General features: G+C 69.7%; 48 protein-coding genes (1 of these 48 cut by a window edge). 21 read left to right on the plus strand and 27 right to left on the minus strand.

The annotated features are described in order from the left end of the window. Positions 1-513: 513 nt before the first annotated feature. Positions 514-1,026 carry a DUF402 domain-containing protein gene (locus tag AB0J16_RS06425; RefSeq protein ID WP_358535300.1) on the plus strand — a complete coding sequence of 171 codons (513 nt, stop codon included), beginning with the start codon at positions 514-516 and terminating at the stop codon, positions 1,024-1,026. 92 nt (positions 1,027-1,118) lie between these two features. Here the strand turns inward: AB0J16_RS06425 and AB0J16_RS06430 are convergent, their stop codons facing one another. Next, the gene (locus AB0J16_RS06430) at positions 1,119-1,508 is read right to left on the minus strand and encodes a hypothetical protein (RefSeq protein ID WP_358535302.1); all 390 of its coding nucleotides are present in this window, start codon (positions 1,506-1,508) and stop codon (positions 1,119-1,121) included. A 113-nt stretch (positions 1,509-1,621) separates the two neighbouring features. On the opposite strand from AB0J16_RS06430, the gene AB0J16_RS06435 reads away from it, so the two are divergent. Continuing rightward, positions 1,622-1,825, plus strand: coding sequence for a hypothetical protein (locus AB0J16_RS06435; RefSeq protein WP_358535304.1), 204 nt, complete (start codon positions 1,622-1,624; stop codon positions 1,823-1,825). 648 nt (positions 1,826-2,473) lie between these two features. On the opposite strand, the gene AB0J16_RS06440 is transcribed toward AB0J16_RS06435, so the two are convergent. Next, positions 2,474-3,730, minus strand: a complete 1,257-nt coding sequence (locus AB0J16_RS06440; protein WP_358535306.1) for a glucarate dehydratase family protein — start codon at positions 3,728-3,730, stop codon at positions 2,474-2,476. Positions 3,731-3,834: 104 nt separating this feature from the next. Here AB0J16_RS06440 and AB0J16_RS06445 point away from each other — a divergent pair, with 104 nt between their 5' ends. After that, a complete protein-coding gene (locus AB0J16_RS06445; RefSeq protein WP_358535308.1) occupies positions 3,835-5,307 on the plus strand; it encodes an aldehyde dehydrogenase (NADP(+)) in 1,473 nt (490 codons plus the stop codon). A gap of 162 nt (positions 5,308-5,469) precedes the next feature. On the opposite strand, the gene AB0J16_RS06450 is transcribed toward AB0J16_RS06445, so the two are convergent. From AB0J16_RS06450 to AB0J16_RS06470, 5 genes are all read right to left on the minus strand, one after another. Further along, complete coding sequence (locus AB0J16_RS06450; protein WP_358535310.1) at positions 5,470-6,375, minus strand: 5-dehydro-4-deoxyglucarate dehydratase; 906 nt, start codon at positions 6,373-6,375, stop codon at positions 5,470-5,472. A gap of 427 nt (positions 6,376-6,802) precedes the next feature. Continuing rightward, positions 6,803-7,564 carry an IclR family transcriptional regulator gene (locus AB0J16_RS06455; RefSeq protein ID WP_358535312.1) on the minus strand — a complete coding sequence of 254 codons (762 nt, stop codon included), beginning with the start codon at positions 7,562-7,564 and terminating at the stop codon, positions 6,803-6,805. Between the two features lie 79 nt (positions 7,565-7,643). Beyond that, positions 7,644-8,507: a carbohydrate ABC transporter permease gene (locus AB0J16_RS06460; RefSeq protein ID WP_225290619.1), complete on the minus strand. Its 864-nt coding sequence runs from the start codon at positions 8,505-8,507 to the stop codon at positions 7,644-7,646. Next, entirely contained in the window at positions 8,504-9,430 is a 927-nt protein-coding gene (locus AB0J16_RS06465; protein WP_225290620.1) for a sugar ABC transporter permease, read from the minus strand. Before AB0J16_RS06465 ends, AB0J16_RS06460 begins: the two co-directional genes overlap by 4 nt. Beyond that, complete coding sequence (locus tag AB0J16_RS06470) at positions 9,427-10,734, minus strand: sugar ABC transporter substrate-binding protein (RefSeq protein ID WP_358436253.1); 1,308 nt, start codon at positions 10,732-10,734, stop codon at positions 9,427-9,429. The genes AB0J16_RS06465 and AB0J16_RS06470 overlap by 4 nt, the downstream gene beginning before the upstream one ends. Positions 10,735-10,873: 139 nt before the next feature. On the opposite strand from AB0J16_RS06470, the gene AB0J16_RS06475 reads away from it, so the two are divergent. The 6 genes from AB0J16_RS06475 (at position 10,874) to AB0J16_RS06500 (ending at position 17,507) form a co-directional block, all read left to right on the plus strand. After that, the gene (locus AB0J16_RS06475; RefSeq protein WP_358535315.1) at positions 10,874-11,668 is read left to right on the plus strand and encodes an NAD(P)-dependent oxidoreductase; all 795 of its coding nucleotides are present in this window, start codon (positions 10,874-10,876) and stop codon (positions 11,666-11,668) included. A 239-nt stretch (positions 11,669-11,907) separates the two neighbouring features. Continuing rightward, on the plus strand, positions 11,908-12,882 hold the full coding sequence (locus tag AB0J16_RS06480; protein WP_358535317.1) for a sugar ABC transporter permease: 975 nt from the start codon (positions 11,908-11,910) through the stop codon (positions 12,880-12,882). Then, positions 12,866-13,735: a carbohydrate ABC transporter permease gene (locus AB0J16_RS06485; protein ID WP_358535319.1), complete on the plus strand. Its 870-nt coding sequence runs from the start codon at positions 12,866-12,868 to the stop codon at positions 13,733-13,735. Before AB0J16_RS06480 ends, AB0J16_RS06485 begins: the two co-directional genes overlap by 17 nt. Before the next feature lie 34 nt (positions 13,736-13,769). Then, complete coding sequence (locus AB0J16_RS06490) at positions 13,770-15,044, plus strand: extracellular solute-binding protein (protein WP_358535321.1); 1,275 nt, start codon at positions 13,770-13,772, stop codon at positions 15,042-15,044. 63 nt (positions 15,045-15,107) lie between these two features. Then, the gene (locus tag AB0J16_RS06495; RefSeq protein ID WP_358535323.1) at positions 15,108-16,388 is read left to right on the plus strand and encodes a Gfo/Idh/MocA family oxidoreductase; all 1,281 of its coding nucleotides are present in this window, start codon (positions 15,108-15,110) and stop codon (positions 16,386-16,388) included. A gap of 3 nt (positions 16,389-16,391) precedes the next feature. Beyond that, complete coding sequence (locus tag AB0J16_RS06500; protein ID WP_358535325.1) at positions 16,392-17,507, plus strand: alpha/beta hydrolase; 1,116 nt, start codon at positions 16,392-16,394, stop codon at positions 17,505-17,507. Here the strand turns inward: AB0J16_RS06500 and AB0J16_RS06505 are convergent. Genes AB0J16_RS06505 through AB0J16_RS06520 form a run of 4 tightly spaced genes read right to left on the minus strand, consistent with a single transcriptional unit; the run spans position 17,484 to position 22,187 of the window. Continuing rightward, positions 17,484-19,376, minus strand: coding sequence for a DUF6807 family protein (locus tag AB0J16_RS06505; RefSeq protein ID WP_358535327.1), 1,893 nt, complete (start codon positions 19,374-19,376; stop codon positions 17,484-17,486). The two genes, AB0J16_RS06500 and AB0J16_RS06505, sit on opposite strands and share 24 nt — an antisense overlap. Before the next feature lie 2 nt (positions 19,377-19,378). Further along, positions 19,379-20,428: a mandelate racemase/muconate lactonizing enzyme family protein gene (locus AB0J16_RS06510; RefSeq protein ID WP_358535329.1), complete on the minus strand. Its 1,050-nt coding sequence runs from the start codon at positions 20,426-20,428 to the stop codon at positions 19,379-19,381. After that, positions 20,425-21,303 (minus strand): 5-dehydro-4-deoxyglucarate dehydratase, encoded by an 879-nt coding sequence (locus AB0J16_RS06515; RefSeq protein ID WP_358535331.1) that lies wholly within the window; start codon positions 21,301-21,303, stop codon positions 20,425-20,427. The genes AB0J16_RS06510 and AB0J16_RS06515 overlap by 4 nt, the downstream gene beginning before the upstream one ends. Further along, the gene (locus AB0J16_RS06520; RefSeq protein WP_358535333.1) at positions 21,300-22,187 is read right to left on the minus strand and encodes an NAD(P)-dependent oxidoreductase; all 888 of its coding nucleotides are present in this window, start codon (positions 22,185-22,187) and stop codon (positions 21,300-21,302) included. The genes AB0J16_RS06515 and AB0J16_RS06520 overlap by 4 nt, the downstream gene beginning before the upstream one ends. 221 nt (positions 22,188-22,408) lie before the next feature. Between AB0J16_RS06520 and AB0J16_RS06525 the strand changes: the two genes are divergently transcribed. Next, positions 22,409-23,380: a LacI family DNA-binding transcriptional regulator gene (locus AB0J16_RS06525; RefSeq protein ID WP_357656179.1), complete on the plus strand. Its 972-nt coding sequence runs from the start codon at positions 22,409-22,411 to the stop codon at positions 23,378-23,380. After that, the gene (locus tag AB0J16_RS06530; protein ID WP_358535335.1) at positions 23,377-24,318 is read left to right on the plus strand and encodes an aldose epimerase family protein; all 942 of its coding nucleotides are present in this window, start codon (positions 23,377-23,379) and stop codon (positions 24,316-24,318) included. Before AB0J16_RS06525 ends, AB0J16_RS06530 begins: the two co-directional genes overlap by 4 nt. Positions 24,319-24,328: 10 nt before the next feature. Here the strand turns inward: AB0J16_RS06530 and AB0J16_RS06535 are convergent, their stop codons facing one another. Further along, positions 24,329-26,800 carry a SpoIIE family protein phosphatase gene (locus tag AB0J16_RS06535; protein WP_358535337.1) on the minus strand — a complete coding sequence of 824 codons (2,472 nt, stop codon included), beginning with the start codon at positions 26,798-26,800 and terminating at the stop codon, positions 24,329-24,331. A gap of 348 nt (positions 26,801-27,148) precedes the next feature. On the opposite strand from AB0J16_RS06535, the gene AB0J16_RS06540 reads away from it, so the two are divergent. The 6 genes from AB0J16_RS06540 to AB0J16_RS06565 all read left to right on the plus strand — a co-directional run bounded on the left by AB0J16_RS06540 (position 27,149) and on the right by AB0J16_RS06565 (position 33,709). Continuing rightward, positions 27,149-29,656, plus strand: coding sequence for a DNA translocase FtsK (locus tag AB0J16_RS06540; RefSeq protein WP_358535339.1), 2,508 nt, complete (start codon positions 27,149-27,151; stop codon positions 29,654-29,656). Positions 29,657-29,734: 78 nt separating this feature from the next. After that, positions 29,735-30,499: a helix-turn-helix domain-containing protein gene (locus tag AB0J16_RS06545; protein ID WP_358535341.1), complete on the plus strand. Its 765-nt coding sequence runs from the start codon at positions 29,735-29,737 to the stop codon at positions 30,497-30,499. A 46-nt stretch (positions 30,500-30,545) separates the two neighbouring features. Continuing rightward, the gene (gene rimO, locus AB0J16_RS06550) at positions 30,546-31,955 is read left to right on the plus strand and encodes a 30S ribosomal protein S12 methylthiotransferase RimO (protein WP_357946937.1); all 1,410 of its coding nucleotides are present in this window, start codon (positions 30,546-30,548) and stop codon (positions 31,953-31,955) included. Continuing rightward, complete coding sequence (gene pgsA, locus AB0J16_RS06555) at positions 31,952-32,524, plus strand: CDP-diacylglycerol--glycerol-3-phosphate 3-phosphatidyltransferase (RefSeq protein WP_358535343.1); 573 nt, start codon at positions 31,952-31,954, stop codon at positions 32,522-32,524. Before rimO ends, pgsA begins: the two co-directional genes overlap by 4 nt. 2 nt (positions 32,525-32,526) lie before the next feature. Further along, positions 32,527-33,018, plus strand: coding sequence for a CinA family protein (locus AB0J16_RS06560; protein WP_358535345.1), 492 nt, complete (start codon positions 32,527-32,529; stop codon positions 33,016-33,018). A 334-nt stretch (positions 33,019-33,352) separates the two neighbouring features. Beyond that, positions 33,353-33,709 carry a helix-turn-helix transcriptional regulator gene (locus tag AB0J16_RS06565; protein WP_357656163.1) on the plus strand — a complete coding sequence of 119 codons (357 nt, stop codon included), beginning with the start codon at positions 33,353-33,355 and terminating at the stop codon, positions 33,707-33,709. Here AB0J16_RS06565 and AB0J16_RS06570 read toward each other — a convergent pair. Beyond that, positions 33,706-34,485 carry a DNA-formamidopyrimidine glycosylase family protein gene (locus AB0J16_RS06570; RefSeq protein ID WP_358535347.1) on the minus strand — a complete coding sequence of 260 codons (780 nt, stop codon included), beginning with the start codon at positions 34,483-34,485 and terminating at the stop codon, positions 33,706-33,708. The genes AB0J16_RS06565 and AB0J16_RS06570 overlap by 4 nt on opposite strands. A gap of 224 nt (positions 34,486-34,709) precedes the next feature. Continuing rightward, the gene (locus AB0J16_RS06575; RefSeq protein WP_214638527.1) at positions 34,710-35,159 is read right to left on the minus strand and encodes an Rrf2 family transcriptional regulator; all 450 of its coding nucleotides are present in this window, start codon (positions 35,157-35,159) and stop codon (positions 34,710-34,712) included. A gap of 235 nt (positions 35,160-35,394) precedes the next feature. Here AB0J16_RS06575 and AB0J16_RS06580 point away from each other — a divergent pair, with 235 nt between their 5' ends. Further along, positions 35,395-36,576 (plus strand): ROK family protein, encoded by a 1,182-nt coding sequence (locus AB0J16_RS06580; RefSeq protein ID WP_358535349.1) that lies wholly within the window; start codon positions 35,395-35,397, stop codon positions 36,574-36,576. On the opposite strand, the gene AB0J16_RS06585 is transcribed toward AB0J16_RS06580, so the two are convergent. Genes AB0J16_RS06585 through AB0J16_RS06600 form a run of 4 tightly spaced genes read right to left on the minus strand, consistent with a single transcriptional unit; the run spans position 36,566 to position 41,255 of the window. Beyond that, positions 36,566-38,005, minus strand: a complete 1,440-nt coding sequence (locus AB0J16_RS06585) for a glycoside hydrolase family 3 protein (protein WP_358535351.1) — start codon at positions 38,003-38,005, stop codon at positions 36,566-36,568. The genes AB0J16_RS06580 and AB0J16_RS06585 overlap by 11 nt on opposite strands. A 58-nt stretch (positions 38,006-38,063) precedes the next feature. Continuing rightward, a complete protein-coding gene (locus tag AB0J16_RS06590) occupies positions 38,064-38,915 on the minus strand; it encodes a carbohydrate ABC transporter permease (protein WP_358535353.1) in 852 nt (283 codons plus the stop codon). Further along, complete coding sequence (locus AB0J16_RS06595; protein ID WP_358535355.1) at positions 38,912-39,919, minus strand: sugar ABC transporter permease; 1,008 nt, start codon at positions 39,917-39,919, stop codon at positions 38,912-38,914. The genes AB0J16_RS06590 and AB0J16_RS06595 overlap by 4 nt, the downstream gene beginning before the upstream one ends. 4 nt (positions 39,920-39,923) lie before the next feature. After that, complete coding sequence (locus AB0J16_RS06600; RefSeq protein ID WP_358535357.1) at positions 39,924-41,255, minus strand: extracellular solute-binding protein; 1,332 nt, start codon at positions 41,253-41,255, stop codon at positions 39,924-39,926. 138 nt (positions 41,256-41,393) lie between these two features. Here AB0J16_RS06600 and AB0J16_RS06605 point away from each other — a divergent pair, with 138 nt between their 5' ends. From AB0J16_RS06605 to AB0J16_RS06615, 3 genes are read left to right on the plus strand one after another with little or no spacing between them, the layout of a single operon-like run. Then, entirely contained in the window at positions 41,394-42,539 is a 1,146-nt protein-coding gene (locus tag AB0J16_RS06605) for an ROK family transcriptional regulator (protein WP_358535359.1), read from the plus strand. A gap of 24 nt (positions 42,540-42,563) precedes the next feature. Beyond that, the gene (locus tag AB0J16_RS06610) at positions 42,564-43,211 is read left to right on the plus strand and encodes a M15 family metallopeptidase (protein WP_358535361.1); all 648 of its coding nucleotides are present in this window, start codon (positions 42,564-42,566) and stop codon (positions 43,209-43,211) included. Between the two features lie 23 nt (positions 43,212-43,234). Further along, the gene (locus tag AB0J16_RS06615; protein WP_358535363.1) at positions 43,235-44,320 is read left to right on the plus strand and encodes a glutamate--cysteine ligase; all 1,086 of its coding nucleotides are present in this window, start codon (positions 43,235-43,237) and stop codon (positions 44,318-44,320) included. Between the two features lie 4 nt (positions 44,321-44,324). Here AB0J16_RS06615 and AB0J16_RS06620 read toward each other — a convergent pair whose 3' ends face one another. The 9 genes from AB0J16_RS06620 to AB0J16_RS06660 all read right to left on the minus strand — a co-directional run. Continuing rightward, positions 44,325-45,074 (minus strand): sulfite exporter TauE/SafE family protein, encoded by a 750-nt coding sequence (locus AB0J16_RS06620; RefSeq protein ID WP_358535365.1) that lies wholly within the window; start codon positions 45,072-45,074, stop codon positions 44,325-44,327. Next, a complete protein-coding gene (locus tag AB0J16_RS06625) occupies positions 45,071-46,867 on the minus strand; it encodes a gamma-glutamyltransferase family protein (protein WP_358535367.1) in 1,797 nt (598 codons plus the stop codon). Before AB0J16_RS06625 ends, AB0J16_RS06620 begins: the two co-directional genes overlap by 4 nt. Then, a complete protein-coding gene (locus tag AB0J16_RS06630) occupies positions 46,864-47,832 on the minus strand; it encodes an oligopeptide/dipeptide ABC transporter ATP-binding protein (protein WP_358535369.1) in 969 nt (322 codons plus the stop codon). The genes AB0J16_RS06625 and AB0J16_RS06630 overlap by 4 nt, the downstream gene beginning before the upstream one ends. Then, complete coding sequence (locus tag AB0J16_RS06635; RefSeq protein ID WP_358535371.1) at positions 47,829-48,797, minus strand: ABC transporter ATP-binding protein; 969 nt, start codon at positions 48,795-48,797, stop codon at positions 47,829-47,831. The genes AB0J16_RS06630 and AB0J16_RS06635 overlap by 4 nt, the downstream gene beginning before the upstream one ends. Continuing rightward, positions 48,794-49,669 (minus strand): ABC transporter permease, encoded by an 876-nt coding sequence (locus AB0J16_RS06640; protein WP_358535373.1) that lies wholly within the window; start codon positions 49,667-49,669, stop codon positions 48,794-48,796. Before AB0J16_RS06640 ends, AB0J16_RS06635 begins: the two co-directional genes overlap by 4 nt. Next, a complete protein-coding gene (locus AB0J16_RS06645; protein WP_358535375.1) occupies positions 49,662-50,621 on the minus strand; it encodes an ABC transporter permease in 960 nt (319 codons plus the stop codon). Before AB0J16_RS06645 ends, AB0J16_RS06640 begins: the two co-directional genes overlap by 8 nt. Next, positions 50,621-52,228, minus strand: coding sequence for an ABC transporter substrate-binding protein (locus tag AB0J16_RS06650; protein WP_358535377.1), 1,608 nt, complete (start codon positions 52,226-52,228; stop codon positions 50,621-50,623). The genes AB0J16_RS06645 and AB0J16_RS06650 overlap by 1 nt, the downstream gene beginning before the upstream one ends. 77 nt (positions 52,229-52,305) lie before the next feature. Then, a complete protein-coding gene (locus AB0J16_RS06655; protein WP_358535379.1) occupies positions 52,306-52,995 on the minus strand; it encodes a GntR family transcriptional regulator in 690 nt (229 codons plus the stop codon). Between the two features lie 145 nt (positions 52,996-53,140). After that, positions 53,141-57,420: the 3' portion of a DEAD/DEAH box helicase gene (locus AB0J16_RS06660; protein WP_358535381.1), read on the minus strand. Its footprint extends 565 nt past the window's final position; only the last 4,280 of its 4,845 coding nucleotides appear in the window; the start codon falls outside the window, past its right edge — the gene reads right to left on this strand; the stop codon is at positions 53,141-53,143.

The raw sequence follows: 57,420 nt of genomic DNA on the forward strand, positions 1-57,420 counted from the left end.
GTCGGCGGGTTCGGGAGCGCGAGTGAGGTTGGGGATGGAGCGCTGGGGTGTGGTGCGGTCAGGGCTGTTGGTCGGCGGGTTCGGGAGCGCGAGTGAGGTTGGGGATGGAGCGCTGGGGTGTGGTGCGGTCAGGGCTGTTGGTCGGCGGGTTCGGGAGCGCGAGTGAATTGGTGGGCTGTGGTCCCAGCCGTAAGGAGGGGGCAGGGGTGTTGGTGGGTGGAAGAGCACGCGGGTGAGATCGGGGATGTCGACGACGCGTGAGAATTCGGCCGTCGTTGAGGGGATGGAGCGCCGAGTGCGGAGAGGTCGGGGTTCTGTTGACCGGCGAGGTCGGTGAGGTGAAGGGCGTTGGTTGGTGGCTAGGGAATGCGGGTGAGGTGGGGAGCTGTAGTCGGGGTGCGAGGAAAGAGCGGGATGTTGGTCGGTGAGTTAGGGAAGGTGATGTGTCGGGGGATGTTGGTCGGAGGTTTGGGGAGCGCAGGATCTGAGTGATGGTCCGGTAGCGTCCCTGGAGTGACCGATGTGAGGGTTGTCTTCCGGAAGTACGGCGGGGCGTTGCACTGGAACCATTCCGCGAAGGTGCTCGGTGAGGATGAGCACGGCGTGTGGGTCGCGGTGCCGGGCGGGACGGTTGCTCGTAAAGGGGAAGGGCCGCCGATTGTGTGGGAGACCACGGCCATCATGTTGTTCCCGCGTGATGGCTGGTGGACGGCGTCTTTCAACTCGCCGCCGCATCGGGCTGAGGTGTATGTGGATGTCACTACCGTTCCCGAGTGGCGTGATGGTGAGGTGACCATGCTCGACCTCGACCTCGACGTGATCAGGATGCGTGACGGGCGGTTGATTCTGGACGATGAGGACGAGTTCGCCGAGCACCAGGTGTTGCTGGGATATCCGCAACAGATGATCGACCAGGCCGAGGAGACGGCCAGGTGGCTGATGGGCGCAGTGGGCGGACGGCAGGGGCCGTTCGGGGGTGCGCATTCGAGGTGGCTTGATCAAGGGGCTGGCAGCTACACGGCTTGATCAAGGGGTGGCAGCCACGCGGCTTGATCAAGGGGTGGCAGCCACTCGCTTGATCAAGAAGGTGGCGGCAGGACGAGCTGAGCGGTGGGCGGTCAGCGGATGAGGCGTAGGGCTTCGGCCATGGCAGCCAGACGGCGGGGGGAGGCGAGACCGGCGTGGTAGAGGTGAAAGTCCGTGGCGCCTGCCTTGGCGTACGTTCTGAGCTGTTCGGCGAGTGCCTGGCCGTCGGCGGGGCGTGGGGGAAGAGCCAGGACATATGCGCCCACTCGCTGGCCGGGACCGCAGAGTTCGCCCAGTCTGGCCAGGCGGGCGGCGTCCGAAGTCGGGTCGCCCCAGCAGTTGCCCACCAGCACCTCCGCTCCGGGCTCACCGGCGGGGAGAGCGGCGAACGAGCTGGCGGCCCAAGGGTCGGGGTTGGCGTGCAGGATGATGGGTACGTTCGGCGCGGTCTCGCGGGCCACGGTGATGAGGCGGGTGCGCAATGATGCCGACAGTTCAACGCGTACGTTTCGGACATCGTCGGCGAATGGGCCGAGGGCGGCCTCCACAGTGGCGGGAGACGATGGCGAGCTAGAAGCCGGCGACGCAGTTGCTGGTGAGGCAGCAGTTGGCGATGCAGGTGCTGGCGAGGCAGCAGTTGGCGATGCAGGTGCTGGCGAGCCAGAAGCTCGCGACGCAGCTGCTTGCGCGGCAGAAGACGGCGATGCAGGCGCTGGTGAGGAAGCAGACGGTGCGGAAGAGGTCGGCGTGGGAGATGCCTGGTCGTTCCTGCTCGACGCGGGCGAGGTTACAGCCCTAGCGGGAGGGCCGTCGATGGCCGCGCGCACGCGTTCTCTGGTGCCTTCTGGGTAACGAGGAGCGCAGGCCGTACAGAAGCAGAGTGTCAATAGGTCACTGTCTACGGACGTCCAGTCGGCGCCGGCCGTCTTGTCGTGCACGCTCTGGTGCCCGAAGCCCATGGGGCCGCACGCCTCGAGGATGAGGCCATCCGGTTCGCCGACGGTCAGGATCTCGCTGACCAGACGCTCGCAGTACTCGATCACGTCCTCGAAAGCCGGACACAGCGCATATGGATAGGGATCACCGAATGCGTTACGTACTACCAGGTCAGGGTGCAGACCGCCCAGGAAGGAGTTGTGTGTCAACACCGTCCACGCGTGTACCTGAAGTCCGACGGCCTTCAGGGCGTCCCGTGCCTGCAGGTAGGCGTCCGTGGGTGTCCAGGTTGGGGAGGCCGGTGTCAGGCGCCCCCAGGAGGACGGCCGTACTGGCAGGTAGAAAGCCGATTGTGGGACATCCAGCACCCGGTGGGCGGGGTGATACGGCGTTGCCGCGCGGGTGGAGTGATAGCTGGCCGCCAACGCGACGGCCTCGACGCCCAGCTCCGCGAGGCGCGAAGGGGCCGACGGGTCGCCGACGATGTCCCAGGGGTAGGCGTAGGCCACGTTCACCAGCGCGGTCTCCTCGCAGAGAAAGCAGGCTCGAAGCGCTGCATATAGGTGGTGTCGTCGCGCTCGGTGATTCCGCACGCGAGATATTGCTCATGCATCATGGCCAGGGCGTCCCGGTCCAGCTCGATGCCGAGGCCGGGCCCGTTGGGCACGGGTACGGCGCCGTCTACGAACCGCAATGCGCCCGGCGCGACCACATCCTGCCCGTTCTGCCATGGCGTGTGGGTGTCGCAGGCGTGGGTGAGGTTCGGCGTGGCGGCGGCCAGGTGGGTCATCGCGGCCAGGCTGATCCCAAGGTGCGAGTTGGAGTGCATGGACAGCTCCAGCCCGAACGTGTCACACAGTGCGGCGATATGCGAGGAACGTACGAGTCCGCCCCAGTAATGGTGGTCGAGCAGCAGCACTCCGATCGCCTGGGCGGCGATGGCGGGCGGAAGGTGCTCGGGCGTCACCACGCACATGTTCGTGGCCAGCGGCATCGGGACTTCGCTAGCGACCTTCGACATTCCGGGGATTCCGGGCGTGGGGTCCTCCAGATACTGCAGGCTGCCTTCGAGCGCCTGTCCCACCTGGATCGAGGTCTCGACGGTCCAAGCGGCGTTCGGGTCGAGGCGGAGAGGCACGCCCGGGAAGGCCTCCCGCAGGGCTATGACCGCCTCGACTTCTTCCTGAGGTGCGAACACGCCGCCCTTGAGCTTGATCGACGCGAAACCGTACTCCTTAATCAGCATCGATGCCTGCTCGACCAGCCCCGCCGGGTCGAGCGCCGCGCCGAACCTGTCGGGCTCGCTGCCCGGATGTCCCGCCCACTTGTAGAAGAGATAGGCGCTGTACGGCACGGCGTCGCGTACCCGGCCCCCCAGCAGATCGACGACCGGCACGCCGACTGCCTTGCCGCGAATGTCCAGACAAGCCACCTCGAAGGCCGCGAACACCCGATCGATGCTCTTCTCCTGGGTCGCGGCCCCGGTCAAGCCGTGCATATCGCTTACCACGTCGCCGACGAGCGCGCTGATTCTGGCGTACATCTCATTCGTGGCATGCACATCCACGCCGACGAGCGCCTCGGCGCATTCGCGTACCTTGGTGAGGTGCCCCAGGTCACCGTACGTCTCGCCGAGGCCGCTCAGCCCTTCGTCGGTGACCACCTCGACGATCGTCCGCAGCGCCCAGGGTTCGTGTACGCCGGCGGCGTTCAACAGCGGCGGATCCTTGAAGGCTACGGGGGTGACGTGGATCTGCCTGATGATCATATGACCGCCGTCCATATATGTGAACAAGTGCCAGGTTTGTGGACAGGTTGTCGCAACTGTAAGAATCAATATGAAGAAGTGTCAAGACTCCGAAGGGCCATTCGATGATCTACGGACACAACCCCAGGACCGGCGAGACCGTGGGCAGCGCCCTGCCTGAAACCGACCGCGCCGGGGTCGACATGGTTGTTTCCGCCGCGGCCGCCGCGGGTGCGGCCTGGCGGGCGACTCCCGCCGCCGAGCGGGCCGAAGCGCTGGAGGCTGTCGCCGACGCTCTCACCGCGAAGGTGGACGAGCTGTGGCAGATCGCCGACAGCGAGACGGCGCTGGGAGAGGTGCGGCTGCGCGGCGAGGTCGCTCGTACAGCCGGCCAGTTCCGGCTTTTCGCCCAGGTGATCAGGGATGGCGGCTACCTCGATGCCATCGTCGACCACGCCGACCCCTCGGCCACCCCGCCCAGGCCCGACGTACGCCGGATGAAGCAGCCGCTGGCCGGCGTGGTCGCGGTGTTCGCGGCGAGCAACTTCCCGTTCGCGTTCTCCGTGGCGGGTGGCGACACCGCATCGGCGCTGGCCGCCGGTTGCGCGGTCGTAGTGAAGGCGCATCCCGGCCACCCCAACACCTCCGAGCAGGTCGCTCGCATCGTCCGCAAGGCCCTGCCGTACCCCGACCTGCTGGGGCTGGTGCAGGGCATGCAGGCGGGCGCCGACCTGGTGCAGCACCCGAGCGTGGTCGCGGCCGGGTTCACCGGGTCGGTCCCGGGCGGCAAGGCGATCCAGGGGCTGATCGACCAGCGAGAGGTGCCGATCCCGTTCTTCGGGGAGCTGGGCAGCGTCAATCCGGTCGTCGTACTGCCGTCCGCGCCCATGGCCGAGGTGGCTACCGGGTTCGCTACGTCGTTGACGATGGGGGTCGGGCAGTTCTGTACGAATCCCGGGCTGATGTTCGTGCCCGAGGACGATGAGCTGCGCAAGGCGCTGGCCTCGGCCGTAGAGGGGACCACCGGCGGGCCGATGTTGGGCGAGCGGATCAGGGATGGCTACCTGGGCGGGCTGCGGCGGCTCGGCGAGCTGCCGGTGCTGGCCGAGGGCAAGGCGGGAGAGGGTAGCTTGGCCGTCACGCCCACGGTGTTCACCACGGATCTCGACTCGTTCGCGGCGAAGTTGCCGAGCATCAACGAGGAGTGCTTCGGTCCGGCGTCGATCGTCGTGACTTATCGCGAAATTTCGGACCTGCGGGCCGTCCTGGAGCGGCTGGAAGGGTCGCTGACGGCCACCGTGCACGCCACCGACCCCAGCGAGGCCGGTGAGGTCGCCGAGGTGCTCGGGCGTAAGGCCGGGCGGCTGATCTGGAACGGGTGGCCCACCGGGGTTGCGGTGTGCTGGGCGATGCATCACGGCGGTCCGTGGCCGGCTTCGACATCGGCAGCGCATACGTCGGTCGGCGCGACGGCCATCGACCGGTGGTTGGTGCCGACGGCGTACCAGGACTGGCCGGGTGAGTTGCTTCCGGAGGAGCTCAGGGACGACAACCCGCTGGGTGTCCCGCGACGTGTGGACGGCGCGCTGGGGCGTTAGTCAGGGACGGGATGTGGCAGGGACGCGCCCTGGTGTGGGCGCGTCTTGCTGTCTGGTGGTGTGGCGGGGACGGGCTCCGGTGTGGGCGCGTCTTGCTGTCTGGTGGTGTGGTGGGGATGGGCTCTGGCCTGGGGGTGTAAGGGCGCGTTTGGCAAGGGTCAGTCAGGCCCCGGCGATCTCCAAGCCGATGGCCAGGATGCGCTCCAGCTCCCGCAGGTCCTCCGCAGAGGGGTCGACCAGCGGAGCCCGTACGCCACCGACCGCCAATCCCCGCAACCGAACCCCCGCCTTGACCAGCGAGACCGCGTACCCCGGTACACGGTCCCGTAGCTCTACCAGCGGCAGGTAGAAGTCGGTGAGCAGTCGTTGCACCAGCACCTCGTCGTCCCCGGTCACCGCCTTGTGGAAGGCCAGCGCGATCTCCGGTGCGAAGGCGAAGACGGCGCTGGAGTACAGCGCCACGCCCAGCCCTCGGTAGGCGGGGACGGTCAGTTCGGCGGTGGGCAGGCCGTTGAAGAAAGTGAACTCCCGGTCCGTAGACCGCCGTACGGTCAGGATGATGCGCTGGAGCAGGTCGAAGTCGCCGAGTCCGTCCTTGAAGCCGATGATTTCGGGCAGTTGGGCCAGCTCGGCCACCGCCGAGGGGGAGAAGCGGGCGGTGGCGCGGTGATAGATGATGACGGGCAGCCCGCCGGCTGAAGCCACCTCACGCACGTAGCGGACCAGGCCGTCCGGGGGAGCGGTCACCAGGTACGGGGGCATCAGCAGCAGGCCGTCGGCTCCGTTGTCCGCCGCCGCGCGGGCGAACGCCTTGGCAGTGGGCAGTGGGCCGCCCGCGCCCGAGAAGACCGGGACCCGGCCGCCTGTGGCCCGCACCGACGCGGCCACGACCTTGGTGTAGTCGGCGACGTCGAGCGCGTTGAACTCGCCTGTGCCGCACGCGGTGAACACTCCTCCGGCTCCGGCGGCGACCCCATTGGCGACGTGCTCGGCCATTGTCTGCTCGGCTATGGCGCCGTCAGCGCCATAGGGGGTCACGGGAAAGAAGAGAACACCATCTAGCCGCATCAACAATCCTTCCTAGCGGATGAGCGGATAAGCGGAAGCCGATGAGCCCGAAGCAGATGTGTGGGCGAGCCCGGAGCAGATGCGCGTGTGAGCCCGAAGCGGATGTGCGGGCGAGCAGATTTGCGAGGGAGGGGGTGCGGGTCAGTGGGTCTGGGTGGGCGCCGAGCGGATGTGGATGCGGGTGTGCGGGGGAGGGGGTGCGGGTCAGTGGATCCGGGTGGGTCCGAAACTGAAGCGGACACGCGGGGGAGAGGATGCGGAGCAGTGGATGCGGGGGATCCCGAAGCGGTAGCGCATGAGCGGGCGGATGGGTGCGGGTCAGCGGCGGATGCGGGTGAGTCCGAAGCTGAAGCGGATGAGCCCAGAGCGGCAGTGGACGAGCGAGGGAGCGGAAGCGGATCAGCGGAACCGGATGGCCCGCAGCCGATCAGCGGATGCCCTCCCGGCGAAGCGTGGCGGCCAGCTTCCGCGTGTGTCTGGTCACCGCGTCCGTGACCTTCTCGATCTCGGCCGGTGCCAGGCCCGCCGGCATCGAGCAGCTGATCGCGTCCGTGGCCGGGATCCGATAGTCGACCGCCACCGCTACGCAGGCCACGCCCGGTGTGCCCTGTTCGCGTTCGTAGGCCCAGCCCCGGGTGCGTACCTGGTCCAGTTCCCCGATCAGCTTGGCCGGATCGGTGAAGGTGTGCTCGGTGATCGGCGTCAGCGGGCCCGGCAGCAGGGCCGCGACCTCGTCGTCGGTGAGCTGGGCGAGCAGCACCTGGCCGAGCGCCGTGACGTGGGCGGGCAGTCGTCGGCCCACCCTGGGGATCACGTGGTGTGCCTCCCGCGACTCCCTGGTCGCCAGGTAGAGGACGTGCGCCTCGTCGCGGCGGGCGAAATGTGCGGTCTGGCCGGTCTCCGCGCGCAGGTCCTCCAGCGTCTCCTGGGCCAGGGGCAGGGCGGGGTCCTTGTCGAGGTACGCGGTGCCGGTCAGTAGTGCGTGCGGGCCGATGCCGAAGGCCGATCTGGCGGAGTCGGTCTCGACCCAGTTCAGCTCGACCAGGGTGCGCATCAGGGCGTGCAGGGAGCTGCGTGGAAAGCCCGTGTGCTGCTGGAGCTCCGACAGGGTCAGGGTCTCGTGGGAGGCGGCCAGAGTCTCGAGGATGCGGACCGTCCGCTCGGCGGACTTGACTAGCTGGGGCTCCATACTCATCCCATCTTGACAGAGGCTTCAGAGTGTCAGCATATGGGATTCCATCCAGATACATGGACAGATACATGGACGCCTAACCCTTGATGGCGCCGCTGGTAAGGCCGCGCATGAACTGCCGTTGGAAGGCCAGGAACGCGATGATCGACGGCAGCAGCGCGAGCAGTGATGCCGCGAGCAGTACGCCGATGCCGACCTCCTCGTCGGAGCGCAGGGAGCGCAGCGCGATGGGCAGGGTCCACATGCTGGACTCGGGCGCCACGATCAGCGGGAGCAGATACTGGTCCCAGATCATGGTGAAGCCGAAGACGCCGATGACGCCGAGCGCGGGCCGGCACAGCGGCAGGATGATGCCGAAGAAGATGCGCAGTTCGCCCGCGCCGTCGATGCGCGCGGCCTCCTCCAGCTCGACCGGCACTTCCTTCATGAACTCGGTCATGACCAGGATGGAGAAGCCCCAGGCGCCCACCGGAAGGATCATGCCCGCGTACGTACCGATGAGATCGGCGTGGATGATGGGCATGTCGGCGAGCACCAGTGAGAGCGGGATCGCGATGATCTCCTCGGGCAGCATCATCGTCGCCAGCATGATCAGCATCACGAACGCCATGCCCCTGAACTTCTTGCGCGCGAGCGCGTAGGCGGCGAAGACGCTGACGAGCATCTGGAGCAGCAGCCCGAACCCGACCACCACGAACGAGTTGAACAGGTAGTGGTAGACGTTCTTGTTGCCGGCCTGGACGAAGTTCTCCAGGGTGAAGTCGTCGGGCCAGAGCGTGAATCTGGTCGGGTCGAGCGTCTTGCTGAAGGCGCTGACCAGCAGCCCGACCAGCGGCCCGGTGAAGATGATCACCATGAAGGCGTAGACCAGCACCTTGAGGGTCGTGGCGAGAGGCCCCCGCCTGGACTCCAGGCCGAGAGCGCTGTCGAATCTCATCATGCGTTCTGCCTCCTGCGCATGACCTGGGTCAGCACCGTGAGCAGCAGGGTCACCGCGAACAGCACGATCCCGCCGGCCGACGCGGTGCCCAGGTCACCCTTCTGGAACCCGAGCTTGTAGATCAACGTCATCAGCACTTCGGTCGATCCGTTCGGCCCGCCGTTCGTCAGCACGTACACCTCGACGAAGACGCGTATGCCGCGGATGGCGGCGAGGGTGAACAGGATCCAGAACACCGGGCGCAGCGCGGGCAGCGTGATGTGCCGCAGCCGGTGCCAGGTGGTGGCCCCGTCGACGGCGGCGGCCTCGTACAGCGTGCGGTCCACGCCGACCAGGCCCGCCAGGAAGATCATCATGTCGTACGGCGTGCCGCGCCAGATGCTCATGCCCATGATCGACAGCAGCGAGGAGTGCTCGCTGGCCAGGAAGGGCTGCGGATCCAGGGAGATCCAGCCGAGAATGGTGTTGATCATGCCACTGTCGGCGGGGTGATACATGATCCGCCAGACCTCGGCCACCGCCGCCATCGTGGTCACCACGGGCAGGAACGCCGCGGTCCTGATGAACCACAGGTAGCGTGCCGGACCCTCGATGAGCAGTGCGAACAGCAGGCCCAGGACGAGCGAGCCCGCGGTCGTGCCCAGGGCCAGCACGATGCTGTGCCAGATGGCCGAGACGAAGGCGTCGTCGGTCATGATCGTGGCGTAGTTGTCGAGGCCCACCCATCGATCACCGACGTAGCGGACCTCGAAGAAGCTCATCCGCAGGCCCTCGAACATGGGGATGAACTTGAAGAACAGGAACAGCAGCAAGGCCGGCGACAGGAACGCCCACGCGATGAGGGTCCCCCGCCGCCGCATCCGCTTGGGACGGCGGCGGGGGGTCTCCGTGCGGCTCCGCGCCTGGGTGAGCGTCGGAGTCATGATGCTTTCTGGGTCTGCAGTTCCTGGGTGAGCTTGGTGCTCAGCGTGTCCATCGCCGTCTTGACGTTGGCTGAGCAGTCGGCCCACACCGTGTTGATGGAGTCGGCGGAGTCCTGGCGGATCGGCGCCCAGTTCGGCACCGGCGGCGCGTATACCGCGTTGGCGTAGGCCTCCTGGAACACCTTCCAGCGCGGATCCTGGCGTTCGGCGGCCATGTCGACCTGGGAGTTGACCGGCAGGCGGACGATGGCGCCGTTGGCGTCCTTGTTCATGCCGATGCGCTGGCCGTCGGGAGAGACCGCGAACTCGGCGAACTTCTTCTGGCCCTCGACGTTGTCGGAACCGGCCATCTGGTAGACGTTCTCGCCCTCACCGAGGGTGCCGGGGCCGCCCGACGGGCCCTTGGGCACCGGTACGACCTCGATCTTGTCGGTCCCGATGCTCTTGACGAACCTGGCGAGCACGTACGGGCCGACCAGGTAGATGCCGCCCTGGCCCTTCTCGAACACCTCGTGGGTGACGGTCGTGTCGTTGCTGACCGCGCCCGGGTTGACGGTCTTGGCCTTGCAGAACTGGTCCTGCAGGTACTGGACCGCCTCCACGGTCTTGGGGTCGCTCACGAGAGGGCTGAACTTGCCGCCGCCATTGGCCTTCACGAAGTCGCCGCCGTTGGCGTAGATCAGCGAGGAGGCGTACCAGGAGGCGTAGCCGCGCTTGGTGCCCGCGGGGATCACGAAACCGGCCGTGTCCTTCTGGCCGTTGCCGTCCGGGTCCTTGTCGGTGAAGGCCGCGGCCAGCTTGGCCAGGTCGTCCCAGGTCTTGGGCGGCTCCATGCCGACCTTCTCCCGCCAGTCCTTGCGGATGATCAGGGCGAAGGCCTGGGCGGAGAACGGCGTGCCGTAGTACTTGCCGTCGGAGCCCTGGGCGGCCTTCCATGCCTGCTCCGACACCTTGTCGCCGCCGGCCAGCTTGGCCTTGTCGACCTCCTGCAGCCAGCCCTGCGTGTGCATGTTGCCGAGTTGTGCCGTGTCGTTGATGACGATGTCAGGTAGCTTCTTCTGAGCTGCCTGCTGTTGAAGCTTCGTCTCGAAGTCGTCGAAGAGCGCGACGACTTTCGTTTTGATACCGCTGGCCTTCGTGAACGCGTCGGCCAGTTTCACCGCCGTTTTCGCGGAGTCGGAATCGGGCGCCTGCCTGATCCAGATCTCCAACGCGTCGTCCGAACTTGATCCCCCGGAGCCGCAGCCTGTCAGCGTTACGGCCAGGGCCGTCGCAATCGCGGCCCCGAGCAGCTGGCGTGACATCAGACCGCCTCCCGTTCACATATATGGACACCTGTCGCAGACGTGGAGCCTGTCCGTGTGAACGTAACGAGTGACCTAGGTCACGGTCAATATTCAGGAATGTGAATTTGGACCAGAGTTGTGTACAACAATGAGCCATATGCGCATTCTCATGACCGGCGCCGCCGGCAAGGTCGGTACGCTGCTCCGCCCCCGCCTCGCCCGTGACGGGCGTACGCTGCGCCTATCCGATCTTCACCCGCTGGAGACCGCGCCCGGCGAGGAGATGGTGACGGCCGACCTCACCGACGAGGCGGCCATGGCCGAGGCGATGAAGGGCGTCGACGCGGTGATCCACCTGGGCGGCCAGAGCCGGGAGCATCCGTGGGCCGACATCGTGCGGGCCAACATGGACGGCATGCACGTCCTGCTCGAGGCCGCCCGGCGGGAGGGTGTCGAGCACCTCGTGCTGATGGGCAGCCACCACGCGGCCGGTTTCCACACCCGCCCGGCCGGTGGCGCGGAGCTGCCCGACTACGCCTTCCCCCGGCCCGACACCTTCTACGGTGTGAGCAAGGTCGTCATGGAGGCCCTCGGCAGCCTCTACCACGACAGGTTCGGCATGAACGTGACCGTGATCCGGCTGGGCACCTGCAACGAGGCTTCGGGCGACACGCGCGGCCTGGCCACCTGGATCTCCCCTGACGACCTCGCCCGTCTGGTGGAGGCCGCGCTGACCGCGCCCGGCTACCACGTCGTCTGGGGCGTCTCCGACAACGCGCGCCGCTGGTGGTCGCTGGAGGAGGCCCGGTCGATCGGGTACCTCTCGCGGGACGACTCGGAGGGCCAGGCCGCCGCGCTGATCGCCGAGCACGGCGAGCCCGATCTGAGTGAGCCGCTGCACGACCGCGCGGGCGGCGTCTTCACGCTGAAGGACCTCGGAGGCAAGTGGTAGGACGTTTCTCCTGCGTGACGCCCTCATAAGGCGCTGTGCAACCGGTTGTATTCAGTCACAAAACATTCATCCGACCCTTTGCTCTCGACTATTCATTGAACTGGCGAAATATAGATCACGATATATCGATAACAGCTATGTAACGCCTGCAAAGGGTTGACGAAACTTTTGGCACACCTATAGGAAGGCGCTATCCCATCCCGCCGAGCCGGGCAAGCCCTGATACGAGGGGTGCATGAATGTCTGTAACCCCGGACAGCGCGGTTGCGACCGTGCCACCACGCGCGCAACCGCCCGGTGGGCGTCGCCGCATCGCACCCGTTAACGCTCACAAGCGTCGTGAGGCCCGTACGGCCTACGTCTTCCTCGCGCCATGGTTCATCGGCTTGTTCGTCATCACCATAGGCCCGATCCTGGCGTCGCTCTACCTGTCGTTCACCGACTACAACCTGCTCGAAGCGGCCAAGTGGGTCGGGTGGGACAACTACCGCGAGCTCTTCACCGTCGACACGCGGTTCCTCACCTCGCTGAAGGTGACCACGATCTATGTGGTCGTGTCGGTGCCCTTGCAGCTGGCCTTCGCGCTGGCCCTGGCCTTGGCGCTCGACCGCGGGCTGCGCGGCCTGTCGTTCTACCGTTCGATCTACTACCTGCCCTCCCTGCTCGGTGGCAGCGTGGCGATCGCGATCCTCTGGCGCAAGCTCTTCGGTAGCGACGGCCTGGTCAACTCCGTGCTGGACATCTTCGGCATCCAGGGCGCCGGTTGGGTCTCCGACCCTGACACCGCGCTCGGGACGCTGATCCTCCTGCACGTGTGGACCTTTGGCGCGCCGATGGTGATCTTCCTGGCCGGGCTGCGGCAGATCCCGCAGAGCTACTACGAGGCGGCGGCGGTCGACGGGGCGAGCAGGTTGCGGCAGTTCCGTTCGATCACGCTGCCCCTGCTGACGCCGATCATCTTCTTCAACCTCGTACTCGAAGTGATCAAGTCGTTCCAGTCCTTCACCCAGTCGTTCATCGTCAGCAGCGGCACGGGCGGACCGGTCGACTCCACGCTCTTCTACACGCTCTACCTGTATCTGAAGGGCTTCAAGAGTTACGAGATGGGCTACGCGGCCGCCATGGCCTGGGTCCTCCTGCTCATCATCGCCGGCCTGACCGGCGTGAATTTCCTCGCGTCGAAGTATTGGGTCTTCTATGGCGACACGAAGTAAGCCGCTGCCGCTGCTGTTCCGCCCGCTTCCGCGGGGCAGCCGCGTCCTCAAGCACATCCTGCTGATCGGCTTCGGCTTGGTCATGCTCTATCCGCTGCTCTGGATGGTGTCCAGCTCGCTGAAGCCGGAGGACCTGATCTTCCGCGAGCCCGGTCTGTGGCCGAGCAGCTTCACACTGGAGAATTACCGCGAGGGCTGGACCGCGCTCAAGCACTCCTTCGGCTACTACCTGTGGAACTCCGCCGTACTTACGGGCTTGACCGTGGTGGCGAATCTGGTCGCCTGCTCGCTGGCCGCCTACGCCTTCGCCCGGCTGGACTTCCCGCTGAAGAAGCTCTGGTTCGCGGTCATGCTCGGCTCGATCATGCTGCCGTACCACGTGACGGTCGTGCCGCAGTACATCGTGTTCTCCAAGCTCGACTGGATCAACACGATCTGGCCGCTGATCGTGCCCAAGTTCCTGGCCACGGACGCGTTCTTCATCTTCCTCATGGTCCAGTTCATCCGGACCCTGCCGAGGGAGCTGGACGAGGCCGCGGCCATCGACGGCGCGGGCTACTGGAGGGTCTTCCTCCAGGTGATTCTCCCGCTCTGCACCCCGGCGCTCGCCACGACCGGCATCTTCACCTTCATCTGGACGTGGAACGACTTCTTCAGCCAGAACCTGTACCTGACAAACTCGGACAATCTCACAGTGGCCGTTGCACTCCGCTCCTTCCTAGACTCCAGTGGCGAGTCGTCGTGGGGCCCCATGTTCGCGATGTCGATCGTGTCATTGGGGCCGATCTTCGGCTTCTTCCTTGCCGGTCAGAAATATCTGATTCGTGGTGTAGCGACCACCGGACTGAAGTAACACCCCCCGCAACTCTTCACCAGGAGGTAGAGCTGTGAAGCCTAGGATGATGTGGACCGTCGCCCTGCTGTCGGCGGCCGTCATGACGGCCGCGGCCGGCTGTGGCGGCGGTAGTGGCGACAAGGCGAGCGGCGACAAGATCCATCTCCGCTTCTCCTATTGGGGCAGCGACGCGCGGCAGAAGCTCACCGAACAGGTCATCAAGAAGTTCGAGGAGAAGAACCCGACGATCGACGTCGAGGGCGACTTCTCCAACTGGGAGAGCTACTACGAGAAGCTGGCCACCAAGGTGGCGGCCAACGACTCGCCCGACGTCATCAGCATCGAGATCCGCGGCCTGAGCGAGTACGCCGGCCGCAACGCCCTGGCCGACCTGGCGGGCAAGGTCAACACCGCCGACCTCGACCAGCAGGTGCTCACCAGCGGCCAGGTCGACGGCAAGCAGTACGCCATCCCGAGCGGCGTCAACACCTTCTCGATGCTCGTCAACAAGTCGGCGCTGGAAAAGGCCAAGCAGAAGCTGCCCGACGACAAGTCCTGGACCTGGGACGACTGGATCAACCTGGCCAAGCAGATCTCCGCGGCCGGCAACGGGGTCAACGGAGCCGAGTACAACTACAACCCCGCCTGGCTGCAGATCTTCGCGGCCCAGCGCGGCGAGAAGTTCTACGACGGCAACAAGATCGGGGTGACGCCCGAAACGCTCAAGGCGTGGTGGGGCATCCACCAGCAGCTCATCCAGACCAAGGGCTCCGCCGACGCCGCCAAGAGCGCCGAACTGATCTCCGTGGGCCCCGAGCAGTCGCTGCTGGCCACCAACGCGGGCGCGATGGGCATGTGGTGGAGCAACCAGCTCAACGCCCTGTCCAAGGCGTCGGGCCAGGAGCTGACCCTGATGCGGATGCCCAAGGCGGCGGGCGCGACCACCGGCGGCATGTTCCTGCAGCCGTCGATGTTCTATACGGCCTCCGCCAAGTCCGACCACCCCGCGGAAGCCGGCAAGTTCATCGACTTCCTGGTCAACGACCCGGACGCGGCCTCGATCCTGCTGAGTGACCGTGGCCTGCCGACCAACGCCAAGGTGCTCGCGGCCGTCAAGGGCAAGCTGCCGGCCGTCGACCAGAAGACGCTGACCTTCATCGACGCCGTGAAGGGCGAGCTGAGCCCGATCGTCGCCCCGCCGAAGGGTGCGCTGCAGATGGAGGACATCCTCAAGCGCAACAGCGAAGAGGTCCTCTTCGGCAAGACGACTCCGGACGCCGGCGCGCAGAAGTTCCTGACCGAAGCCAACGCGGCCATCGCCGGCTGAGGTCTGATCCAGGCTGGGGGCGCGACAGCCCCCAGCCCCCACTCCACGACTCGGGGAGAGAAGTTGAGCACCAGGTACGCCTTCGTCGGACTCGGCCATCGCGCCCAGATGTACGTCGACGCCCTGCTGGGTGACTGGCGGGACACCGGTACGATCGTCGGCCTCTGCGACGTCAACCAGACGCGCATGAACTACTACGTCGAGCGCATCGGCCGGCAGGTGCCGTGCTTCGCCCCCGACGAGTTCGGCAAGCTGCTGGAGCTGGCCGACGCCGTCATAGTGACCACGGTGGACGTGACCCACGCCCGCTACGTCGTGGCCGCGCTCGACGCGGGCCTCGACGTCATCGTGGAGAAGCCGCTCACCATCGACGCCGAAGGCTGCGAGGCCATCGCCGCCGCCGCCGAGCGCAACCCGGGCAAACTGGTGGTCGCCTTCAACTACCGCTACTCCCCGCGCAACTCGGCGGTGAAGAAGCTGATCAGCGAAGGCGCGATCGGCGACGTCACCTCCGTCCACTTCGACTGGGCGCTGGACACCATCCACGGCGCCGACTACTTCCGCCGCTGGCACCGCGACAAGGCCAACTCGGGCAGCCTGCTGGTGCACAAGTCCACCCACCACTTCGACCTGGTCAACTGGTGGCTCGCGGCCGCGCCCGAGCTCGTCTTCGCCCAGACCGACCTGCGCTTCTACGGCCAGGCCCTGCCCAGGGGCCCGCGTCCCGCCCGTGGCCAGGGCGCGCCCGGTCTCGGGACCGATCCGTTCATCCTGGACATCTCCACCGACGAACGGCTCAAGCGCCTCTATCTGGACGCCGAGCATGAGGACGGCTACATCCGCGACCAGGACGTCTTCGGGCCGGGCGTGACGATCGACGACAACATGTCGGTCCTGGTCCGTTACGCGAATCGGGCGATGCTCACGTACTCGCTCACCGCGCACGCCCCGTACGAGGGCTACCGCGTCGTCTTCAACGGCACGGAGGGCCGGATCGAGCTGGAGGTCCTCGAGCGGCCCTGGACCCCGGAGCACGCCGCGATCGACCCGAGCGCCGCGGGCAAGGAGCACATGGCCGGCGCCGGGGAGAAGCTCATCCTGCACCGGCACTGGCAGGAGTCGGAGGAGATCGCCATCGAGCAGGGAGAGGGTGGTCACGGCGGCGGCGACCGGCTGCTGCTCGACGACGTCTTCCGCGGCCCCGGTGATGACCCGCTCGGGCGCCCGGCGGGTTACCGCGACGGCATCCGCAGCGTGCTGGTCGGCGTGGCCGCCACCCGCTCGGCCAGCACCGGCACGCCCGTCCGCCTGGCCGCCGACGGCACCCGCCTCGTCGGCGCCTGACCGATGCGTGAGCCGCGTCATCTCCGGCCGTTCTCTGAGCTGCGCCACCTCGGGCCGTTCTCCGGTCTGGCCGAGCTCGCGGAGCGCCGGCACGGCCTGTTCCCCGAGGCCGCGCCCGGCCCCGCGCTCAGGAAGGCCGCCCGCGAGGCCATCGGGACGCTCGACCTCGCCGCAGGTGACGTGCGGGTCGAGCGCTCCTGGACGACGCAGGACCTCAGCGGCGAGGAGCTCTCCTGGTCGGTGGGGTTCGGCCCGCGTACCCACGCCTACCTGCTCAAGCCCCGCGACGCGGAAGGGCCGCTGCCCGGCGTGCTCGCGCTGCACTGCCACGCGGGCATGAAGTGGGCGGGCAAGGAGAAGATCGCGGACGGCCCCGAGCCGGCCACGCCCGAGGTGCTGCGGCTGCGCGAGCAGATCTACGGCGGCCGGGCCTACGCGAGCGAGCTGGCCAGGCGGGGCTTCGCCGTACTCGTCCCCGACGTGATCGGCTGGGGCAGCCGCCGCTTCGACCCGGCGGACATGCCCGAGCGCGTGCTCGCCCAGGCGAACGACCCCGGCATGTCCGAGGCGGATCGCTACGACGTCGCGGCCGGCCACCACGAGCATGTGCTGGAGAAGTACTGCACCCTGCTCGGCACCTCGCTGGCCGGCGTGGTCGCGGGCGAGGACCTGGCCGCCGCGGCCTACCTGCGCTCGCGCCCCGACATCGGGCGGATCGGCTGTGTGGGGCTGTCAGGGGGCGGCCTGCGCGCGGGGCTGCTCGGCGCGTTCGACACTGAAGTCGCCGCGGTCGCCGTCGCCGCGATGGTCTCCACCTACCGCGAGCTCCTGGACGGCTACGTCGCCGGGCACACCTGGATGTTCTTCCCGCCCGGACTGTCGCGCGTCTGCGACTGGCCGGCGCTGGTCGCCGCCCGCGCGCCCGAACCGCTCCTGGTCATGTACGGCGAGCGCGACCAGCTGTTCCCGCCGGCCGGGATGCGCGCGGCGCACGAGGCCATCGCGCGCCGCCACCCGGACGGCGGCTACGAGGGGGTCTTCTTCGACGCCCCGCACGTTTTCGACGTCCCCATGCAGGAGCACGCCTTCACCTGGCTAGAGAGCCACCTCGGCGGCTAGCCCGGCCGCCTCGGCGGCGGACAGGCGCCCGTCGGCCACGACCACGGACACGCCCCTGGTCAGCTCGTCCTCGAAGACCAGCGGCGTGTCCCAGGCCAGCGCGGTGCCCACACCGGGATACTGCGCCACCCTGACGAACCACGGGTCGTCCCCCGCCCGGACGAACACCAGCGTCCAGTCCTCGCCCGCCAGCGCCAGCCAGGGCGCCCGGGAGCCGTGGACCCGCTCCTCGCCTTCGTCCGACGCGGTGAACACGCCCAACCCCCGCGACCCCGCCGGCGCCCGCCAGAAGAAGCCGCCATAGCCCGCTCCGTCCCGGCCCTTGGTGGCCGAGCTCTGGATCGTCAGCGGCGCGCCCGTGAGATTGCGCAGCGTGAAGCCGAAGTCGAGCGCCCACCCCCGCGACAGCGGGACGGCCCGCACGGTCCGCTCCTCACGCACCACCGGCTCCTCGCCCGGCCGCTGCCACAGCAGGGTCTCGGCGAAGCCCGAGGAGTCGCGCCCGGTGAACGACACATGCCGCTGGATCCCGTGGTCGTCCAGCCACTGAGGCCCCTGGTCCCTGACGAACGTGCGGCCGCCCCAGAAGTTGCGCCCGCCGACATCGGTGACGGCCACGCCGGCGCCGAGGTGGTGCGGATGGTCCGCGGGCCGCAGCTCGGTCACCACCGTGCCGCCCAGCGTGCGGACCGGGTGGAGATAGGGCCGCGGAGCCGCGGTGATCGGCAGGTCGGGCCGGGTGGCGTACTCGGCCACCACCTGGTCGGCCACCATCAGCGGCACGGCCCAGCACACGCCCAGCTCGGAGAAGAGCTCCAGCCGCTCCGCGCAGGACTCGACCACCTGGGCGATGCCGGGCAGCACCGGCCCCTCACCGGAGAGGTCCTGGTGGTCCCGGGAGATCGGCAGCGGATCGGGCGCGACCCTGATGGCCTCCAGGACCTCCATGAACGCCCCGGTCCGGTGGATCGGCACGATCAGCTCAGCCCCGGTGCGTACGTGCTCGACGAGGTTCTCCAGCAGGTCGGCGCGGGGGAAGCGGCGCACGGGGCCATCGCCGACGCGGACCTCGTCCACCGTGTAAGTGAACGTGATCGTGCCCCGTTCACCGTGGACGACCACGTACGGCTCGTCGCGCCCGGTGGCGCAGAGCGTCACGGCGGCCACGATCGGCGGCCCGTCCGCCAGATGGACGCGGATGGCCGAGGTGTCGTCCGACTCGATGGCGTTGGCGTGGAACAGCTCCGCCTCGACCGAGGTGACCGCGCCGCGCTCCTCGGCGCCCGCCATGGCCAGGGCGGTGGCGACGGCGTGCGCGAACGGGTTGGTCAGCGCGCCGTCCACGATGTCCACGCCGTCGAGCCGGCGCCGCCCCGACCAGGAGCTGCGGGTGAAGTAGGAGGCGGGCCGCGGCCACGCCCCCGCCACCCCGATACCGGTCACGCGGCCGATCGTGTCCTCGGCGATCAGCCGGCGCACCTCCGGCAGGGCCGCGGACGCGAGGCTCTGGAAGCCCACCTGGCAGGCGAGGCCGGCCTCGGCGGCGGCCTGCTCCATGCGCTCGAAGTCGGCGAGCGTGGCCGCCGTCGGCTTCTCCACCAGCACGTGCGCGCCGGCCGCCAGAGCCGCCAGCGTCAGGTCCGCGTGCGTCGGGATCGGGGTCGCCAGGATGGCGATCCGCGCGCCGGTCCGCTCGATCAGCTCGGGCAGGTCGGTGGAGAACTCCGGCGTGCCGAGCCCGTCGAGGTCTTCGGGGGCGACCGGCCGCACGTCGCAGACGCCCGCCAGCTCGATCTGGCCGGCCAGCTTGCGCAGCCGGTTGAGGTAGTGGGCGCCGAACCCGTGTGCTCCGGCGAGTACGACCCGCATGGTCATCTCCAGTGGAGGCCGAGCCCCCGGTGCTCACCGACGCGCACCTTCGCGTCGCTCACGTGGACGGGATACGGTTCGGCCAGCAGCCCCAGCGCGGCGAACGAGGCGTCCTCGACCTCCTCGGCCATGCACGGCAGCGGCAGAGCCAGCGCGAGCTGCGCCGACAGGTCGGGCAGCAGGTGCGGGTAGACCGGTACGTCGAACGTCCGGGCCAGCTCGGTGATGCGCAAGAACGGGGTGATTCCCCCCACCCTGACCACATTGGGCTGCACGATGTCGCAGGCCCCCGCCGTCAGCAGGTCGCGGAAGCCGTAGACGGTGTAGACGTTCTCGCCGACCGCGATGGGCACGTCCACGGACCGCCGCAGCTCCACGTGCGCGGCGACGTCGTCGGCGGGCAGCGGCTCCTCCAGCCAGTGCAGGTCGTACGGGGCCAGCGCCTCGACGGCGCGGCGGGCCCGGTGCAGGTCCCAGCGCTGGTTGGCGTCGATCATCAGCAGCGTGCCGGGGCCGACGACCTCGCGGACCGCGGCCACCCGCTCGACGTCCTCGGCGAGGTCGGGCCGGCCCACCTTCATCTTGATCCCGGGATAGCCCGCGGCCTTCCACCGCCCGGCCTGGGCGGCCAGCTCTTCCAGCGAGTAGTGCAGATTCACCCCGCTGCCGTACACCGGCACCGTGTCCCTGCGCCGCCCCAGCACGTCGGCCAGGCCGCGCTCGCCGCAGCGCAGATCCCACAGCGCCAGGTCGACCCCGGCCAGCGCGACGGTGGTGATCCCGCCGGGCCCGGCCTCGCGCAGGTGCCGCCAGAGCCGGTCCCACACCACCTCCGGGTGCGGGTCCAGGCCGATGACGGCCTCGCGGATGTCGTTCTCCAGCAGCGCCTGTACGGCCCGCGCCCCGATCTGCGGCGTCCAGGAGAAGCCGGTGCCCGTCCGGCCGTCGTCGAGCGTGAGCTCCACGACCATGACGTGGTTGACGGGCACGTCCGGCCCCCACGGCCTGGACAGCTCGGCGGTGTGAGCGCTCACTTTCAGGTCACGGATCATGAGGCTCCTGCCAGCGACCGCCCGTGTTCGATCAGGGCCTTCAGCTCGGCCACGTGCTCGGGCGAGGCGTCGACCAGGGGCGGGCGTACCGGTCCCGCGTCCAGGCCGCCGAGTCGTACGCCGGCCTTGACCAGGGAGACGGCGTAGCCGGGGACCTTGGAGCGCAGCCGTACGAGCGGCTCGTAGAACTCGGTGAGCAGGTGGTCGGCGCCGTTCAGGAACGCGGTGGCGATCTCCGGCGCGAAGGCGAAGACGGCGGAGGAGTAGAGCTCCACGCCGATGCCCCGGTAGGCGCCCATCGTCAGCTCGGCCGTCGGCAGCCCGTTGAAGAACCTGAACTCCTCGCCGATCTCCCTGCGCACCGCCAGCACCGTGCGCTGGATGAGGTCGATGTCGCCCAGGCCGTCCTTGAGTCCGATCACGCCCGGGATCCTGGCCAGCGCCACGACCTGCTCGGGGGTGGGCGCCACCGCGTCGCGCTGGTAGATGATGACCGGCAGGATCGCGGCGACCGCGCGTACGTAGGCGGTGAAGCCCTCGTTGGGGCCCTTGGCCAGGTAAGGGGGCATGAGCAGCAGGCCGTCGGCGCCCGCCTCGCGGGCCGCGCGGGCCTGGCCCAGCGCCGCGCCGAGCGGGCCGCCGGCGCCCGCGAACACCGGCACCTGGCCCGCCGTGGTCTCGACCGCCACCCGGACGGCCGCGGCGTGCTCCGCCTCCGACAGCGCGGGGAACTCACCCGTGCCGCAGGCCGCGAACACCGCGCCGGGCCGGTGCCGGAGCCCGCGCCTGATGTGCTCGGCCAGCACCTCCTCGGCCAGCCCGTGGTCGGGGTCGAAGGGGGTCACGGGGAAGAAGAGGACTCCGCTGAGGTTCATCCGGTCTCCAGTTCGGTGTGCCACGATCTCTTGGGCGTCCAGCCCAGCATCCGCCCGGCCTTGGCGGAGGTGAAGGCGGGAGAGGTCCCGGTGAGGTTCGCGGCCGCGGCGGCGGTCGAGGGGATGACGGCGGGGAGCAGCTCCGCCAGTGGCTCGCGGGCCAGCGCGTCGGCCGCCCCCGCGAAGAACACCTCGCCGTTGGGCAGGTCGGGCAGGCGTTCGAGGAGCACCGAGATCAGGTCGGAGGCGTCCCTGGCGTCGAGGTAGTTGAACAGCGAGGCCCCGGCGATGTCCGGCCGGTCCAGCCGTTCGACGATCGTGTGACCCGACTGGGTGGGCGCGCCCGACCACTCCTCGGGAGCCACCACGAAGCACGGCCGCACCGCCGCGAACCGTGTCTGCGAGCTGCGCGCGAATGACGCCATCGTCTGCTCGGCCACGACCTTGGACAGGTTGTAGGCGTTCCACGGCGCGACGGGGTGCTCCTCGTCGATGGGCAGATAGCTGGGCGTCCAGCCGCCGGGCGCGCCGTAGCCGATGACGGTCGGGCTGCTGGCCACGATCACCTTGCCGACCCCGGTGCTGCTCGCGGCCGCGCACACGTTGAAGGCGAGCTGGGTGTTGGTACGGAAGGTCAGCCCGTCGGTACGGCTGAACGGGGTCGCGATGGCGGCCAGGTGGATCACGGCGTCGGGCCGGAAGCGGGCCATGACGTCATACGCCTCGCCCAGGTTCGTCAGGTCGGCGGGCAGGGTGACCGCGGCCTCTGGGGGAGTGCCCGGTGTGACGTCGATGCCGATCACCTCATGACCGGCCTGAGCCAATGAGGCGACCACGCTGCGCCCTAGCCGGCCGGCGCTGCCGGTCACCAGTGTTCGTGTCATCGGTCGTTCACCACTCCTGCTTGGGATACAGCAACCGGTTGCAGAAAGTATCGAGGCGGGGCCGGGAGAACGTCAAGCGGCATGGTCTTCTCTCCCCAAGCGGTCTGGCCATATGAAGAGATATGGTGGGGATTCGGGTGAAAAATCCGGCGGGGATGGCTGATTGACAGTGATACAAACGATTGCACTAAAGTACTAGGTACGGTCGGAGGAGGCCAAGCGTGGCGGTGACGATTCGTGACGTGGCTGAGGCGTCGGGCGTACATGTTTCCACGGTGTCCCGGGCGTTCTCCGCGCCCCACCTGGTCAACCCCGAGACGCGCACCCGCGTGCTCGCCATCGCCGAGGATCTCGGCTACCGGCCCAACCGCGCCGCGCGGGCGCTGACCACGGGCCGCACCCACAACATCGGCCTCATCGTGGCCGACATCGCCAATCCCTTCTTCCCGCCGCTGATCAAGGCCGCCCAGGCGCAGGCCAGGCTCCGCGACTACCACGTGTTCGTGGCCGACACCGATGAAGACCCGCAGGTGGAGGAGGATCTGATCCAGACCCTCACCAAGCAGGTCGACGGCGTGCTGCTGTGCAGCCCGCGCCTGACGAACCGGACGATAGAGCGGCTGCGCGAGGAGGTGCCGTTCGTCGTGGTCAACCGCCGGGCCAAGGGCATGCCGACCGTGCTCATGGACGTGGGCCGCGGGGCCAGGCAGGCCGTCGAACACCTCACCGCGCTCGGGCACCGGCGCATCGCGCTGGTCACCGGGCCCAGCGGGTCGTGGACCAGCAAGGAGATGCAGGAGGCGGCCGCCGCGATGAACGACGTGGACGTCGTCTTCCTCGGCCCCAACCCGCCGACGGAGCTGGGCGGCCTGGCGGCGGCCACCGACGTCATCGCCTCGGGCGCGACGGGCGTGCTGGCCTACAACGACCTGGTCGCCATCGGCCTCATCGAGGGGCTCGCCGAGCGGGGCAAGAGCGTCCCCGGAGACGTCAGCGTGATCGGCGTGGACGACATCGTGCCGGGCCGGCTGAGCCGCCCGAAGCTGACCACGATCGCGATGCCCACCGCCGCCGCCGGCCGCATCGCCGTAGACCTGCTGCTCCAGTCGGTCGACTCGGCGGCCACCGCCGCCGCCACGATGCTGGAGACGGCCCTGATCGTCCGCGAGTCCACGGGAAAGGCACACAGATGATGTTCGGAACGCTGCCGTCGGGTGAACAGGTCGAGCGTGTCGAGCTGTCCTCAGGACGGCTGCGCGCGAGCGTGCTCACGTACGGCGCCATCCTGCAGTCGCTGGAGGTGTCCGGCGTCAACGTGGTGCTCGGACTGCCCACGCTGGAGGACTACCTCACCCGCAGCCGCTACTTCGGCGCCGTCGTCGGCAGATACGGCAACCGCATAGCGGGCGGCCGCTTCACCCTCGACGATGTCGAACACCGCCTGCCGCTCAACAACGGGCCCAACAGCCTGCACGGCGGCAACCGTGGCTTCGACCGCAAGGTGTGGACGATCTCCGAGGCCACCGACTCCTCCGTGACGCTCACGCTGACCAGCCCCGACGGTGACCAGGGCTATCCGGGCACGCTGACCGCCTCGATCACCTACACGCTCGAGGACGACGCCCTGCGCCTGGACTACACGGCCGAGACCGACGCGCCCACCGTCGTCAACCTCACCAACCACTCCTACTTCAACCTGGCCGGCAGTGGTGACGTGCTCGGGCACGTGATCCAGATGGACGCCGAGCACTACCTGCCCGTCGACGAGGACAAGATCCCCACGGGCGAGCCGGCGCCGGTCAAGGGCACGGAGTTCGACTTCACCACGCCGCACGCGGTGGGCGAGCGCTACGACGGCGGCTACGACCACTGCTTCGTGCTCGACGGCGGCATCCGGGTGACCGAGCCGGTCGGCGGTCTGACCATGGAGGTCACGACCACCGAGCCGGGGGTCCAGTTCTACGCGGGCGGCATGCTGGACGGCGTCGCCACGCCGTACGGACCGCACGCGGGTCTGTGCCTGGAGACGCAGCACTTCCCCGACTCGCCCAACCAGCCGCAGTTCCCCTCGACCGTGCTGCGGCCGGGCGAGACCCGCACCTCGACGACCTCCTACCGGTTCACCAGCTGACCGCCCGCTCCTACCGGTTCCCTACTTGACCGCCTGCCCGCAGCGCGGTCGTGGCGCGGAGCACCAGGAGCGCCACGTCGTCGTTCGACGGTTCGGTGGCGAACGACTCGACCGCCTGCCGGATCCGCTCGGCCACGGCGTGCGCGCTCAGCCCCGAGCAGCCCGACAGGATCGCGGTCAGCCCGTCGTCGTCATCGAGCAGCCGGTTGCCGTCGCGCCGCTCGGTGACGCCGTCGGTGACGCACAGCAGCAGTTCCTCGGGCAGCAGCTCGAACGTCTCGGTGTAGAACCGCGCGTCGCCGTCGATGCCCAGCAGCAGCTGGGAGGTGGCGACGGGCTGGACCTCGCCGTTCGCGCGCAGCAGCAGGGGCGGGGGATGACCAGCCGAGGCGAGCGTGCACAGCGCGCCGCCCTGCGGCAGCGGTGTCAGCTCGCCGCAGAGCAGGCTGAGGAAGCGGCCGTCCTCACCCTCATCCAGCAGCGTCTGGTTGAGCCGGTCGAGGATGTCGGACACGGTGTAGTTCTCCTTGGCCAGCAGCCGTACGGCGTGGCGGGCCAGCCCGGTCACCGCGGCGGCCTCCGGACCGCTGCCACAGACGTCGCCGAGAGCGAAGCACCAGTGGTCGCCGACGGTGAACAGGTCGTAGAAGTCGCCGCCGACGTGCGCGCCCTCTTCGGCGGGCTCGTAGACGACCGCCGACTCCAGCCCCGGCATCGGCGCCACCCGCATGGGCAGCAGGCTGCGCTGCAGCACCCGTGACGTGGTCGCCTGCCGCGAGTAGAGCATGGCCGTGTGCAGGTTGAGCGCCACCAGGCGGCACAGGTCGGCGAGCAGGTCGGCCAGCTCCAGCGGAAGGGTCGGCTCGACGCGCCCGATCACCAGCGCGCCGTGCGAGCGGCCCTGGGTGAGCAGCGGGAACGACAGCACGCTCTCCGGCCCGACCGGCCAGGTCACCTCGCCCAGCGCCGAACGCGGGATGACGGGCAGGGCCTGGCGCAGGTCGGCGTTGTGGCGTTCCTCGCTGTGCCACACGTGCGCGAGCCTGGTCATGCCCGCCAGGTCGGTCAGGTAGACCGCCGCCCAGGTGGCGATCTTGGGCACGACCAGCTGGGCCGTCAGAGCCGCGATCAGCTCCTCGTCGTGCACGCCCGCCAGCAGCTCGCCGGCCTCCGCGAGGAACGACAGCCGGCCCCGATGCGCCCGGTCGCGCTCGGCCAGCCGCTCGCGCTGCACGGTCACCGCCACCTGGTCCGCGATGTGCTGCAGGCTCGCGGTGAGCGCCTGGTCGAACCGGCCGGGCTCGGCGGCGGTCGCCACGAGGTAGCCGGTCACCTCGCCCGCCACCACGAGCGGCGCGCACACCAGCGACCTGGCCTGGAGCCGCTGGGCCAGCTCGACGTCGGTGGCCAGCAGGTCCTCGAACATCACCGGCGCCTGCCGCTCCACGCCGAACACGCCCGCGGTCACCACCCCCACCAGCCCCGCCGTCGCCCCGGTGCCCGCCGCGACGCCGAACCGGTTGCCGCCCTCGGCCCGTACCAGCACATAGGCGGCGTCGGCCGCGCTGGACAGCTGGACGATCTGCGCGATGGTGTCGAGCAACTCGTCCAGCGGCATGTCGTGGTCGAGCAGGTCCTTGATGCGGCCGCCCTGCTCTCGCTTGAGCGGGGCGGGCGGGGAGGCCAGGACATAGCGGTGGTCGCTGGACACCACTATCCAGATCGACCGACGGTCCTGCGCGCGGCCGTCGGTGCGCAGGTGGGAGATGTAGACCGGGAGCAGGTCCCCGTCGCGGTGCCGCATCCTGGACTCGCCGCGCCAGCGGCCCAGGCCGAGTGTGTCCGACAGCGACAGCGCGCACGGGCCGTGCCTGCGCCAGGCGACCAGATCCGCCAGCGGCTCGCCGGCGACCTGGGCGGCGGACCAGCCGAGCAGTGCCTCCGCCTCGGCGTTCCAGGAGACGATCCGGCCGTCGAGGTCGCTCACGATGACGGCGACGTGCAGGCTCTCCGTGGAGGCCGCGATCGAGGCGGCCTTCGTGGCGGGGATGCCGGAGGCGCTCTCGTGGCCGCACCCCTTGTCGAGCTCCATGCGGACCCAGACCCGCTTGGCCGCGCCCGTGTAGGTGACGCCCCAGGCGTCGGCGAGCATGCCCGCCAGCGCCAGACCGCGCCCGCTCGTGGCCATGCCCTCGGGCGGCGGCGACTCGGCGGCCGGCACGATCAGGGTCGGGTGGTGGTCGTCGACCTCGATCTCCAGTCTGGTCGGGACGGCGTTCGGGTCGAGCCGGCAGGTCAGCTCCAGCCCCGTGCCCGCGTGCACCACGGCATTGGTGACGAGTTCACTGGTCAGCAGCACGGCGTCTTCGGTCAGGTGGCTCAGTTGCCATTCGCCGAGCACCTGACGTACGAAGCGCCGTGCGGCCGCGGGGGCCTGTGGGGTGCCGTCGAAGGCCGTGCTCGACACGCGGGTCGTGTCCACTATGCGTCCTAGAACATCACTCGATGTGGCAGTTCGGTCACTCTCAGAGTGGCAGACTGGACGGCTCCAATACCCCCAGTTGCAAAGAAGGCCTCCATGGTCGTGCTGTTGGACCCGCTGGAGGTGAGGAATGGGCGGGTCTCAGGTGGTCTCGGGGGAGAAGGAAGGCTCTGATGAGGTCTCCGCCGATCTGTCCCGTAAGAACACGCGGTACTGCGCGATGCAGACGGCCTTCGACACGGTTCGATGGTGACGGGTGCGGGGTAGGAGAGCTTTCGCACGCTGCCTTCACGCGTGTTCGGCGAGCCTGTGTGCGTTCCGCGGTGTCTCCGTCGTACCTTTGGCATCATGGCCACCCGTACGCCGAAAAGCGCATCCAAGGGGCCGGCGAAGCGGTCGACCTCCGCCCGCTCGACCCCCGCCAAGCGCGCATCCAGCTCGACCGGGCGGCCGAGGGCGAAGGGGGCCGGGTCGGCCCGCAAGCCGGGCATGACCCACCATGACCCGATCACGTGGGTCTTCACGATGATCGGCAAGCTGATCGTCGGGCTCTGGATGCTGCTCGCCAACGGCATCGGCAGCACTGCTCGGGCGCTCGGCAAGAACGCGCGCGACCTCGATCCCGCGCATCGGCGCGACGGGGTGGGCCTGTCCGTGCTCGCCGGCGCCATCGTGCTGGCCGCGATGACCTGGCGCCAGGCCGACAGCACGGTCTCCGGCGTGGTCAACGTCACCGTGCACAGCGTGTTCGGGTCGCTGGCGTGGGCGCTGCCGCTGCTGCTCGGCCTGCTCGCCTGGCGCTACCTGCGCCACCCCGACCAGAACGCCGACACCGGCCGCATGGTGATCGGGTGGAGCGCGCTGCTGGTCGGCGTGCTCGGCGTCATCCACGTCGCCAACGACACGCCCTACCCCGCCGGCACCGCCAACGACGGCATGGAGCGAGTGTCGCAGGCGGGCGGCATCATCGGGTTCATCGTCTCGGCGCCGCCGATGAGCATCCTGCCCGCCTGGATCACGATCCCGCTGCTGCTGATCCTGTCGGGCTTCGGCGTGCTGGTCATCACGGCCACCCCGGTCCACCGCGTCCCGGAGCGGCTGGCCGAGCTCACGCACCTGCTGTTCGAACGGCACGCGCTCGCCGAGCAGGCCGCGCCCGTCAAGAAGCGGACCAGGGCCAAGAAGGGCGAGACGGGCGAGAAGGCCGATCTGGTCAAGCCGTACGACACGCCGGTGCTCTCCGAGCAGGACAAGCGCGCCGAGCACTCGCCGGAGATCGTGCCGGGGCTGACGGACGAGGAGGAGCCGCCCCCCACGCCGGTCAAGAAGGCCGAGCCGCCGGAGCCCACTCCCGCGCCCCGCAAGGTCGAGCAGCTGGTGCTCTCGCCCCAGGCAGGGCCGTACAGCCTGCCCGATCTGCAGTTCCTCAAGCCGGGCAGCGCGCCCAAGCCGCAGACCAAGGCCAACACCGTCGTCGTCAACGCGCTGACCAGCGTCCTTGAGCAGTTCGTCATCGACGCGCAGGTGATCGGGTTCACCCGCGGCCCGACCGTGACCCGCTACGAGATCGAACTGGGCCCCGCGGTCAAGGTGGAGAAGGTCACGGCGCTCACCAAGAACATCGCGTACGCCGTTAAATCGGCAGATGTCAGGATCTTGTCGCCGATTCCGGGGAAGTCGGCGATCGGGGTGGAGATCCCGAACGCGGACAAGGACCTGGTCTCCCTGGGCGACGTGCTGAAGTCCCAGGTGGCGCAGAGCGACCACCACCCGATGATCGTGGGGCTGGGCAAGGACGTCGAGGGCCGCACCATCGTGGCGAACCTCGCCAAGATGCCCCACCTGCTCATCGCGGGCGCCACCGGCGCCGGTAAGTCGGTCTGCGTCAACGGCCTGATCACCTCCATCCTGATGCGAGCCACGCCCGACGAGGTGCGCATGGTGCTCGTCGACCCCAAACGGGTGGAGCTGTCGGTCTACGAGGGCATCCCTCACCTGATCACGCCCATCATCACCAACCCGAAGAAGGCCGCGGAGGCCCTCGAATGGGTGGTGGGGGAGATGGACCGTCGCTACGACGACCTGGCCGCCAGCGGGTTCCGGCACGTCGACGAGTTCAACAAGGCCGTGCGGGCCGGCAAGCTGCAGCCGCCGCCGGGCAGCGAGCGGGTCTACCAGCCCTACCCGTACCTCCTGGTGATCGTCGACGAGCTGGCCGACCTGATGATGGTCGCTCCGCGTGACGTCGAGGACTCCATCGTGCGCATCACGCAGCTCGCCCGCGCGGCCGGCATCCACCTGGTCATCGCCACGCAGCGGCCCTCCGTCGACGTGGTCACCGGCCTGATCAAGGCGAACGTGCCCTCGCGGCTGGCCTTCGCCGTGTCGAGCCTCACCGACTCGCGGGTCATCCTCGACCAGCCGGGCGCCGACAAGCTGGTCGGCCAGGGTGACGCGCTGTTCCTGCCGATGGGCGCCAGCAAGCCCATCCGCATCCAGAACGCGTTCGTCTCCGAGAAGGAGATCGCCGAGATCGTCACGCACTGCAAGACGCAGATGCAGGCCGAATACCGCGACGACGTCGCCGCGGCGCCGGTCAAGCGGGAGATCGACGGCGACATCGGCGACGACCTCGACCTGCTCGTCCAGGCGGCCGAGCTGATCGTGACCACGCAGTTCGGCTCGACCTCGATGCTGCAGCGCAAGCTCCGCGTCGGCTTCGCCAAGGCGGGGCGGCTCATGGACCTGCTCGAAAGCCGCAATGTGGTCGGTCCCAGCGAGGGCTCCAAGGCTCGCGAAGTGATCGTGAAGCCCGATGATCTGCCCGGTTTGCTAGCTGACTTGCGTGGCGAATGACCCCAATGCACGTTCGCCCGACGACTACTGATTGAATGTGAATCATTACAGAACGTCGTGGGACGGAAGGCGCTAGCCATGCCGGAACAGAGCACAGGGGCCATGCTCGCGGCAGCCCGGCGGTCAGCCGGGCTGACGGTCGCGCAACTGAGCGAGACCACCCGCATTCGTGAGGCGATCATCTACGCGATCGAGCGCGACGACTTCTCGCAGTGCGGTGGTGATTTCTATGCGAGGGGACACGTCAGGGCCGTAGCCAAGGCCGTCGGGCTCGATCCCGTGGCGACCGTCCACCTCTATGACGAAGAACACAGCGGGGCGGCCACGCCCATCCGGGCCGCCGCCGTCTTCCAGGCCGAACGCAAGATCAGGATCAACGAGCGGCGCGGTCTCAACTGGACGATGGCGCTGGGCGTGGCACTGGCCATCACCATGGTCTTCGGGGCGGTCAGGGTGCTCGGCGGCGGCACGACGGACGAGATGCGCACCGCCGACTCCCACCTCATCCCGCCGAACGTCCCGATCAACGAGCACGCTCCCAAGGCGTCGCACGCCAAGGGGAAGGCGTCCAAAACGGCCGCCAAGGACGTCGTCGTCGTCAAGGTCAAGGCCAAGAGCCCGTCCTACCTGAACGTCAGCGACGCCAAGGGACGCAAGCTGTTCTCGGGGACGTTGAAGGCGGGCAAGAGCAAGACTTACCGGTCCGACATCGAGGTCCATCTTCTGATCGGTGACGCGGGCGCCGTGTCGCTGCAGGTCGACGGCAAGGATCTGGGTCATCCGGGGGCCAGCGGGGAGATGGTGACGCGCTCGTTCAAGCCTTCCAAGGCACAACCTAGGTAGCCCGTGCGCCCGGTGGTGGCCAACTGCCGATACCGTAGTGTTCACCATGTCATCCCGCCGAACCGCATCGCTGATCACTCTGGGCTGCGCGCGCAACGAGGTCGACTCCGAGGAGCTGGCCGCGCGACTTGAGGCTGCCGGTTGGCAGCTGGGCGACGACGACCCCGATGTCGTCGTCGTCAACACGTGTGGCTTCATCGACTCGGCGAAGAAGGACTCCATCGACACGCTGCTGGCCGCGGCCGACTCCGGGGCCAAGGTGGTCGCCGCGGGCTGCATGGCCGAGCGCTACGGCAACGAGCTCGCCGACGCTCTGCCCGAGGCCAGCGCGGTCATCTCCTTCGACGACTACACCGAGATCGGCGGCCGACTCGACGACGTGCTCGCCGGTCGGCCGCTCAAGCCGCACACGCCAAGAGACCGCCGCACCCTGCTACCCATCTCACCCGTGGACCGTGCCAGCGCGGGCAAGACCGCCATCCCCGGCCACGGCGACCTGCCCGACGGGCTGGCGCCCGCCAGCGGGCCCCGCGTGCTGCGCAAGCGGCTCGACGAGAGCCCGGTGGCCTCGCTCAAGTTGGCCTCCGGCTGCGACCGGCGCTGTACGTTCTGCGCCATCCCGGCCTTCCGCGGCGCCTACGTCTCCCGCGACCCCGAGGAGCTCCTGGCCGAGGCCGACTGGCTGGGCCACCGGGGCGTCCGTGAGCTCGTCCTCGTCAGTGAGAACTCGACGTCCTACGGCAAGGACCTGGGCGACCTGAGGGCGCTGGAGAAGCTGCTGCCGCGGCTGGCGGCGGTCGAGGGCATCCAACGGGTGCGGGCCAGCTACCTGCAACCGGCCGAGCTGCGGCCGGGGCTCATCGACGTGCTCGCCGGCACCGAGGGCATCGCCCCCTACTTCGACCTGTCCTTCCAGCACGCCAGTGGCACCGTGCTGCGCCGGATGCGCCGTTTCGGCGACCCTGAGCGCTTCCTGGGACTGCTGGACAGCATCCGTGAGGGCGCGCCCGAGGCGGGTGTGCGCTCCAACTTCATCGTCGGCTTCCCCGGTGAGACGGAGGAGGAGTTCGGCGAGCTGGTCGGGTTCCTGGAGCAGGCCAGGCTCGACGTGATCGGCGTGTTCGGCTACTCCGACGAGGACGGCACCGAGGCGGCCGGCTTCGCCGGCAAGCTCGACCAGGACGTCATCGACGAGCGTGTGCGCGTCCTGACCGAGCTCGCCGAGGAGCTGACCGCGCAGCGCGCGGAGGAGCGCATCGGCACGGAGGTCGACGTGCTCATCGACGACGACCTGGGCGACGGTGGCTATGAGGGACGGGCCGCCCACCAGGGTCCCGAGGTCGACGGGTCCGTCACGGTCCAGGGCATCGGCCTGGTCCGCGGTCAGATCGTGCGCGCGGTGGTGGTCGATGCCGAGGGGGTTGACCTGATCGCGCGCATCAAGGCCGGTCCATGACCAAGGACGAGCGCCGCGTGGTGAGCCCGTGGAACATCGCCAACGTCCTCACGGTCCTCCGGTTGGTGCTCGTCCCCTTCTTCGTCGTCTGTCTCTTCCTGCCGGGCACGGGCTGGCGCCTGGGTGCGCTGGCGGTGTTCGGCGTGGCCTCGTTCACCGATCATCTGGACGGCGAGCTGGCCAGGCGCTACGGGCTGATCACCGATTTCGGGAAGATCGCCGACCCGATCGCCGACAAGGCGCTGACCGGCGCGGCCCTGGTGTCCCTGTCGATCCTCGGCGAGCTGCCGTGGTGGGTGACGGTCACCGTCCTGGGCCGCGAGCTGGGCATCACCGCCCTGCGGTTCGTGTTGCTCAGGCACGCGGTCATCCCGGCCAGCTACGGCGGCAAGGTCAAGACCGTGCTGCAGATCACGGCCATCGTCCTCTACATCCTGCCCCACGTGCCCGACACGATCCGCTGGGTGGTGATGGGCGCGGCCGTGGTCGTCACGGTGGCCACGGGCGTCGACTACGTGGTGCGCGCGATCAAGCTACGGCAGGTGGCCAGACGGGCCCGCGGGGAGTGATCATGGTTGGTGCCGCGGAGGTTCTCTCCCTGCTCGTACACCGGGCCGCCACGCTCGCCGTGGCCGAATCGCTGACCGGCGGGCTCATCGGGGCGGCGTTCACCTCGGTCTCGGGGTCCTCAAAGTCCTTCAGGGGCGGGGTCATCTCCTACGCCACCGATCTGAAGCACCGGCTGCTGGCGGTTCCGGACGAGCTGTTGCGCCGGGAAGGGGCCGTGCACCCGGAGGTGGCGGCGGCGATGGCGACGGGGGTCGCCCGGCTGTGCGAGGCGACATACGGCCTGGCGGTGACCGGTGTGGCGGGGCCGGAGCCACAGGACGGGAAGCCCGTCGGCACCGTGCATGTGGCCGTCAGCGGACCCGGCGATCAGATTTGGCAGAGACAGTTGAGGCTTGAGGGGTCTCGCGAACGTATCAGGGTAGAGACGGTGGACGAGGCTATCGATCTACTGGCAAGTGTGCTGAAGGGGAACAATGGGGAACATACCGGGTGATTACCGTGTTACGTCCCCAGCGAACATCCGAGGCACGGTCTCACACGGTGTCGGTTGATACGGGTACGGTGGAGCTGTGAGTGAGGTCCGTGAGCCATCTGCAAGCACCGAGCGCCCGGCAGGCGGGCCTAACGAGTCACGTAACGAACCTTCACGTAATGAGCTGTCACGCACTGAGCCATTGCGCAATGAAGGAAGCGCGGCGGGGCAGGGACGGAGACGTCCGATGATGACGGCGAGGAGCATGTACGAGCCGAAGAAGAAGAACGGACGGCACGATCCGACCGCGCGGGGCGTGGCGGTGAAGCCATCCACGCCGGGGAGGGAGCGACAGATGATTCTGCTGCGTCAGCTGCTCGGCGACGTGCTGAGGCGATTGAGGGTGCGGCAGGGACGCACCCTTCGTGAGGTGTCCACGCTGGCGCGTGTCTCGCTTGGCTACCTCTCCGAGGTAGAGCGCGGTCAGAAGGAGGCGTCATCGGAGCTGCTGGCGTCGATCTGTGGCGCCCTCGGGGTGCCGCTGTCGCAGGTGTTGCGTGAGGTGTCCGACCAGTTCGCGCTGGCGGAGCTCCAGGCCACCCCTGTCCTCGCCGACGCGCCGGAGCACGAGCGCATCCCCCTTCCCGAGACGGTGCCCGGGTCGATCTCCGACTCCGTGTTTCCCGAAGTCAAGGACATGGTGGCCGCCTAACGCGGTTGGCAGTCACCACACCACAGGATCAGGCGTTCCTGTGGCTGTGCGCCCATCTCGCCGCGACTGATGCGCGTTCCGCATCGGCGGCAAGGTCGGCCTGCCCTGCCGTAAACCCACGTCTGGCCGGCCGGTCTGCGGTCGCCCGTGGTCACTGTGGCGGCGTGTGTCCTGTTCGCCGCCAGGAGCCGCTGGGCGAGCGTCACGAGCGCGTCCAGGTCCTCGATGTGGCCGACCTTCCGCCACGGCCAGATGCCGCGCAGGAAGAGTGTCTCGGCGCGATAGATGGTGCCGATTCCCGCGAGATTGCGCTGATCGAGCAGCGCCTCCCCGATCGTCCGTTCCGGCGCCTCGCGCAGGCGGCGCACGGCCTCGGCCGGATCCCAGTCGTCGCCGAGCAGATCGGGCCCCAGATGTCCGACGACGCGGTGCTCGTCGGCGGTCTTCAGCAGGTCCACCACCCCCAGCCGCACGCCCACGGCCTGCCACTGCTCGTTGGCCAGCACCAGCCGGATCTGGTCGCCGGGAGCGGTGCGACGGCCCGCGGGCAGCACTCGCCAGCTGCCGTCCATGCGCAGGTGCGTGTGCACGGTCAGGCCGCCCTCGACGCGGGTCAGCAGGTGCTTGCCACGTGAGAGGCTCTCCAGGACCGTCCGGCCACTGAGATCGGCCGTGGCGTGCCGGGGGACGCGGAAGTCCGAACGGGTCAGGATTCGGCCGTCGAGCGCGCCGCGCAGCCGCGCGGCCGTACGGTAGACGGCATCTCCTTCGGGCATGCCCCCAGTCTAGAAACCCGGCCGGACCGGCAGGCGTCCCCTCCTGAACGGCGTCCCGGCTGAGCCGCCGGGTGGGGTAACTCCCCGGGCGGCGAGCTGGCCGCGTTGTGTGGAGTCATTCCCAGAGCGGCGAATCGGCCCGGGGGTGGGGTCAGTCCCAGGCGGCGAGGTGGCCGCGTCGTGCGGGTCAGACCCAGGCGGCGGGGTCGGCGGCGTCGTGCGGGTCAGTCCCAGGCGGCGGGGTCGGCGGCGAGTTGGCGGACGCGGTCGGGGAGGGCGCCGCTGGCCACCTGGTCCAGCGTGACCTCCTCCAGGATGGCGCGTTCGGTGGCGCGCAGCGCGATCCAGACCTGCTGCAGCGACTCCGCCGGTCCCCGGTAGCCCACGTGCTCGGGACGCTCTCCACGTACGTTGGCCAGTGGCCCGTCGACCGCCCTGATGACGTCGGCGAGAGAGATCTCCGCGGCGGCCCGGGCCAGGACGTAGCCGCCTTCCGGACCTCGCTGGCCGCGGACCAGTCCGGCGCGGCGCATCTGCAGCAGGATGTTTTCCAGGTATTTGGGGGGCATGTCCTGCTCTTTGGCGAGCTCGCCCACGGTGGTCGGGCCGGCGCCGGCCGCGGCGAGTTCGGCGGCAGCACGGAGGGCGTAGTCGACACGAGCGGAAAGGCGCATGTTGTCGATTATCCCTCCTGGTCAACACTGGTTATGCGCAACGTCGCCAGAATGGGCGGTCGATCCCGGCGCGGCAGGCGCGGTGCCTGCGCGGACACCGCGATCAGTGGGCTGCCGAGGCGGCGCAGGACAGAGGGGATGATCGTGAGACATCCTCGTGTTCACCTGCGGTGATAAGCAAGGTCCAGGGCGCTAAACTTCCAACAACCTTTTCGATTTGACGGTGGGATTCAGCGTGGAGCGACGCCCTGGTGTGCCCAGACTGCTCAGGGAGATCAACGACCGGGCCGCACTGGAGTTGTTGCTGGCCACGGGCCCGATGACGCGGGGGCAGATCGGCGATCAGACAGGGTTGTCCAAGGTCACCGCCTCGCAGACGCTGTCCCGGCTGGAGGAGCGCGGGCTGGTCGAGGTCGTCGGCACGCAGGCCGGCGGGCGCGGCCCCAACGCGGCGCTCTACTCCGTCATCCCCTCCAGCGCCTACGTGGCCGGGCTCGAGGTGGGGCCCGAGCTGATCTCCGCGGCCGTCGCCGACATCCACGGCCGGACGATCGCCGAGGTCACCGTCGACCCCGCCGACCTCGACGACCCGGTCTCGGTGGTGCACGGCGCGATCATGAAGGCCTGCCGCAGCGCCAAGATCAGCATCGGCCGGCTGCGCGGCGTGGTCATCGGCACCCCCGGCGTGGTCGATCCGCGCAGCGGCGACGTGCGCTTCTCCTTCGACCTGCCCGGCTGGCACGAGGGCATCCACGAGGCGCTCGCCGGTGACCTCAAGCGCGAGGTGACGATCGAGAACGACGTCAACCTGGCCGCGATCGCCGAGCGCGCCGACGGCGCCGCCCAGGGGCTGGACGACTTCGTGCTGCTCTGGTCCGCCCGTGGTCTCGGTCTCGCGGTGATGCTCGGCGGCAAGCTGCACCGGGGCCGTTCGGGCAGCGCGGGCGAGATCGGCTACCTGCCGGTGCCCGGCGTACCGCTGCCCGAGGACATTCGCAACGAGCCGGGTCGCCTGCCCTCGCTGGCGGGCGGCCTGCAGTCGCTCGTCAGCGCCGAGGCCGTGGGCGAGCTCGCGGAGGGCTACGGGTTCACGGCCGAGAGCGCCGGGGAGTGCGTGAAGGTCGCCATGGCGGCCGGAGCCGAGGGCGAGCCCTTTCTCGACGAGATCGCGCACCGGCTCGCGCTCGGCGTGGCCGCGGTCTGCGTGATCCTCGATCCGGGGCTGGTCGTGCTGGCGGGCGAGGTGGGCCAGGCCGGTGGCACCGCGCTCACCGCCCGGGTGGAGGAGGCCGTGGCCCGCATCTGCCCCGTACGCCCCCAGGTCGTCACCACCACGGTCACCGACAAGAACCCGGTGCTGCGCGGCGCCGTCCTCGCGGCCCTGGACCAGGCCCGCGAGGCACTCCTCAAACCGTGAGCAGTTCCACGGCCGCCTGGGCGTTCGCGCGGGCCGCGCCGTACGTCGCGATGTAGGCCGCGCTGTCCGGCCGCCAGATCGGCAGCCCCATCTCGATCACCGTCGCGTCGGGCCGGGCCGTCACCAGGGCGGAGACGAGTTCGCGGCTGGCCTCGTTGCGGTGCGCGTCCTTGATCACCAGGACCAGCGACCGATGAGTGGCCTTCGCCAGCAGCACCGGCACGTCCGCGTCGGCCGGCTTCACCCGGATGATCTCGGCCTGGGGCAGCCATGGCCCCACGCCCCAGGGCACGTCGCCGACGGCGATGGTCGGCGGCGTGTCCACCTCGATCACCAGCGGCTCGACCAGCGGCTCCGTCACGCCCGTGAGCCGCACCGCGCGCCTGGCGGCGTGCAGGCCGACCCCGTTCTGCTCGACCGAGGGCGAAGCGGGCGAGCCGAACCACTCGCGCAGCGCCGCCAGCCTGGCCGCAGCCTCCTCCAGCCGGGCCGCGGGCAGCCGCCCCTCCCGTACGGCCGCGACGATCTCGTCGACGATGTGCCGCACGTCGTCGTAGGAGGGCAGCGGCCCCAGGCAGAGCAGATCGGCGCCCGCGGTCAGCGACAGCACGGCGCCCCCGGCCAGGCCGACGCTCTTGGTGATGGCGTGCATGTCCATCGCGTCGCTGATGACCGCGCCGTCGTACCCGAGCTCGCCCCTGAGCAGTTCGGTCAGTGCGGCGGGCGACAGCGTGGCCGGGGTCGGGCCGGTCAGCGCGGGCACCGCCACGTGCGCGGTCATGATCGACTTGGTCCCCGCGCCGATCGCCGCCCGGAACGGCACCAGCTCGCGCTCGCGCAGCACGTCGAGCGTGACGTCGACGACGGGCACGGACACGTGCGAGTCGACCCGGGTGGCGCCGTGGCCGGGGAAGTGCTTGACGCAGGCGGCGACGTTCACCGACTGCAGGCCCTGGACGGCGGCCACCGTGTGCCTGGCCACCAGCTCGGGGTCGTCGCCGAACGACCTGGTGCCGATCACCGGGTTGTCGGCCTCGGTGTTGACGTCGGCGTCGGGCGCCATGTCCAGGTTGATGCCGCAGGCGGCCAGCTCCGAGCCGATCGCTCGGTAGACCCGGTGCGTGAGCTCGGCGTCGTCCACCGCGCCCAGCGCCGCGTTCCCCGGGTACGGGCTGCCGACGTGGTAGGCCAGGCGGGTGACGTCGCCGCCCTCCTCGTCCAGGGAGATGACAGGTTCGCCGACCGCGCGCAGGGACGCGGTCAGCGCCCGCAACCGGTCCGGGGCGGCGACGTTGAAGCCGAAGAGGGTGACACCACCCAGGCCGTTCTCGAGCTCGCGCAGCACCCAGTCGGGCGCCGTGGTGCCCTGGAAGGCGACGAGCAGTGTGCCGGCCGCGAGGCGGCGCAGCCCCCGATCACTCTGACTCATAGCTCCTCATCAATGGTTTTTCGGGCACGGCGAAGCCGCACGAAGATGCGTGGGTCGGTCAGCCCTTGACGGCCCCGGCCACCAGACCGGAGACCATGCGGCGCTGAACCAGCAGGAAGAAGACGACGACCGGGATGGTCATCATCGTGGAGCTGGCCATGATGGCGCCCCAGTCGGTGCCCTTCTGCCCGAAGAAGTACTGCATGGCGACCGGCATCGTGTAGCCCTCCGAGCCGCTCATCAGGACCAGCGCGAAGATCAGCTCGTTCCACGCGGTGATGAACGAGAAGATGCTGGTGGCCACCAGACCCGGCGCGACCAGGGGGAAGAGCACCTTCCAGAAGGTGGTCATCCGCCCCGCGCCGTCGATCCAGGCCGCCTCCTCCAGCGACTTGGGCACGGCGGCGACGAACGTACGCAGCATCCAGATGCCGAAGGGCAGCGTGAGCCCCACGTTGACGAGGATCAGGCCGGCCAGCTGGTCGTACAGGCCGAGCCGCTTGACACTCAGGAACAGCGGGATGAGCAGCGCCTCGGAAGGGATCATCTGCACGATCAGCAGCAGGATCAGGAACGTGTTGCGCCCCTTGAACCTGAAGCGGGCCACCGCGGTCGCCGCCAGCAGCGAGAAGACCGCCCCGATGAGCACGGTGCCCCCCGCCACGATGGCGCTGTTGCGCATGTAGAGCCAGATCGAGTGCCCGGCCACGCCCTCGCTCAGCACCCGGTCGACGTGCTCGAAGGTGAAATGGGTGGGGAACGGGATGAAGTCGGTGGTGAAGATCTGGTCGTTGGCCTTGAACGAGGTCGAGGCCATCCAGTACACGGGGAAGATCGCGATCAGGAACACCAGCAGCCCGGCCGCGTTCAGCGCGATCTTGCCGAGTTGTTTGCGCGCGAGCGGGCTCACATCTCCTCCTGCTTGACGAGCTGCCTGACGTACACCGCGGTGACGACCAGCAGGATCGCGGTCAGCACCAGGGCGATCGCCGCGCCGGAGCCCATCTTGGGCGGCGGCCGGAAGGCCTCGGCGTAGGAGTAGATCGACAGGTTGAACGCCTCACGGTTCGATGGACCGCCCATGAGCACGTACAGCTGGGAGAAGACCTTGAAGTCCCAGATGATCGACAGTACGGTCAGCACCGCGAAGACCGGCTTGAGCAGCGGAAAGGTGATCTTCCTGAACGTCCGCCAGGCCGACGACCCGTCCACCCGCGCGGCCTCGTACAGCTCGGCCGGGATGCCCTTGAGCCCCGCCAGCACCGAGACGGCCACGAACGGGAAGCTCGCCCAGACGACGCAGATGATCAGCACCATGTAGATGGACCACGCGTCGTTGAGCCAGGGCTGGCCGGTCCAGTCGATCCGGCCGAAGAGCAGGCTCGACAGCCAGTCGGGCAGCAGGTTGAGCGCCCAGTTGATGACCCCCGCCTCCGCGTCGAACAGCCACTTCCAGATGACGCCCTGCGCCACCGGCGGCACGGCCCACGCGAACATGATGCCGACCACCACGAACGTGGACATCTTTCTGCCGAGCTTGTTGAGCAGGACGCCCACCGCCGTACCGACGATCAGCGTCAGCGACACGGCGAGGACGGCGAAGACGAGCGTGTTGCGCAGCGAGGACCAGAAGATCTCGTTGTCGAAGATGCGGGTGAAGTTGTCCCAGCCGACCCAGGTGGCGGGCTTCCTGCCGCTGATCTGGACCAGGCCCACCTTCTGGAAGGCGATGATCCCGACCTGGAACAGCGGGTAGAGCAGCAGCGCTCCGATCACCAGCAGGCCGGGGATCAGCAGCACGTACGGCACCGACCAGGTGGGCAGGCCGCTGGCCCGGGCCGGGCGGTGGGAGTTGGGCCGCCGCGGGGTGGAGGACTGGCCGCCACCCCTGGCGAGCGTCGAGGTGTTCGTCATAAGGCTATGAGGCGGCGTTGAGGATGTCTTCGAGCTCCTTGTTGGCCTTGGCCAGCGCGTCGTCGGCCGACGACTTGCCCTCGATGACCGTGCGGGCCGCGTTCTGCAGCACCGCCTTGGTCTCGTTGGCCTCGGTCCAGTGCGGGCTGGCCGGGAAGGCCTTGGCCTTGGCGAAGGCGGCGGCGAACGGCGCCTGGGCCGGGTCGCCGGCCAGCGCGGCCAGGGCGTCCGGGTAGACGGGGAGCAGGCCGCCGTCCTTGGCGTACTTGTCGCCCCACTCCTTGCCGGAGGCCAGCTTCACGAACTCCTTGGCCGCGTCCTTCTCCTTGGCGCCACCCCACACGGCGATGTCGTTGCCGCCCAGGAAGGACTGCGCCTCGCCGCCGTCCTTGGACGGGAGCGGGAAGAAGGCCAGCTTGTCACCCTTGAGCTTGCCCTTGCTGTCCTCGTCGATGCCCGGCAGGTCCCACGACGCGGTGAGGTACATGCCCACCTTGTTGTTGGCGAAGCGGGTACGGATGTCCGTGGTGTTCTGGGTGAGCCGCGACTTGCTGGACAGGCCGTCGGTGACCAGGCCGGTGTACTGGGCGAAGCCGGCCTTGAAGGCGGGGTCGGTCAGCTTGCCGACCCACTTGTCGCCCTCCTTGACGGCGTAGTCGCCGCCGGCGGTCCAGGCGAGGGCGCCCAGCAGGTGGTTGGCGTCGGAGCCGCCGTTGAAGGCGAACCCGTCGACGTCCTTGCCCTTCTTGGACTGGATCTTCTTGGCTGCGGCGACCAGGTCGTCCCAGGTCTTCGGGACCTCGATCTTGAGCTCCTTGAACCAGTCGGCCCGGTACAGGACCGCCCGGCTGCCGCCGCCCCACGGCACGGCGTAGGTCTCGCCGTCGATCGTCTCCAGGCCCATCAGGTTCTTCGGGATCTGCGCCTGGTCGCCCGAGGCGACGATGTCGGTGACGGGCTCCAGGGCCTCCTGGCTCTGCCACAGCGGCACCTGGTCGTTGCCGATCTCGGTGACGTCGGGACCGGTGCCACCGGCCGCCGCGGCGGTGAACTTGTCGTTCACCTGCGGCCACGGGATCCACTCGACCTTCACCTTGGCGCCGGTCTGCTGCTCGAAGGCGGCGACCAGCTCGTCGGTGTACTTCTGCGCGGCGGGGTTGCTGTCGCCCAGGCGCCAGAAGGTCAGCTCCTTGCCCGCGTACTTGGGGCCGGACGCGGGGGCGGAGGCCGCCGCGCTCGGCGAAGCCGCGGGCGTCCCGCCGGAACCACAAGCGGCCAGGCCCAGGGCCAGAGCGGCCGTGGTGACCGTAGTGGCGGTGATCTGCGCGATCCTCACAGGGTTCTCCCTTCCCGGGTGCTCGCTTGCGGTCCGCACCAGGCTGATCTGCATGTCCGAACGACTGCTGCTAAACTAACAAGAAACTTTCTTAAAAAAAACGCCCGTTAGCCATTCGTGACGAGAGGGAGCGCGTCGATGAGCCGAAGCCCGGGGATCCCTCGGCTGCTCCGCCGGTTGAACGACCGCACGGCACTCGAACTCCTCCTGGAGGACGGGCCGCTGACCCGTGCGGAGCTCGGTGAGCGGACCGGCTTGTCCAAGGTGACCGCAGGTCAGCTGCTCGCCCGGCTGGAGGAGCGGGGGCTCGTCCGGGTGGCGGGGGAGCGGGCGGGGGGCAGGGGTCCGCACGCGGCCCTGTACGCGGTGAACCCGTCCAGTGCGTACGTCGCCGGGCTCGAAGTGCTGCCCGACAGCCTCACCGTGGGTGTGGCGGACATCACCGGACAGATCGTGGTCGAGGTCACCGTCAACCCGGCGGACGGGGATCCGGTCAAGGCCGTGCACTCCGCGGTCCAGCGGGCCTGCGCCTCGGCCCGTGTCAGCCTGTCACAGCTACGCGCCTTCGTGATCGGCACCAGGGGCGTGGTCGATCCGGGCAGCGGCGACGTGCGCTTCTCCTGCGACCTGCCGGCCTGGCACGTCGGCGTGCTGGCCAGCCTGCGCCAGACGCTGGGCGTCCCGGTGATCATCGAGAACGACGTGAACCTGGTCGCGCTGGCCGAGCACCGCTACGGCGCCGCCGCCGGACACGACGACTTCGTGGTCATCTGGGCGGGTGTCGGCCAAGGGCTGGGCGTCATGCTCGGTGGGCGGTTGCACCGGGGCATCACCGGGACCGCGGGTGAGATCGGCTGGCTGCCCGTGCCGGGCGAGCCGCTGCCCGTCGACGTGACGCAGCCGACCTCGGGCTCCTTTCAGCGACTGGTCGGGCACGACGCGCTGAGCGGGCTCGCCACCACGCACGGCGTGCTCGGCACCACGGTCCCCGACCAGGTACGCAACGGCTGCGACGGGTACCTGGACGAGGTGGCGGCGCGCCTGGCGGTGGGGGCCGCGGCCGTGACGGTCGTCCTCGACCCCGGCCTGATCGTGCTCAGCGGCGACGTCGGCCGCGCGGGCGGCGAACGCCTGGCCGCCAAGGTCGAGGAGGCCGTCGCCCGGTTCTGCCCGACCCGGCCCAAGGTCGTCACGACCGGGGTGGCGGGCAATCCGGTGCTGCGCGGCGCCCTGGTCGCCGCCTTGGCGCAGGCCCGAGATCAGGTTTTCTCCGACACTGTGTGAGAATTTCTGCCTATGTGGCAGCCCATGAGCGACATCGTGCTGATCTCTGATCCCCGCGTCGCCGCCATCCCGGTGCGCGACAACGGCGAGGAACTGGCGGACGTACGCGGCCGCCTGCGCGTGGACGAGCGGATGGCCGACCGTGCGGGTGCCTTCGCGCACCTGCGGTCCGGGCTGCTGGCGCGGTTGGAGCGGGCCGAGCGGCGGCTGCCCGACGGCTTCCACCTGCTGATCGTCGAGGGCTACCGGCCGATCGACACGCAGCGCCGCATCTTCGAGGAGTACCGCGACGGGCTGCGCGCCGCCTTCCCTGAAATGTCGCCTGACGAGGCATATATCGCGGCGAGTCGGTATGTGTCGCCAGTCGAGGTGGCTCCGCACACCGCCGGGGCCGCCGTCGACCTGACGCTCACCGCACCCGACGGCACGGAGTACGACATGGGCACCCAGGTCAACGACAACCCGGAGGAGAGCGACGGCGCCTGCTACATGGACGCCACGAACATCTCGGCCGACGCCCGCGCCCATCGCAAGATCCTCGCTGACGCCCTGGAGCCTGTCGGCCTGGTCAACTACCCGACGGAGTGGTGGCACTGGTCCTTCGGCGACCGGTATTGGGCGCTCGCCGAGGGAAGACCGTACGCACTCTATGGCCCGCACCGCTTTGCCTAGCGGAAAAGGGGCATAAAAGGGATGTGACTCCTCTTATCGGGATCGAGGAGGAGTACCTCATCGTCGATCCCTGGTCGCGCCACGTGGCTCCCCGGGCGGCAGAGGTGTTGGCCGCCGCGACGGACGTCCTAGACGTCGTTCACGAGATCACCCGTTTCCAGGTCGAGGCCCGGACCGCCCCTTCGGCCGACCTCGGTGAGTTAGGCACGCGGCTGAGGGCCGCGCGCAAGGAGGTGGCCGAAGCGGCCCGCTCGTGCGGGCTGGCCGTGGTCGCCAGCGGCATTCCCGTACTCGGTGACGTGGTGCCGATTCCGCTCACCGACGACGTCCGTTACGAGCAGGGCCGGATTCTCTACCGCGCGCTGCAGGACGAGCTCAGCATCTGCGCCCTGCACGTGCATGTGGACGTCCCCGACGAGGAACAGGCCGTCTACGTCGGCAATCACCTACGCCCGTGGCTGCCCACGCTGATCGCGCTGGCCGCGAACTCGCCCTTCTTCGTGGGGCGCGACACCGGCTACGCGTCCTGGCGGGTGATCAGCTGGGGCCGCTGGCCGGTCTCGGGTGCTCCGCCGTACTTCCCGTCGTACGCCGACTACGAGCTGGCCCTGCGCGCGCTGTCGCAGTCGGGCGCGCTGATGGACCCCAAGACGGTGTACTGGGACGCGCGCCCGTCACCCTCGCTGCCGACCATCGAGGTGCGCGTCGCCGACGTGCCGCTGGACGTCAGCGACAGCCTCACCATCATCGGGCTGATCCGCAGCCTGGTCGTGACCGCGCTGGCCGCCGTGGCGCACGGTGACCGCGGGCTGCCGATCCCGTCGGAGGTCATACGGGCCGCCTACTGGCGAGCCGCGCGTGACGGCCTGGGCGGCGACAGTCTCGACGTGCGTGAGGGTGTGCTGGTGCCGGCGCGGGTGATGGCGGGTCGTCTTCTGGAGCACGTACGGGACGCCGCGGCCGAGGCCGGTGATCTGCCGGTGGTCGAAGAAGGGCTGGACCGGCTGCTCGGCCGGGGTTCCGGAGCGGAGCGCCAGCGCAGGGCGCACGCCCGCACCGGGCACCTGGCGGCGGTCGTGGACGACCTGATCGAAGCCACGGTCGCCTGACCGGTCAGCGCAGGGCGAGAACCGTGGCTACGCCAAGCCCGAAGACGACCACGACGCCGCGCAACACGGCGGGCGGCATGAGCCGGGCCAGACGGGTGCCGAGGAAGCCACCCGCCAGGCTCGCCGGCGCCACCACCGCCACCGCCTCCCACCGCACGGGCCCGAACAGCGAGAACGCCACCACCGACACCGTGCTGATCACCAGTGACAGGGTCGCCCGCACGGCGTTGACCCGATGCAGGTCGTCATGCAGGAACAGCCCGAGCACCGCCAGCAGCAGCACCCCCATGCCGCCGTTGAAGTAGGCGCCGTAGCAGCCGCCGAGGAACACCCCGACGTGGACCAGCCCGCTGGTGCCCTCCCGTCCGTCGCCCTCGAAGCGCTTGCGCAGCCAGGGCTGCGCCAGCAGCGCCAGACTGGCGAAGGCCACCAGCCACGGCACCAGCGAGTCGAACAGCCGCCCCGGTGTGAGCAGCAGCATTGAGCTGCCCGCGATCGCGCCGAGCACGGTGGTGGCCGAGAGCACCGTGGCCCGGCGCCGCTGCCCGCGCAGCTCGGCCCGGTAACCCAGGACACCGCCCAGGTAGCCGGGCCACAGCGCCACCGCGTTCGTCACCGAGGCGGTGATGCTCGGATAGCCGAGCGCCAGCAGCGCCGGGAAGGAGATCAGGGTGCCCCCGCCGGCCAGGGCGTTGACCGCCCCGGCCAGCAGGCCCGCCCCGGCCAGGAAGGCCAGCTCGGACAGCTCGATCATCGGCCGGCCGCGTAGCCCTGGGCGCCGCGCGGGTTGGCGGCGGCCTTCAGGAAGTCGCCGTCACGGGCGACCGCGCTGAGCCGGCCGAGCGACCACGGCCCCTGCACCTCCACCTGGTGACCACGCCGCCGTAGCTCGGCGACCACCGCCGGGTCCAGCCGGTTCTCCACGTGCATGACGCCCGGCCGGGAGCCGCGCGGGAAGAACGAGCTGGGGAAGTGCTCGGAGTGGAACATGGGGGCGTCGACGGCCTGCTGCAGGTTGAGCCGGCCGTGGACGAGGGAGAGGAAGAAGTTCAGGCTCCACTGGTCCTGCTGGTCGCCGCCGGGTGTGCCGAAGGCCAGCCACGGCTTGCCCTCGCGCAGCGCGAACGACGGCGACAGCGTGGTGCGCGGGCGCGTGCCCGGCCGCAGCGAGGCGGGCAGCCCCTCCTGCAGCCAGAACATCTGCGCCCGGGTGCCGAGGCAGAAGCCCAGCTCCGGAATCGTGGGCGAGCTCTGCAGCCAGCCGCCGCTCGGCGTGGCGGAGACCATGTTGCCGTGCCGGTCCACGACGTCCACGTGACAGGTGTCGCCACGGGTGGAGCCGTCGGAGCCGACCGTGGGCTCGCCCACACCGGACCGTACGCCCGAGATGCCCGGCGCGGTGCTGACCGTGCCGGCACCGGGGAACACCGGCAGCCGAGGCGGGCGCCCGCCTGGTGCGCCCGGCCGCAGCTCCATGCTGGCCTCGACGCCGATGATCGCGCGCCGCTTAGCGCTGTACTCGCCATCGAGCAGGTCGGCCATCGGTACTTCGGTGTCGCCGTACCAGGCTTCGCGATCGGCGAAGGCGAGCTTGGCGCTCTCGATCACCGTGTGCACGTAGTCGGCGCTGAGCTGCCCCATCGCGTCCAGGTCGAACCCCGACAGCAGGGCGAGCTGCTGCAGGAAGACCGGTCCCTGCCCCCACGGGCCCGTCTTGCAGACCGTGTGCCCGTGGTAGTCGAAGGTGACCGGCTCCTCGACCGACGCCGACCAGCCCGCCAGGTCGTCGCCGGTGAGCAGGCCGCCGTGGACCTCGCCCGAGCTGTCGCGCCAGGCGGTCTCGGCGCTGAACCGGGCGATCGCCTCGGCGACGAACCCCCGGTACCAGGCGTCGCGGGCGGCCGCGATCTGCCCCTCGCGGCTGCTCGACGCGGCCCGCGCCTCGGAGACGAGCCTGCGGTAGGTGGCGGCCAGCACGGGATTGGTCAGCTTGGCTCCCGGCACCTTCCCCTGCGGCAGCCAGGTCGCGGCCGACGTCGGCCAGTCCTCGAGGAAGAGCCGCTCGACCGACGAGACCGTGGCGGCGATCCGGTCGAGCACCGGGACGCCGTGGGTGGCGTAGTGGATGGCGGGTTCGAGCACGTCGGCCAGCGTCCAGGTGCCCCAGCGCTCCAGCATGAGCATCCAGCCGCCGAACGCCCCGGGCACGGTGGCCGCCAGCAGCCCCGTGCCGGGCACCACGTCGAGCCCCAGGCCGGTGAACCGGTCGATCGTGGCGGCGGCGGGGGCGACGCCCTGCCCGCACACGACCGACACCCGCTCCTCGTCCTGGCTCCACAGCAGGATGGGCACCTCGCCGGCGGGCCCGTTCAGGTGCGGCTCCGCCACCTGAAGGACGAACCCGGCGGCGACGGCCGCGTCGAAGGCGTTGCCGCCGCGTTCGAGCACGCTCATGCCGGTAGCGGAGGCCAGCCAGTGCGTGCTGGCCACCATGCCGAAGTCTCCGGTCAGCTCGGGCCTGGTGGTGAACAAACTGCGTCCCTTCATCGGTTTACGGCTGCGTCGGGCACGTGATCGGCCGTGACCAGGTGACAGGCGACCGGGTGGCCGCTCGTACGGGGGTCGGTCAGTGCCGGCTCGCTCGTCCGGCAGGCGTCGTACGCCAGCGGGCACCGGGTGTGGAAGCGGCAGCCGGCGGGCGGATCGACCGGGCTCGGCACGTCGCCGCCCAGCACGATCCGGCGCCGCTCGCGCTGCCTGACCGGGTCGGCCACCGGCGCCGCCGACAGCAGCGCCTGCGTGTAGGGGTGGCGGGGTTCGGCGAAGATCTGGGCCGTCGGCCCGGACTCCACGATCTTGCCCAGGTACATCACCGCGATCCGGTCGGCCAGGAACTCCACCACCGACAGGTCATGGGTGATGAACAGGCAGGAGAAGCCCATCTCCCGCTGCAGGTCGGTGATCAGGTTGAGCACCGCCGCCTGCACCGACACGTCCAGCGCGGACACCGGCTCGTCGGCCACCACCAGCTTGGGCTCCAGGATGAGCGCGCGGGCCAGCCCTACCCGCTGCCGCTGCCCGCCGGACAGCTCGTGCGGGAAGCGCGACCTCATCTCCGGGCGCAGCCCGACCTGCTCCAGCATGGCGGCGACCTGCCCGCCCGCCTCGCGTCGGCTGGCGATCCCGTGGTGCAGCAGCGGCTCGCCGACGATCTGCTCGATCGTGAAGCGCGGGTTGAGCGAGGAGTAGGGGTCCTGGAAAACCATGTGGACGTCCCTGCGCAGCGGGCGCATGGCCCGGCGCGACAGGTGGGTGATGTCGCGGCCGTCGAGCCGGATGCCGCCCGAGGTGGGCTCGGTCAGCCGCAGCACACACTTGCCGACGGTCGACTTGCCGCTGCCCGACTCTCCGACCAGGCCGAGCACCTCGCCCTGGCCGATGCTCAGCGACAGGCCGTCCACGGCGCGTACCTGGCCGTAGTGTTTGACCAGGTTGTCGATCTCCAGGATCACGACCGCCCTCCCGGGTGGAAGCAGGCCGCCAGATGATCGTCCGGCAGTTGGGGCTCTAGCTGGGGTCTTCTGCTTCGGCAATCGTCCTGCGCGCGGCCGCAGCGCGCCTGGAAGGCGCACTCGTCCGGGTCCGTCAGCGGCGAGGGCACCATGCCGGGGATCTCGGCGAGCCGGCCGTTCACGGCGGCCGACGGCAGGGCGTTCATCAGGCCCAGCGTGTACGGATGGCGCGGCCGCGCGAACAGCTCGGTGACGGGCGCCTGCTCGACGGCCCGGCCCGCGTACATGACCATGGCCCGGTCGGCGATGTCGGCGACCACGCCCAGGTCGTGGGTGATCAGGATGACCGCAGTGCCGAGCCGGTCGCGCAGGTCGCGGAACACGTCGAGCACGCCCGCCTGGATCGTCACGTCCAGCGCGGTCGTTGGCTCGTCGGCGATCAGCACGCGCGGCGAGCAGGCCACCGCGATCGCGATCATCACCCGCTGGCGCATGCCGCCCGAGAGCTGGTGCGGATACTCCTTGATCCGGCGGGCGGGCAGCGGGATGCCGACCAGTTCGAGCAGCTCCACCGCGCGGTCCCGCGCGGCCCTGCGGGAGAGACCTTCGTGCCGGCGCAGCACCTCGGTGATCTGGTAGCCGACCGTGAACGACGGGTTGAGCGAGGTCATCGGCTCCTGGAAGACGACCGACACGTCCTTGCCCCTGATCTGCCGCATCCGCGACTCGGGCAGCGTGGTCAGCTCACGGCCGTCGAGCTTGACCGAGCCCGACAGCCTGGTCGTGTCCGGCGGCAGCAGCCTCGGTATGGACATCGCGGTGACCGACTTGCCGCACCCCGACTCGCCGCAGAGCGCCAGGATCTCGCCCTCGCCCAGTTCGAGCGAGATGCCCCTGACCGCCTGCACCAGGCCGTCCTCGGTGTCGAAGTCGACGGTCAGGTCGGTGATCTCGAGTAGGCTCATCGGCCGCTCCTCGGGTCGAGAACGTCACGCAGCCCGTCGCCCAGCAGGTTGAAGCCGAGCGTGGCCAGCGCGATCATCAGTCCCGGCCAGATCGCCAGCCAGGGCGCGACGTCCAGGTACTGCTGGGCGGTGGTGAGCATCACGCCCCACGACGGCGTCGGCGGCTGGACCCCCAGGCCCAGGAACGACAGGGTCGACTCACCGATGATCGCCGCCGGGATCGCCACCGTGGCCTGCACGATGAGCGGGCTGGAGCAGTTCGGCAGCACGTAGCGGAGCAGGATGTGGCGGTCGGTGGCGCCGTCGGCGATGGCCGCGGCCACGTAGTCCATCTCCCTGATCGCCAGCACCTCGCCGCGGGTGATCCGGATGACCGCCGGCAACTGGGAGAAGCCGAGCGCCAGCACCACACCCTTGAGTGAGGGGCCGATGATCGCCGCCAGCCCCACCGCGAACACCAGGAACGGGAAGGCCAGCGTCACGTCGACCAGCCGCATCACGACCGGGTCCAGCCAGCGCCGGTAGAACCCGGCCACCAGCCCGATCGGGATGCCGATCACCATGGCCAGCAGTGTGGACAGCACGCCGGCCTGCAGTGATACCTGCGCCCCGTGCGCGATCCTGGCCAGGGCGTCGCGGCCCAGGTCGTCGGTGCCGAGCGGGTGCGCGCCCGACGGTGGCGCGAGCGTGGCGGTGTAGTCCTGCGCCGACGGATCGCCGGTGAGCAGGGGTCCGAGCAGCGCCAGCAGCAGGAACCCGGCGACGAGCACCAGCCCCGCCATCGGCATCGGGCGCCGCCTGAAGCGCCGCCACAGCCTGCGGCGGCGATCGGCCCGGCCCGTCGTCACCGGTACGGCCAGCGTGTCAGCCATGCCCGCCCCCCGACAACCGGATGCGGGGGTTGAGGAAGGCGTAGGCGATGTCGACCAGGAGGTTGACCAGCACGTACCCGATGACCGTGATCAGCACCACGGCCTGGATGACCGGATAGTTGCGGGTGAGCACGGCGTCCACGGTCAGCTTGCCGAAACCGGGGATGACGAAGATCTGCTCCGTCACCACCGCGCCGCTAATCAGCGCGCCGAGCTGCAGGCCCAGGACGGTCACCACGGTCGTGAGGCTGTTGCGCAGCGCGTGCGCGCCCACCACCTTGGCCTCCGACAGGCCCTTGGACCGGGCGGTCCGCACATAGTCGGCCGACAGCGCGCCCAGCATGGCCGAGCGCGTCTGCCGCATCAGGATCGCCGCGAACCCGGTGCCGAGCACCAGGGCGGGCAGGATCATGCGCTGCAGGTTCTGGCCAGCGTCCTGGGTGAACGGGACGTACCCGGAGGCGGGCAGCCAGCGCAGCGTCACCGCGAACAGCAGGATGCCGAGCAGCCCCAGCCAGAAGTGCGGCACGGACAGCCCCGCCAGGCCGAAGCCGGTGGCCACGTAGTCGGGCAGCCGGCCCCGCTTCATCGCGGCCACGATGCCCGCGCCCAGGCCCACGACGATCGCCACCAGCAGGGCCAGCGCCGACAGCTCCAGCGTCACCGGCAGCCGCTCGGCCAGGATGTCGGCCACCGGCAGCTGATCCTGGGTGGAGCGGCCGAGGTTGCCGGACAGGGTCTGGCCCACGTAGTCGAGGTATTGGGCCGGCAGGGGCTTGTCCAGACCGAACTCGTGGCGGATCGCCTCGACCATCGCGGGCGAGGCCTCCTCACCGGCCATCACCACGGCCGGGTCCCCGGGCAGCGCCCTGATCCCGAGGAAGATCAGGATGCTGGCCAGGAACAGCACGATCACCGCCGAGCCCGCTCTGCGGAGGATGAACCAGACCATCAGGCGGCGAACCCAGCGGTGACGAAGCGGGGCAGGCCATCCTTGAAGTACTGGACACCGGCGACGGTCTTGTTCATGCCCAGGTAGTACTTGTTGTGATACAGGTACACCACGCCGCGCACCTCGGCCGCCCGCTGCAACGCCTTGGCGTACAGCTCGGCGCGCTGGGCCGGCTCCGTGACCGCCGCGGCCTCCTTGATCGGATCGTCGATGCCGGGGTCGGACATGCCGCTGTAGTTGTTGCTGCCGCGGCTGGTGATCAGGTTCGACAGGTTGCCGTCCGGGTCCACCCGGCCCGACCAGCCGTTGAGCACGGTGTCGAACTTGCCGGCCTTGCCCTGCTCCAGCGTGCTGACGAACTCGGCCGTCTGCACCGTGACGTTGAAGCCCGCCTCCTTGGTCATCTGCTGGATGACCTGGGCCAGACGCTGGTTGGTGGCGTCGTTGGGCGTGGTCAGCGTGACCGGGATGGGCGTCGGCACACCGGAGGCCTGCACCAGCTGCTTGGCCTTGGCCAGGTCGCGCTTGGCGCACTGGAGCGAGGGCGAGCGGTAGGGGCTGTCGGCGGGCAGCGGGAAGCAGTCGGCCTCGTACAGGCCGTTGTAGACGGTCTTGTTGATCTGGTCGCGGTCCAGCGCCAGCTCGAACGCCTCGCGCAGCTGCGGGCTCTTGGCCAGCGGGGTGCTGACCGTGCCCGGCTTCTCGGTGGAGCCGTTGGCGTTGCCGGTGTTGATCGTCAGGCCGTAGTAGCCGAGCCCGCCGCCGGACACGACGGTGAGGTTCGGGTCGGCCTGCACGCCCTTGACCGTGGTCGTGGCCAGCTGGTCGGCCACCTGGACGTCGCCGGACTTCAGGTTCGCGGCCCGTACGTTCGGGTCGACGATGATTTTGTATACGAGCTTGTCGAGCTTCACCTTGGCGGCGTCGTAGTAGTCGGGCGCCTTGTCCAGCACGATCTGGCTGCCGGAGGTGCGCGCGGCGAACTTGAACGGCCCGACGCACACCGGGCTGGCGCCGAAGTTGTCGCCCGCCGCCTCCAGCGCCTTGGGCGACATGATCATCCCGGCGCGGTCGGCGAGTTGCGCCGTCAGCGGCGTGAACGCGCGCGTCAGCGTGAGCTTGACGGTGGCCGGATCGACCACACTCACCTTCGACACGGCGGCCAGGTCGGCCTGGCGGGCCGACTTCTCCCACGTACGGTGGCGATCCAGCGACTTCTTGACCGCCTCCGCGTCGAAGGCGGTGCCGTCGTTGAACTTCACGCCCTCGCGCAGCTTGATCGTCACTTCCTTGCCGTCGCCCGAGACCTCGGGCAGGGCGGTGGCGAGCTGCGGGACCAGCGTGGCCTTCGCGTCGATGTCGAAGAGCTTCTCGCACATGCTCGCGAACACCTCGCGGCCCACCAGCGTGGTGGACACGCTCGGGTCGAGCGCGTCGGGGTCGGCGTTGAGCGCGATGTTCAGGGTGCCGCCGCTCTTGACGGCGCGGCTGTCGGACGTGGCGTCGGCCACTGACGGGGCGACGGGGGTGCCGCTCGAACCGCCTCCACCGCAAGCCGTCAGGGCTATGGGGAGTACGGCGAGCGTCAAGACCAGCCTGGGTCTCATGATGCCTCCGGGGGACGAGCTTTAGGAGACTGTATACAAGAACCTGGATTTCAACGGTGTTTCGTCACCGCATGTTGTTATCCGACCGTTTTCTCGTCGTGCTGAGGCTTCGCCGGGCGTACGGCGGCCAGGAACGACCGCCTGGCCGCGGCGACGTGCGCGACCGCCCTGGCCTGGGCCTCGTCCTCGTCGCCCGCCGCGATGGCCTCGCACAGGCTCAGGTGCTCCGACCAGGAGTGCGGTCCGCGTGCGGCCGCGGTCTGCCGGAACACCCACTGAGCCCGCAGCAGCATCGGCGCCATCATCAGATTGAGGTAGGAGTTGCCCGCCACCTCACCCACGGCCAGGTGGAAGGCGGTGTTGAGGTCGGCCACCCGTTCGAGCCTGCCCTCCTCGACCGCCTCCTTGGCCGAGTCGAGCACCAGCCGCAGTCGCGCGGCCGTCTCCGGGGTTCGCTTGCGCGCCGCCAGCCGGGCCGCCAGCCCCTCGATCGCCATCCGCACGTCGAAGAGCTCCTCGGCCTCGGCCGGCGACAGCCGCGCCACGGTGGCGCCGATCCTGGGGATGACCTGCACGAACCCCTCGGCGGCGAGCACCCGGATCGACTCGCGCACCGGGTTGCGCGACACGCCCAGCCGGGCGGCCAGCCGGTCCTCGACCAGGCGCTCACCCTGGGGGAGCTCGCCGGAGATGATGAGTCGGCGGATCTCCGCGGTCACTTGGTCGCGAAGGGGGAGATGGGCGCCGCCCAGTGTCAGCTCAGTCATTTGAGGGAATCGTATACAAAGTTACGGCCGTTTCCGGTGTCGTCGGGGAATCCAGAGGGTGACGCCGTACACATCGTCAGGCCGGAGCAGCCCTCTTGGTCGGTCAGGCGCGCGGGTCTCTTGGTTGGTCAGGCTTCTCGGTCGGTCAGGCGCGCAGGCGCAGACCTCGCGGCGTCGGGTGGAACCCGGCCTCCTCCAGTGCCGCCGCCAGTGGTGACTCACCGATCGAGGCGCCGTCGGCCCGCTCGACGGTCAGCTTCCCGAGCGCCCCATCCCGTACGGCCAGCGCCAGCGCGTCCACGGCCGGCCGCAGCCGCTCGTCATCGGCGAAGGACAGCAGCGTCTTGCCGCCCCGCTCCACGTAAAGCACCAGGAACCCGTCCACCAGCACCACCAGCGCGCCCGCCTTCCTGCCGGGCTTGTGCCCCACCTCGCCGGGATGCGCCGGCCACGACAGCGCCGCCCCGTAGGGGTTGGCCGGATCAGCCGCGGCCAGGACGACCGCTCTCCGATCGGCGGCCCGCCCGGATGGGCCCAGGTCGCCGGATGCCGGGCCGGCCGGCGCGACGCTCGGGGCCATCGCGCGCATCCGGTCCACCGCCCCCGGCAGCGCGAACTGCGCGCCCCCGAGCCCCTCGACGAAGTAGCCCCGGCGGCACCGCCCGCTCTCCTCATAGGCCCGTAGCACCTGGTAGACCGGCGTGAACCCGCCCGGCAGCCGTTCCGACGTCACCGCCCCGCGGGTCACCACCCCATGCCGTTCGAGCAGCACCTCGGCCTGGGCCTGCGCCCGCTGGGTGGTGTCCTCGGCGGGTGAGGGAAGCAGCCACCAGCGCCCGCCCACCGTGGGCGGCCCGCTCCTGCTCGGCAGCACGGCCCGCCGCCGGCGCGTGGTGGCCGGCCGATGTGCGGGCCGGCCCGACCCGAGCGTGGCCCGCAGCGGCGCCAGCGTGTCACCGGACACGCGCCCCGACCACACCAGATCCCACAGCGCCGACACCAGCGCCGCGTCGTCGAGCGAGCCGAGCTGGTCGGAGATCCCCCGGAAGAACAGCGCCCCGCCGCCGCCCAGCACGTCGAGCACCTGCTCGTGCACCGGGGTCATGGTGATCTGGCCGGGTTCGGGCAGCAACAGGGGAGCGGTGTCGGCGAAGTAGAGCGACACCCAGCCGTCGCCGCCGGGCAGCGACCCCTGGCCCACCCACATCACCTCGCCCGAGGCGGTCAGCTCGTCGAGCAGCGCCGGATGGTAGCCGGGCACGCGCGACGGCAGGACCAGCGTCTCCAGCGCCGACGCGGGCACGGCGGCTCCCTGGAGCTGCTCGACGCTGTGGATCAGCGCGTCCATCGCCCGCGCCGCGCCGCTGGTGCCGCGTGGTGCCGAGCCAGCCGCTCCGCCGCCGTCGGTGCCGCGTGCCGCCGAGCCGGTGATGCCGTGCCAGGCGGGCATGAACAGCGCGAGCGTCTCGGGCGGGACCGGTTCGACCTCTTTGCGCAGCCGCGCCAGAGACCTGCGCCGCAGCGTCCGCAGCACACCGGCGTCGCACCACTCCTCGCCCCGGCCACCCGGCCGGAACTCGCCGTTGACCACCCGCCCGGCCGCCGCCAGCCGGCGCAGGGCGTCGGTCACCACGGCCACGCCCAGGCCGAACCTCGCGGCGGGCGTACCGGCATGGAAGGGCCCGCGCGTACGGGCATGGCGGGCCACGAGGTCGGCCAGCGGGTCGGCGACCGGTTCCAGGAACGCGTGCGGGATCCCGACCGGCAGCGGCGCGCCCAGCGCGTCACGCAGCCGGGCCGCGTCCTCGATCGCCGCCCACTGCTCCTCGCCCGCGATCCGCACCTTGATCGCCCGGCGGGCTCGTTCGAGCTCTGTCAGCCAGGCCGGATCGCCGCCGCGCACGCTCACGTCGGGCGCGAGCAGTGGCCCGTGCGAGCGCAGCAGGTCGGCCAGGTCCTCGGCGTCACGCAACGGCCGGTCGAGCCTGGCCAGCTCGCGTTCGGTGTCGGAGATGACGTCGGGGTCGAGCAACTCCCGCAGGTCGGCCTCGCCGAGCAGTTCGGCCAGCAGGGTCATGTCCAGCGCCAGTGCCTGGGCCCGGCGCTCGGCCAGCGGCGCGTCGCCCTCGTACATGAAGGCGCCTATGTAGTGGAACAGCAGCGACGTGGCGAACGGCGACGCCTGCGACGTCTCCACCTCCACCACCCGCACCCGGCGCGCCGCGATGTCGCGCATCAGCGCCACCAGCCCGGGCACGTCGAACACGTCCTGGAGGCATTCGCGCATCGTCTCCAGCACGATCGGGAACGACGCGTATTGAGAGGCCACTCCCAGCAGGTGGGCGGCCCGCTGCCGCTGCTGCCAGAGCGGGCTGCGCCGGCCGGGCGTGCGGCGCGGCAGCAGCAGGGCCCGGCCCGCGCACTCCCTGAACCGGGAGGCGAACATCGCCGAGCCGCCCAGCTCCTCGGTGACGATCCGCTCGATCTCCTCGGCGTCGAACGCCGCCACGTCGGTGGGCGGCTCGACCAGCGTGTCGGGGATCCGCAGCACGATGCCGTCGTCGGAGTGCACGGCCTGTACGTCGAGGCCGTAGCGTTCGCGCAGCCGCCGGTTGATCGCCAGGGCCCACGGAGCGTGGATCCGCGCGCCGTAGGGGGAGTGGATGACGACGCGCCAGTCGCCGAGCTCGTCGTGGAAGCGTTCGACCAGGAGGGTGCGGTCGTCGGGGACGTAACCGGTGGCCTCACGCTGCTCGTCGAGGTAGGCGCGCAGGTTGCGGGCGGCGTAGTCGTCGAGTCCGGCCGCTCGCATGCGGTCGTTGGAGGTGTTCGCCGCGTGTTCGCGGAGGAACGCGCCGATCGCCTTGCCCAGCTCGGCCGGCCTGCCCGGCGCGTCGCCGTGCCAGAACGGCAACTTGCCCGGCTGGCCGGGCGCGGGGGAGACGAGCACCCGGTCGGCCGTGATGTCCTCGATCCGCCATGAGGTCGCACCCAGGACGAACACGTCGCCCACCCGCGACTCGTAGACCATCTCCTCGTCGAGCTCGCCCACCCGGGACGCCTTCTCGCCCACCAGGAAGACGCCGAACAGCCCGCGGTCGGGGATCGTGCCGCCGTTGGTCACCGCCAGCCGTTGCGCGCCCGGACGGCCCTGCAACGTGCCCGTCACCCGGTCCCAGACGACCCGCGGCCGCAGCTCGGCGAACTCCTCGCTCGGGTAGCGGCCGGCCAGCATGTCGAGCGTGGCCTCCAGCGCGGTACGCGGCAGCGTCGCGTAGGGAGCGGCCCGCTTGACCACGGCCTCCAGCTCGTCGACCGTCCACTCCTCCAGCGCGGTCATCGCCACGATCTGCTGGGCCAGCACGTCGAGCGGATTGCGCGGGTAGCGCAGCTCCTCGATCTGGCCGCTCATCATGCGTTCGGCCACGACGGCGGTCTGGATCAGGTCGCCGCGGTATTTCGGGAAGATCACTCCCTTGGACACCGCGCCCACCTGGTGACCCGCCCGGCCGATGCGCTGGAGCCCGCTGGCCACGCTCGGCGGCGCCTCCACACACGCGACCAGGTCGACGGCGCCCATGTCGATGCCCAGCTCCAGGCTGGACGTCGCGACGACGGCGGGCAGTCGGCCGGACTTGAGCGCCTCCTCGATCTGCGCCCGCTCCTCCTTGGACACGGAGCCGTGGTGCGCGCGGACGATCTCGGTGACCACGCCCTTGCTCGCCCCCGCCTGCGCCATCATCTCGGCGGGCGCCCGCCGAGGCGGATCTTCCGGTGGGGGCGTGCGCCTGGGCGCATCTCCCGGCAGCGGCGTCGGCCGGGATGGATCTTCCGAAAAGGGCGTAGGCCGGGGCGGATCTCCCGGCAACGGCGTCTCCCAGATCGACAGATCGACGGCTTCGGGACCTTGCACGCGTTCGTAGGCGAGCTCGTTGAGCCTGGTGCAGAGACGTTCGGCCAGGCGCCTGGAATTGGCGAACACGATCGTCGACGAATGCGCCTCGATCAGCTCGAACAGGTGGTTTTCGACATGCGGCCAGATCGACCGGCTGGACGGCTCGGGCTCCTCACCGTCGGCGAACCCCGGCCCGCCCGCGGAGGACCCCGGCCTGCGCTCCATCTCCGTCATGTCCTCGACCGGGACGACCACCTCGACCTCGATGACCTTGTCGGAGGGCGGCTGCACGACCGTCGCGGGGCGGGACCCGCCGAGGAACGCCGCGACCTCGCTCACCGGTCGTACGGTCGCCGACAGCCCGATGCGCTGCGCGGGCCGTTGGAGCAGGGCGTCGAGCCGCTCGAGGCTGAGCGCCAGGTGGGCACCGCGCTTGGTGGCGGCCACCGCGTGCACCTCGTCGACGATCACCGTCTCGACGCCCCGCAACGCCTCGCGTGACTGGCTGGTGAGCAGCAGGAACAGCGACT

The organism is Nonomuraea sp. NPDC049750, from assembly GCF_040659625.1.
Classification (GTDB): Bacteria; Actinomycetota; Actinomycetes; order Streptosporangiales; family Streptosporangiaceae; genus Nonomuraea.

Coding starts and splice junctions, on each gene's coding strand:
- AB0J16_RS06440 (WP_358535306.1), bottom strand. CDS start 3,730: ATGATCATCAGGCAGATCCACGTCACCCCCGTAGCCTTCAAGGATCCG.
- AB0J16_RS06445 (WP_358535308.1), top strand. CDS start 3,835: ATGATCTACGGACACAACCCCAGGACCGGCGAGACCGTGGGCAGCGCC.
- AB0J16_RS06450 (WP_358535310.1), bottom strand. CDS start 6,375: ATGCGGCTAGATGGTGTTCTCTTCTTTCCCGTGACCCCCTATGGCGCT.
- AB0J16_RS06455 (WP_358535312.1), bottom strand. CDS start 7,564: ATGGAGCCCCAGCTAGTCAAGTCCGCCGAGCGGACGGTCCGCATCCTC.
- AB0J16_RS06460 (WP_225290619.1), bottom strand. CDS start 8,507: ATGATGAGATTCGACAGCGCTCTCGGCCTGGAGTCCAGGCGGGGGCCT.
- AB0J16_RS06465 (WP_225290620.1), bottom strand. CDS start 9,430: ATGACTCCGACGCTCACCCAGGCGCGGAGCCGCACGGAGACCCCCCGC.
- AB0J16_RS06470 (WP_358436253.1), bottom strand. CDS start 10,734: ATGTCACGCCAGCTGCTCGGGGCCGCGATTGCGACGGCCCTGGCCGTA.
- AB0J16_RS06475 (WP_358535315.1), top strand. CDS start 10,874: ATGCGCATTCTCATGACCGGCGCCGCCGGCAAGGTCGGTACGCTGCTC.
- AB0J16_RS06480 (WP_358535317.1), top strand. CDS start 11,908: ATGTCTGTAACCCCGGACAGCGCGGTTGCGACCGTGCCACCACGCGCG.
- AB0J16_RS06485 (WP_358535319.1), top strand. CDS start 12,866: ATGGCGACACGAAGTAAGCCGCTGCCGCTGCTGTTCCGCCCGCTTCCG.
- AB0J16_RS06500 (WP_358535325.1), top strand. CDS start 16,392: ATGCGTGAGCCGCGTCATCTCCGGCCGTTCTCTGAGCTGCGCCACCTC.
- AB0J16_RS06505 (WP_358535327.1), bottom strand. CDS start 19,376: ATGCGGGTCGTACTCGCCGGAGCACACGGGTTCGGCGCCCACTACCTC.
- AB0J16_RS06510 (WP_358535329.1), bottom strand. CDS start 20,428: ATGATCCGTGACCTGAAAGTGAGCGCTCACACCGCCGAGCTGTCCAGG.
- AB0J16_RS06515 (WP_358535331.1), bottom strand. CDS start 21,303: ATGAACCTCAGCGGAGTCCTCTTCTTCCCCGTGACCCCCTTCGACCCC.
- AB0J16_RS06520 (WP_358535333.1), bottom strand. CDS start 22,187: ATGACACGAACACTGGTGACCGGCAGCGCCGGCCGGCTAGGGCGCAGC.
- AB0J16_RS06530 (WP_358535335.1), top strand. CDS start 23,377: ATGATGTTCGGAACGCTGCCGTCGGGTGAACAGGTCGAGCGTGTCGAG.
- AB0J16_RS06540 (WP_358535339.1), top strand. CDS start 27,149: ATGGCCACCCGTACGCCGAAAAGCGCATCCAAGGGGCCGGCGAAGCGG.
- AB0J16_RS06545 (WP_358535341.1), top strand. CDS start 29,735: ATGCCGGAACAGAGCACAGGGGCCATGCTCGCGGCAGCCCGGCGGTCA.
- rimO (WP_357946937.1), top strand. CDS start 30,546: ATGTCATCCCGCCGAACCGCATCGCTGATCACTCTGGGCTGCGCGCGC.
- pgsA (WP_358535343.1), top strand. CDS start 31,952: ATGACCAAGGACGAGCGCCGCGTGGTGAGCCCGTGGAACATCGCCAAC.
- AB0J16_RS06560 (WP_358535345.1), top strand. CDS start 32,527: ATGGTTGGTGCCGCGGAGGTTCTCTCCCTGCTCGTACACCGGGCCGCC.
- AB0J16_RS06565 (WP_357656163.1), top strand. CDS start 33,353: ATGATTCTGCTGCGTCAGCTGCTCGGCGACGTGCTGAGGCGATTGAGG.
- AB0J16_RS06570 (WP_358535347.1), bottom strand. CDS start 34,485: ATGCCCGAAGGAGATGCCGTCTACCGTACGGCCGCGCGGCTGCGCGGC.
- AB0J16_RS06575 (WP_214638527.1), bottom strand. CDS start 35,159: ATGCGCCTTTCCGCTCGTGTCGACTACGCCCTCCGTGCTGCCGCCGAA.
- AB0J16_RS06585 (WP_358535351.1), bottom strand. CDS start 38,005: ATGAGTCAGAGTGATCGGGGGCTGCGCCGCCTCGCGGCCGGCACACTG.
- AB0J16_RS06595 (WP_358535355.1), bottom strand. CDS start 39,919: ATGACGAACACCTCGACGCTCGCCAGGGGTGGCGGCCAGTCCTCCACC.
- AB0J16_RS06605 (WP_358535359.1), top strand. CDS start 41,394: ATGAGCCGAAGCCCGGGGATCCCTCGGCTGCTCCGCCGGTTGAACGAC.
- AB0J16_RS06610 (WP_358535361.1), top strand. CDS start 42,564: ATGAGCGACATCGTGCTGATCTCTGATCCCCGCGTCGCCGCCATCCCG.
- AB0J16_RS06620 (WP_358535365.1), bottom strand. CDS start 45,074: ATGATCGAGCTGTCCGAGCTGGCCTTCCTGGCCGGGGCGGGCCTGCTG.
- AB0J16_RS06625 (WP_358535367.1), bottom strand. CDS start 46,867: ATGAAGGGACGCAGTTTGTTCACCACCAGGCCCGAGCTGACCGGAGAC.
- AB0J16_RS06635 (WP_358535371.1), bottom strand. CDS start 48,797: ATGAGCCTACTCGAGATCACCGACCTGACCGTCGACTTCGACACCGAG.
- AB0J16_RS06640 (WP_358535373.1), bottom strand. CDS start 49,669: ATGGCTGACACGCTGGCCGTACCGGTGACGACGGGCCGGGCCGATCGC.
- AB0J16_RS06645 (WP_358535375.1), bottom strand. CDS start 50,621: ATGGTCTGGTTCATCCTCCGCAGAGCGGGCTCGGCGGTGATCGTGCTG.
- AB0J16_RS06650 (WP_358535377.1), bottom strand. CDS start 52,228: ATGAGACCCAGGCTGGTCTTGACGCTCGCCGTACTCCCCATAGCCCTG.
- AB0J16_RS06655 (WP_358535379.1), bottom strand. CDS start 52,995: ATGACTGAGCTGACACTGGGCGGCGCCCATCTCCCCCTTCGCGACCAA.